At 46.8% G+C, this 57,671-nt stretch carries 45 protein-coding genes and 1 pseudogene (1 of these 46 running past the window's edge); 16 read left to right on the top strand and 30 right to left on the bottom strand.

Going from position 1 to position 57,671, the window contains the following annotated elements; all coding sequences use genetic code 11:
- Window positions 1-236: the final stretch of a glutamine-hydrolyzing GMP synthase gene (guaA, locus tag B5F25_RS01320; RefSeq protein WP_022041013.1), read on the top strand. It extends 1,318 nt beyond the left edge of the window; 236 of the gene's 1,554 nt are visible here — the last part of the coding sequence; its start codon lies beyond the left edge, outside the window; the stop codon is at window positions 234-236.
- Between the two features lie 73 nt (window positions 237-309).
- Here guaA and B5F25_RS21460 read toward each other — a convergent pair whose 3' ends face one another.
- From B5F25_RS21460 to B5F25_RS01265, 12 genes are all read right to left on the bottom strand, one after another.
- Window positions 310-480 carry a hypothetical protein gene (locus B5F25_RS21460; protein WP_158100067.1) on the bottom strand — a complete coding sequence of 57 codons (171 nt, stop codon included), beginning with the start codon at window positions 478-480 and terminating at the stop codon, window positions 310-312.
- A 59-nt stretch (window positions 481-539) separates the two neighbouring features.
- Entirely contained in the window at window positions 540-1,646 is a 1,107-nt protein-coding gene (locus tag B5F25_RS01315) for a sulfotransferase (RefSeq protein WP_087209167.1), read from the bottom strand.
- A 91-nt stretch (window positions 1,647-1,737) separates the two neighbouring features.
- A complete protein-coding gene (cysN, locus tag B5F25_RS01310; protein ID WP_022041011.1) occupies window positions 1,738-3,243 on the bottom strand; it encodes a sulfate adenylyltransferase subunit CysN in 1,506 nt (501 codons plus the stop codon).
- A 111-nt stretch (window positions 3,244-3,354) separates the two neighbouring features.
- Window positions 3,355-4,266 (bottom strand): sulfate adenylyltransferase subunit CysD, encoded by a 912-nt coding sequence (gene cysD / locus B5F25_RS01305; protein ID WP_022041010.1) that lies wholly within the window; start codon window positions 4,264-4,266, stop codon window positions 3,355-3,357.
- A 29-nt stretch (window positions 4,267-4,295) separates the two neighbouring features.
- A complete protein-coding gene (gene cysC / locus B5F25_RS01300; protein WP_087247143.1) occupies window positions 4,296-4,904 on the bottom strand; it encodes an adenylyl-sulfate kinase in 609 nt (202 codons plus the stop codon).
- A 114-nt stretch (window positions 4,905-5,018) separates the two neighbouring features.
- Window positions 5,019-6,587, bottom strand: coding sequence for an SLC13 family permease (locus tag B5F25_RS01295; RefSeq protein ID WP_087247141.1), 1,569 nt, complete (start codon window positions 6,585-6,587; stop codon window positions 5,019-5,021).
- A 166-nt stretch (window positions 6,588-6,753) separates the two neighbouring features.
- Entirely contained in the window at window positions 6,754-7,581 is an 828-nt protein-coding gene (gene cysQ / locus B5F25_RS01290) for a 3'(2'),5'-bisphosphate nucleotidase CysQ (RefSeq protein WP_087209173.1), read from the bottom strand.
- A gap of 96 nt (window positions 7,582-7,677) precedes the next feature.
- Window positions 7,678-9,351, bottom strand: coding sequence for an amino acid permease (locus tag B5F25_RS01285; protein WP_087247139.1), 1,674 nt, complete (start codon window positions 9,349-9,351; stop codon window positions 7,678-7,680).
- Window positions 9,352-9,446: 95 nt separating this feature from the next.
- Complete coding sequence (locus B5F25_RS01280; RefSeq protein WP_087209179.1) at window positions 9,447-10,043, bottom strand: epoxyqueuosine reductase QueH; 597 nt, start codon at window positions 10,041-10,043, stop codon at window positions 9,447-9,449.
- Between the two features lie 105 nt (window positions 10,044-10,148).
- Window positions 10,149-10,508 carry a winged helix DNA-binding protein gene (locus tag B5F25_RS01275; RefSeq protein ID WP_087209182.1) on the bottom strand — a complete coding sequence of 120 codons (360 nt, stop codon included), beginning with the start codon at window positions 10,506-10,508 and terminating at the stop codon, window positions 10,149-10,151.
- 2 nt (window positions 10,509-10,510) lie between these two features.
- Window positions 10,511-12,964: an FAD-dependent oxidoreductase gene (locus B5F25_RS01270; protein ID WP_087247137.1), complete on the bottom strand. Its 2,454-nt coding sequence runs from the start codon at window positions 12,962-12,964 to the stop codon at window positions 10,511-10,513.
- Between the two features lie 296 nt (window positions 12,965-13,260).
- Window positions 13,261-13,662, bottom strand: coding sequence for a DUF5053 domain-containing protein (locus tag B5F25_RS01265; RefSeq protein WP_013617506.1), 402 nt, complete (start codon window positions 13,660-13,662; stop codon window positions 13,261-13,263).
- Window positions 13,663-13,785: 123 nt separating this feature from the next.
- Between B5F25_RS01265 and B5F25_RS21455 the strand changes: the two genes are divergently transcribed.
- From B5F25_RS21455 to B5F25_RS01235, 7 genes are all read left to right on the top strand, one after another.
- The gene (locus tag B5F25_RS21455; protein WP_162614338.1) at window positions 13,786-13,992 is read left to right on the top strand and encodes a hypothetical protein; all 207 of its coding nucleotides are present in this window, start codon (window positions 13,786-13,788) and stop codon (window positions 13,990-13,992) included.
- Between the two features lie 664 nt (window positions 13,993-14,656).
- Window positions 14,657-16,159: a hypothetical protein gene (locus B5F25_RS01260; RefSeq protein ID WP_087247135.1), complete on the top strand. Its 1,503-nt coding sequence runs from the start codon at window positions 14,657-14,659 to the stop codon at window positions 16,157-16,159.
- 21 nt (window positions 16,160-16,180) lie between these two features.
- Window positions 16,181-19,231 carry a TonB-dependent receptor gene (locus B5F25_RS01255; RefSeq protein ID WP_087209194.1) on the top strand — a complete coding sequence of 1,017 codons (3,051 nt, stop codon included), beginning with the start codon at window positions 16,181-16,183 and terminating at the stop codon, window positions 19,229-19,231.
- A 12-nt stretch (window positions 19,232-19,243) separates the two neighbouring features.
- The gene (locus B5F25_RS01250) at window positions 19,244-20,902 is read left to right on the top strand and encodes a RagB/SusD family nutrient uptake outer membrane protein (RefSeq protein ID WP_087247133.1); all 1,659 of its coding nucleotides are present in this window, start codon (window positions 19,244-19,246) and stop codon (window positions 20,900-20,902) included.
- Window positions 20,903-21,094: 192 nt separating this feature from the next.
- Window positions 21,095-22,714 carry a glycoside hydrolase gene (locus B5F25_RS01245; RefSeq protein WP_087247131.1) on the top strand — a complete coding sequence of 540 codons (1,620 nt, stop codon included), beginning with the start codon at window positions 21,095-21,097 and terminating at the stop codon, window positions 22,712-22,714.
- Window positions 22,715-22,761: 47 nt separating this feature from the next.
- Complete coding sequence (locus B5F25_RS01240; protein WP_087247129.1) at window positions 22,762-25,182, top strand: glycoside hydrolase family 2 TIM barrel-domain containing protein; 2,421 nt, start codon at window positions 22,762-22,764, stop codon at window positions 25,180-25,182.
- Between the two features lie 104 nt (window positions 25,183-25,286).
- Window positions 25,287-29,363 carry a hybrid sensor histidine kinase/response regulator transcription factor gene (locus B5F25_RS01235; protein WP_087247127.1) on the top strand — a complete coding sequence of 1,359 codons (4,077 nt, stop codon included), beginning with the start codon at window positions 25,287-25,289 and terminating at the stop codon, window positions 29,361-29,363.
- A gap of 45 nt (window positions 29,364-29,408) precedes the next feature.
- Here B5F25_RS01235 and amrS read toward each other — a convergent pair whose 3' ends face one another.
- Complete coding sequence (amrS, locus tag B5F25_RS01230; protein ID WP_087247229.1) at window positions 29,409-30,413, bottom strand: AmmeMemoRadiSam system radical SAM enzyme; 1,005 nt, start codon at window positions 30,411-30,413, stop codon at window positions 29,409-29,411.
- Window positions 30,414-30,435: 22 nt separating this feature from the next.
- Complete coding sequence (amrB, locus tag B5F25_RS01225; protein WP_241148328.1) at window positions 30,436-31,887, bottom strand: AmmeMemoRadiSam system protein B; 1,452 nt, start codon at window positions 31,885-31,887, stop codon at window positions 30,436-30,438.
- 358 nt (window positions 31,888-32,245) lie between these two features.
- Here amrB and B5F25_RS01215 point away from each other — a divergent pair, with 358 nt between their 5' ends.
- Window positions 32,246-32,683 (top strand): Hsp20/alpha crystallin family protein, encoded by a 438-nt coding sequence (locus tag B5F25_RS01215; RefSeq protein ID WP_022040996.1) that lies wholly within the window; start codon window positions 32,246-32,248, stop codon window positions 32,681-32,683.
- Between the two features lie 410 nt (window positions 32,684-33,093).
- Window positions 33,094-33,561 carry a GNAT family N-acetyltransferase gene (locus B5F25_RS01210; protein WP_204430162.1) on the top strand — a complete coding sequence of 156 codons (468 nt, stop codon included), beginning with the start codon at window positions 33,094-33,096 and terminating at the stop codon, window positions 33,559-33,561.
- Window positions 33,562-33,606: 45 nt separating this feature from the next.
- On the opposite strand, the gene B5F25_RS01205 is transcribed toward B5F25_RS01210, so the two are convergent.
- Window positions 33,607-34,569, bottom strand: coding sequence for a YitT family protein (locus B5F25_RS01205; RefSeq protein WP_013617439.1), 963 nt, complete (start codon window positions 34,567-34,569; stop codon window positions 33,607-33,609).
- 369 nt (window positions 34,570-34,938) lie between these two features.
- Here B5F25_RS01205 and B5F25_RS01200 point away from each other — a divergent pair, with 369 nt between their 5' ends.
- Both B5F25_RS01200 and B5F25_RS01195 read left to right on the top strand, forming a co-directional pair.
- Window positions 34,939-36,510 carry an ATP-binding protein gene (locus B5F25_RS01200; protein WP_087247227.1) on the top strand — a complete coding sequence of 524 codons (1,572 nt, stop codon included), beginning with the start codon at window positions 34,939-34,941 and terminating at the stop codon, window positions 36,508-36,510.
- A 27-nt stretch (window positions 36,511-36,537) separates the two neighbouring features.
- Entirely contained in the window at window positions 36,538-37,029 is a 492-nt protein-coding gene (locus B5F25_RS01195; protein ID WP_087247121.1) for a hypothetical protein, read from the top strand.
- 245 nt (window positions 37,030-37,274) lie between these two features.
- On the opposite strand, the gene B5F25_RS22620 is transcribed toward B5F25_RS01195, so the two are convergent.
- Both B5F25_RS22620 and B5F25_RS22195 read right to left on the bottom strand, forming a co-directional pair.
- Window positions 37,275-37,403 (bottom strand): hypothetical protein, encoded by a 129-nt coding sequence (locus B5F25_RS22620; RefSeq protein WP_262483264.1) that lies wholly within the window; start codon window positions 37,401-37,403, stop codon window positions 37,275-37,277.
- Window positions 37,404-37,438: 35 nt separating this feature from the next.
- Window positions 37,439-37,663: a hypothetical protein gene (locus tag B5F25_RS22195; RefSeq protein WP_204470762.1), complete on the bottom strand. Its 225-nt coding sequence runs from the start codon at window positions 37,661-37,663 to the stop codon at window positions 37,439-37,441.
- A 168-nt stretch (window positions 37,664-37,831) separates the two neighbouring features.
- Between B5F25_RS22195 and B5F25_RS01185 the strand changes: the two are divergent.
- Window positions 37,832-38,023: pseudogene (locus B5F25_RS01185) on the top strand (endo-polygalacturonase); the annotation flags it as partial.
- Window positions 38,024-38,312: 289 nt separating this feature from the next.
- On the opposite strand, the gene B5F25_RS01180 reads toward B5F25_RS01185, so the two are convergent.
- The 10 genes from B5F25_RS01180 to B5F25_RS01145 all read right to left on the bottom strand — a co-directional run bounded on the left by B5F25_RS01180 (window position 38,313) and on the right by B5F25_RS01145 (window position 50,860).
- Window positions 38,313-39,773 (bottom strand): glycoside hydrolase family 30 protein, encoded by a 1,461-nt coding sequence (locus B5F25_RS01180; protein WP_239414057.1) that lies wholly within the window; start codon window positions 39,771-39,773, stop codon window positions 38,313-38,315.
- A gap of 286 nt (window positions 39,774-40,059) precedes the next feature.
- Window positions 40,060-40,992: a RagB/SusD family nutrient uptake outer membrane protein gene (locus B5F25_RS01175; protein WP_087247117.1), complete on the bottom strand. Its 933-nt coding sequence runs from the start codon at window positions 40,990-40,992 to the stop codon at window positions 40,060-40,062.
- Entirely contained in the window at window positions 40,965-41,582 is a 618-nt protein-coding gene (locus B5F25_RS01170; RefSeq protein WP_087247115.1) for a RagB/SusD family nutrient uptake outer membrane protein, read from the bottom strand. Before B5F25_RS01170 ends, B5F25_RS01175 begins: the two co-directional genes overlap by 28 nt.
- 22 nt (window positions 41,583-41,604) lie before the next feature.
- Complete coding sequence (locus tag B5F25_RS01165) at window positions 41,605-42,930, bottom strand: SusC/RagA family TonB-linked outer membrane protein (RefSeq protein WP_241148336.1); 1,326 nt, start codon at window positions 42,928-42,930, stop codon at window positions 41,605-41,607.
- Window positions 42,831-43,052 carry a hypothetical protein gene (locus B5F25_RS22310; RefSeq protein WP_241148337.1) on the bottom strand — a complete coding sequence of 74 codons (222 nt, stop codon included), beginning with the start codon at window positions 43,050-43,052 and terminating at the stop codon, window positions 42,831-42,833. The genes B5F25_RS01165 and B5F25_RS22310 overlap by 100 nt, the downstream gene beginning before the upstream one ends.
- Entirely contained in the window at window positions 43,049-44,656 is a 1,608-nt protein-coding gene (locus tag B5F25_RS01160; protein WP_087247111.1) for a SusC/RagA family TonB-linked outer membrane protein, read from the bottom strand. Before B5F25_RS01160 ends, B5F25_RS22310 begins: the two co-directional genes overlap by 4 nt.
- Window positions 44,657-44,683: 27 nt before the next feature.
- The gene (locus B5F25_RS01155; protein ID WP_022039964.1) at window positions 44,684-45,022 is read right to left on the bottom strand and encodes a sigma factor-like helix-turn-helix DNA-binding protein; all 339 of its coding nucleotides are present in this window, start codon (window positions 45,020-45,022) and stop codon (window positions 44,684-44,686) included.
- Window positions 45,023-45,214: 192 nt separating this feature from the next.
- Complete coding sequence (locus B5F25_RS01150; protein ID WP_241148327.1) at window positions 45,215-47,779, bottom strand: two-component regulator propeller domain-containing protein; 2,565 nt, start codon at window positions 47,777-47,779, stop codon at window positions 45,215-45,217.
- A 39-nt stretch (window positions 47,780-47,818) separates the two neighbouring features.
- Window positions 47,819-48,070 (bottom strand): two-component regulator propeller domain-containing protein, encoded by a 252-nt coding sequence (locus B5F25_RS22305; RefSeq protein WP_191765004.1) that lies wholly within the window; start codon window positions 48,068-48,070, stop codon window positions 47,819-47,821.
- Between the two features lie 54 nt (window positions 48,071-48,124).
- Window positions 48,125-50,860, bottom strand: coding sequence for a heparinase II/III family protein (locus tag B5F25_RS01145; protein WP_087247107.1), 2,736 nt, complete (start codon window positions 50,858-50,860; stop codon window positions 48,125-48,127).
- 320 nt (window positions 50,861-51,180) lie between these two features.
- Between B5F25_RS01145 and B5F25_RS01140 the strand changes: the two genes are divergently transcribed.
- From B5F25_RS01140 to B5F25_RS01130, 3 genes are all read left to right on the top strand, one after another.
- Complete coding sequence (locus B5F25_RS01140) at window positions 51,181-53,427, top strand: aconitate hydratase (RefSeq protein ID WP_087247105.1); 2,247 nt, start codon at window positions 51,181-51,183, stop codon at window positions 53,425-53,427.
- A 241-nt stretch (window positions 53,428-53,668) separates the two neighbouring features.
- Window positions 53,669-54,937, top strand: a complete 1,269-nt coding sequence (gene icd / locus B5F25_RS01135; RefSeq protein ID WP_087247103.1) for an NADP-dependent isocitrate dehydrogenase — start codon at window positions 53,669-53,671, stop codon at window positions 54,935-54,937.
- A 102-nt stretch (window positions 54,938-55,039) separates the two neighbouring features.
- Window positions 55,040-56,380: a citrate/2-methylcitrate synthase gene (locus B5F25_RS01130; protein ID WP_013616182.1), complete on the top strand. Its 1,341-nt coding sequence runs from the start codon at window positions 55,040-55,042 to the stop codon at window positions 56,378-56,380.
- A 70-nt stretch (window positions 56,381-56,450) separates the two neighbouring features.
- On the opposite strand, the gene folB is transcribed toward B5F25_RS01130, so the two are convergent.
- The 3 genes from folB to B5F25_RS01115 are packed head-to-tail and all read right to left on the bottom strand — an operon-like array spanning window position 56,451 to window position 57,449.
- The gene (gene folB / locus B5F25_RS01125; protein WP_087208410.1) at window positions 56,451-56,822 is read right to left on the bottom strand and encodes a dihydroneopterin aldolase; all 372 of its coding nucleotides are present in this window, start codon (window positions 56,820-56,822) and stop codon (window positions 56,451-56,453) included.
- Between the two features lie 4 nt (window positions 56,823-56,826).
- Complete coding sequence (locus tag B5F25_RS01120; protein WP_013616180.1) at window positions 56,827-57,240, bottom strand: PaaI family thioesterase; 414 nt, start codon at window positions 57,238-57,240, stop codon at window positions 56,827-56,829.
- Entirely contained in the window at window positions 57,225-57,449 is a 225-nt protein-coding gene (locus B5F25_RS01115) for a hypothetical protein (RefSeq protein ID WP_087247101.1), read from the bottom strand. The genes B5F25_RS01120 and B5F25_RS01115 overlap by 16 nt, the downstream gene beginning before the upstream one ends.
- Between the last annotated feature and the right edge of the window lie 222 nt (window positions 57,450-57,671).

The following is a 57,671-nucleotide window of genomic DNA, read 5'->3' as shown; positions in this document are numbered from 1 at the left end:
GTGTCATCCTTCTACCTGTGCAGAGCGTAGGTGTAATGGGTGATGAACGCACCTACGAGCGTGCAGTTGCACTACGTGCCGTAACAAGCACTGATGCCATGACAGCCGACTGGGCACACCTTCCTTATGAATTTATGGCAAAGGTATCGAATGACATCATCAACAAGGTGAAAGGCGTAAACCGAGTTTGCTACGATATTTCATCGAAACCACCTGCCACAATCGAGTGGGAATAAAAAAAATGAATGTCCATCAGCCGATACATATCTTCGTTTTCAGGAGATATGTATTGGCTAATCAGGACATTCATTAAGAAGATGTTTTGAATTTCTCCAAAAAGTTTTTCTTGGCTTGATGTATCCGTTTTCGTGTATGCTTTGGGCGATTTTTTGGTCCTTTCCGCTCCTGTTCTTCGTCAGATAGCCCGCTATCTTCCTCATCACAGAAGCGAAAATGCCTCAAAAACTCATCCCAAATCATCGCACGATAAATTCAAAACAGCTTCTAAGAAACTGCTTCTTAATCCCTATTTGTATAAATCAGATCTTGTATCCCCATTCATCAAGAGCAAATCCCCAGTGCTTTTCCACCAGCTCTACTGTTTCCGGCTTATACTGGTATTTGTTCTTCTTATAGCCTTTCTTCTTGTTGACGTATGCCTCAATGGCAGGACGTGCTTCTTCGAATCCAGGAAGAGAAAGTTTCTGATAGATTTCCTGCGTCAGGTCGAACGCGTTCTTTTCATAATCCTCGAAACGCACCTCTACCAGGTTGCCCTCAGGAATGAAATGCTTGTCAGCCTCATATTTGTGATAGAGCTTGTCGTACACCGTGAGGATGTTCTGCTGCAACTCTTCAGGACTGATGTCTTGAAGTTGGAGAGGTTTGATGGTATTGGTGAAGAAACTCCGGGTAGACTCGAATACCGTATACGGATTACGCATTAAATAGATAAACTTGGCATTGGGAAACATCTTCACCAATTCCTTCACGCGGCCTGTGTGAGGGGGATTCTTACTGAGAAACTGGGTGCCTCCAGTGTTCCAGAGCGAAATCTTGATAAGCTTGGTAAAAGTTTCCTCAAACACTTTCAACTCAGCATCCGTGACATCTTCGAAAAGCAAATACTTATCGGCATACTCTTGCATGTGCTTGGGCAGGAACCAAAAGTTATAATACGTATAAGGCATCATATTGGTAAGGGCGAACTCTTCCTCCTGAGGCAGGTCAACGGCAAGCTCCATGTTATCGGTAGGACGCTTGTCAGGCATTAGCCAGCTCATGTTTTTCTTAAAGAAAGGTTGCCCCCACATCATCAGATGCGGGAATACGGTCTGGTAGGTAGTGTTATAACCAAAATGTTTGTCACATGAAAAAACATTGTGCATAAAGGTGGTTCCGCTGCGCCAGTGCCCTAAAATGAATACCGGATCATGTTCGAGCGGCTTCTGTGCCAGGAGGCTTGCATACTTCTTATCCTGCAAGGGTTTCAATACAGAAAGCAGACGGCACACTGCTTTTGTCAGACGGAACTTTCCCCGATAAGCAGAACCGATGGCACGCCCTTTGGTTATTTCGTTGAATGTCTTCCAGTCGGCACCTACCAAGGTGTTAACCGGCAATTTGCTAAATTCTAATAAGCCCATATTGTAAATGAAGAATTAAGAATGAAGAACTAAGAATGATGTGAACCAGTCAAAATTCTTCATTCTTAATTCTTCATTCTTCATTAAAAACTTATTTCTTTATCTCTATTGCGTATCCACGGCGCTCCAATTCTTTTGCAATGGTTTCGATGGCATCATAGTGTTCGGGAGCAATCCCTAACTTAGGCAGGTCTAGTACCGGGATTTCCATCGTAGTATGCATGTCCTTGTCGTCTACCTTACCGATAATCATGCCAGCTGCACTGGTATTGTTGGTTATCGGATCGATAAGGATGAACGCCCCCGTCGCCTTATTGCAGGCATAAGGGTCGAAGAAAAGCTCTTTCGATGACGTGAACACCACGTGAGCTATCTGGTTCAGCTCCAAAGGCAGTGTTTCTTTTGTCAACTGTCCATTTTCAATTGAAAGGTGTTCCATCGTGTTGACATCCACCTTGTACTTGATACTATCGATGCGTGTGCGGCTGGTATTGGTAGTTTGTTTCAGGAAGAACGATTTTTCCATATCCATCTTTTCTTCGTCCATCCAGACAAGCATCGCCTCAAAGTTACGTCCTACCAACGGCATATTGTCAGGATGCACCAGCATTTCGCCACGTGACACATCTATTTCGTCCTCCAAGGTCAGAGTGACCGACATAGGCGGATAAGCATAATCGCATTCTCCATCAGAAGCATAGATTGCCTTTACACGGGTTTTCTTCCCCGAAGGCAATGCCATCACTTCATCTCCTTTGCGCACGATGCCCGAAGCCACTTTGGATGAAAATCCGCGGAAATCGAGATTAGGACGCAAGACGTATTGCACAGGATAACGGAAATCTTTCAAATTATGGTCGTTACCAATGTGCACGGTTTCAAGATATTCCAACAAGGAAGGACCTGCGTACCACGGAGTACGTGCCGATTTTTCGACCACATTATCTCCATCAAGTGCCGAAAGTGGAATACAAGTCACATCAGGCACACCCAATGGAGCGATGAATGCTTTATAATCCGCTACTATTTTATCAAATATTTCTTCCGAAAAATCTACAAGATCCATCTTGTTCACCGCCAATACCACGTGTTTGATGCCTAATAAGGAAACAAGATAAGAGTGGCGGCGGGTTTGGGTAATGACTCCGGCACGTGCATCAACAAGAATAACCGCCAGATTAGCGGTAGAGCCTCCGGTAATCATATTGCGCGTGTATTGCTCGTGCCCCGGAGTGTCGGCAATGATAAATTTACGGTTGTTGGTAGAGAAATAGCGGTAAGCAACATCAATGGTAATCCCCTGCTCGCGTTCTGCTTTCAACCCGTCGAGCAACAAAGCATAATCAATGTGCTCACCGGCATTCCCCACACGTTTGCTGTCGCGTTCCAATGCCACAAGCTGGTCTTCGTAAATCTTCTTGCTATCGAAAAGCAAGCGTCCGATAAGAGTAGACTTTCCATCGTCTACCGAACCGGCAGTAAGGAACCTTAACAGGTCTTTCTCCTCATCTTTTTTCAGAAACTCTTCAATTGACATACGGCCTCTGGCTTCGCCTTCCATCGGGTTTCCTGATTTGGTTTTATCTATTTCTTCCATTTTTCTTCAATTAATAATTAACAATTAATAGTTAATAACGGTACATGAATAGGTAATGAACAACAAACGAATGTAGGAATCGTTATTAATTATTCATTATTAATTATTCATTTAAAAGTATCCTTCCCGTTTCTTCTCTTCCATACTTGCGTCCTGGTCGAAGTCTATAACACGGGTTGTGCGTTCGCTCTTGGTGGTGGTCATCATTTCCTCCACAATCTTCTCTATGGTATCGGCATCGCTTTCAATAGCCCCTGTAAGCGGCCAGCACCCCAAAGTACGGAAACGGATTTTCCGCATTTCAATCTTATCGCGGTATTTCTCGGGCAGACGGTCATCATCAGGCATGATAAGCTGCCCGTCAATATTTACTACCGGACGTTCCTTGGCGAAATACAAAGGCACAATAGGTATCTTTTCCAAACGGATATATTGCCAGATATCCAGTTCTGTCCAGTTGCTTAAAGGAAAGACCCGGATGCTTTCCCCTTTACGGATACGAGTATTGTAGATGTCCCACAGTTCGGGACGCTGGTTCTTGGGATCCCACTGATGGAATTCGTTACGGAAAGAGAAGATGCGTTCCTTGGCACGTGATTTTTCCTCATCACGGCGTGCTCCTCCAAAAGCAGCATCAAACTTATATTTATCAAGAGCGTGAAGCAACGCTTGCGTCTTCATCAAGTCTGTATGTACCTTACTTCCGTGAGTAAAGGGGCCTACTCCGGCACGGAATGCTTCCATATTGCTTTCCACAATAAGTTTCCAGCCGTGTTCTTTGGCATATGTATCACGAAACTGAAGCATTTCCTTAAATTTCCATTTCGAATCAATGTGCATCAATGGAAAGGGCGCTTTGCCCGGAGCAAAGGCTTTTTCGGCAAGGCGCACCATTACCGACGAATCTTTTCCGATACTGTACAGCATCACCGGGTTTTCAAATTCGGAAGCCACCTCACGAATGATATGAATAGACTCGGCTTCGAGTTCTTTCAAGTGGCTCAAGTTGTATTCTTCTTGCATAATTTATAATGTTTGCTTTTTCTTTTTTTTCATTCCTTACTCAGAGGGGCGGACACTTTGGGCAAAATCAAGTGCAGGAGCTGGTTCACTGATTCTTCGAGCGAAAACTTCGAAGTATCGAGCGAAAGTGCCGGATGTTGAGGTGCTTCAAACGGAGCCGAAACCCCTGTAAACTCCTTGATTTCCCCACGACGTGCCTTGGCATACAAGCCTTTCACATCACGCCGCTCGCATTCTTCTATCGGCGTACTGACATAAACTTCCACAAAATCATCCGCACCAATGATATGTGCTGCCATTTCACGAAGTTCATTGTTCGGACTGATAAATGCGGCAATGGTAATAATACCTGTATCAACAAACAACTTGCCAACTTCGGCTATGCGACGGATATTCTCTACCCTGTCTTCTGGCGAAAAGCCCAAATTATTGTTGATTCCACTCCGGATATTATCCCCATCAAGGATGCGGCAAAGCAATCCCCGTTGTTGCAGTTCACGTTCAAGCGCAATGGCAAGAGTACTCTTACCCGACCCACTCAGTCCGGTAAACCAAATCATCAATCCACGTTGCCCCAGCAGTTTCTCCTTGTCAGCACGGGACAGCATCTTGTCGAATATAGGATAAATGTTGTTCATTTATTATCTTTCTGTTTACTATCTATATAGCCGGACATTAAAGATATGAGATTTATCTGAAAGACAAGCCCTTCGGATATAACGTTTCCGCATCTCTTTCGTCCGCATTGAAAATCACACTTGTACAAAAGGCCATATCAGCGGGATAAGACCTACCGATAAAATCATCACAATCAAATCCATCGGAAGACCAATCTTCAAGAAATCGGTAAACCGATAATTACCAGCTCCCTGCACAATCAAGTTAGTCTGATAACCGATGGGGGTAGCAAAACCTGCCGATGCAGCAATGCAGATAGCGATGAAGAAAGGCATCGGATCTACGTTGAATTCTGCAGCCGTTTCCAGCGCAAGCGGAAAGGCAAGTGCTGCTGCAGCATTGTTGGTTACCAGTTCGGTAATAACCAGTGTGACAAAATAAAGCAACGCCAAAGCTCCCCAAGCTCCCAACGAACCAGACACATCTTTAATAAAATTGGCTATCAACGCCGCCAGTCCGGATTCTTCCATCGCCGCACTGATAGCAAAGGCACAAGCTATGGTGATAAGTATGTCCCAACTGATATATTTAGTATATTTTTTCGGAGGAAATATCTTAAGCCAAGCCATCACCACAGCCGTAACCGATGCAAAGAAAAACATGTCCATCTTCACACCGGGAAAACGTTCCTGAAAATAAGGAAGCTCACCGATAGTAGCACCGATAATCATAATCAGCAAAAGTGCCAATGCTGTCCATTTCTTCCACACAGGCATCGGACGCGAAGGTATCTCCTGCCCATTAGTCATCATCAGGAAAACGGAAGAATCTCCCCACGCCTTGGTAAACTCATCATCAGCAAGCAATACCAGTGTGTCACCTTCCTGCAACCTCACTTCACCCAAGTTCTTGGTGATAACCTGGCCTCCCTGGCGTATTTCCTTGATATCAGCCCCATAACGACGTTTAAAATCAAAATTCTTCAACTTGCGCTTCAAACCAGGAAAACGTGATGCCAACACCACTTCTACTATATGCTGTCCTTTCACTTCCGCCGCATCTGCCTCTTCTTCCTCAAAATTATCGGGCCGTTCGGCTGGAAGCAGTTTCTTCGAGGTAAACAAAATGAAAAGAAGTCCGGCTATTGTGATGGGAATGCCAATATAGGCAAGATCGAACATCTTCAACCCCGGCAAACCACGGTCAATCATCATACCGTGAACCACCAGATTGGTAGATGTTCCGATAAGTGTACACAACCCACCCAAAATCGTAGCATACGACAAAGGAATGAGGAACTTGGTACACGAAAGCCCAACTTTTTTTGCCCAGTTTTTCACAATAGGTGCAAAGATAACCACTACTGGAGTATTGTTAAGGAAAGCCGAAAAAGCACTAACAACAGGCAACAGACGCAACTGTGCCTGCATTACCGACATTTTCCGTTCGGGCAACAATTTCTTAATGACCGTGGCTAGTGCACCACTTTGGCGCACACCTTCACTCACCAAAAACAACAAAGCTACCGTTATCATGCCACGATTGCTAAATCCGGCAACCATCTGTTTGGGAGTGATAATACCTGCCGCCATAAACACCACGACCAATGACAACAGTACAATGCCCGGACGCATTTTATCCAAGATAAGCGCAACGAGCATCCCTATCAGCCCCAGCAACACAAAAAGTATTTCAAAATTCATAGTCTTGAAAAGTTTATTTTTAATTCAGAAGTCATGTCTCGCCGGAATCAGAAGCAACAAAAGACCAATACTTCAGAGTGACTGATATCCGACTCCCCTTTAATTTTCCACATAGTTCCCTTTAACTTCCAATATAATTCCGTTCGGCTTCCAAATATAACTCCGTTTAACGACCAATACAAGGATAAGCGATAAACCACGGATTCAACAAATCTTCTTTATTATACCGAAGGGGAAGATTTGTCTCAGCCTGATACACTTCACCTCCTGCTGCACGTACAATAGCGTGTCCGGCTGCTGTATCCCATTCCATTGTAGGTGCAAATCGGGGATAGACATCTGCTTTACCTTCGGCTATGAGGCAAAGTTTCAACGAGCTTCCTTTCGACACGGTTTGTACTTCGGTATATTTCTTTTTCATTTCATCGATAAAATGCTCGGTTTCAGCATTGAGATGCGAACGCGAAGCCACGACAACAAATGTACCGTATGTCCGCCCATCCGGGTAAGGCAAACGTTGTGCACGTCCTATCAGGCTCTCTAGTGTATCCTCTGGATTCAAACGGGCAACGTGTTCCAGTTTATAAGCCCCCAAAACCTCATCAGCAAAATACAGCTCTTCCCTGACCGGTATATATATCACTCCAGCCTCAGGACGTCCGTCTTTCACAAAAGCAATATTTACCGTAAATTCTCCATTACGCTTGATAAACTCTTTGGTACCGTCCAAAGGATCTACCACCCACAATTCATTCCAGCCTCTTCGCTCGGCAACAGGTATTTCTTTACCTTCCTCGCTCAACACAGGATAAGGCAATGCCGACAATTCCTGCACAATAATCTGATGCGACTTGCGGTCGGCTATCGTCAAAGGCGAATTGTCAGCTTTCCGTTCCACCTCGAAATCTGCGTTCGGGTCGGTATATACTTCCATAATAGCAGCCCCGGCTTTCAAAGATGCCTGTATGGCTACAAATAGTCTGTTTTTATCCATATTGTCTTAAATTGCCGTAAAATAACGGCTTTTTATCCATATTATATTGGTTGATATTTCATTTTTTCTGTCCGCGTACTTACATTATAACTTCTTTTATGACTTCGGAGCCCGCTTCAAGTCGCTTGCCTGATGCCAAAGCCGCCACATATAATAAGCACAATGGGTAAAAGCAAAGACAAAAGAAATGACCAGCAAAGTCTTGTCGGCTTCCCAACCTACAGTCTGCTGGTGCCATAAACCAGTAATTACACTCAGCACAGCCAGCACCAGTCCTAAGATATTCAATACCGTATCGCCTTTACGATAAACCCTTCCTGGTTCCAGTTTACTGTGTTTTCTTCCATAACTGACATAGATATCCAAGCCTATCAACATCCAAAGAACCAACCGAATCCACGTGTCGGCCGGCAGAAAACACATCATACACAAACATGTAAGGATACCCATAATGGGAACAAAAGGGACCCACGGCGTCTTGAATGCACGATGCACATCAGGCATCGTCTTACGCACAATCAGCACAGCAGCACAAACCAATGTAAAAGCAAGCAAGGTACCGATACTAGTCATTTCGCCTGCCACTTGGGCAGGAACAAAACCGGCAAGCAAGCTTACCACTACCATAAACAGGAAATTACTATGTACCGGTGTACGGAAACGTGTATTGATACGAGAAAAAAAAGGAGGCAACAAACCATCGCGGCTCATACTGAGAAACACACGGCTCTGACCAAGTAAAGTAACCATAATCACCGAACAATAACCAAAAAGAATGGCAAGTACAATTGCCTTATTCAGCCACGGGTAAGCAGGCATTATCACCCCCTGCGCATTGGCATATCCCATCTGCTCGATAGCCACAGCTACCGGAGCGATGCCTTCCTGACCTTTGAAATCTGTATAATGAGCTACCCCCGTCATCACATGGGCAAAAAGAATGTACAATATCGTACAGACGAGCAAAGATACCAGAATACCAATAGGCATATCGCGCTTGGGATTCTTCGTTTCTTGTGCCGCAGTACTTACCGCGTCGAATCCCAGGAAAGCAAAGAACACAATGGCTGCCCCCCGCAAAATACCCGACCATCCGAACTCACCCAGTTTTCCGGTATTTTCAGGTATGTATGGCACATAATTATCTGCCTGAATGAACTTCCAACCCAAAATGACAAAAACCAGAATCACACTGATTTTCAAAAATACAATCAGTCCGTTGAAAAACGAACTGCCCGCCGTCCCTCGCATCAGAATAAGGCTCATCAATACCACAATCACCATGGCAGATATATTGACTATGCCCCCATCCCACGGACAAGCAGTCAATGTATGGGGCAAATCAATGCCTGCTCCTTGCAGAAAGACCACCAGATAACGGCTCCAACTGATACTGACCGTAGTAGCAGCCACGGTATATTCCAACACCAGGTCCCATCCGATAATCCAAGCTATCAGTTCTCCCATAGTGGCATACGAATAAGTATAAGCACTACCTGCCACCGGAATCATCGAGGCAAATTCGGCATAACAAAGCCCGGCAAAACAGCATCCTATCGCAGCTATGATAAACGAAAGCGTAATAGCAGGTCCCGTATATTCCGAAGCCACTGTCCCTGTAATAGAAAACAGCCCGGCTCCGATAATCACGCCTACCCCCAAAGCCACCAGACTGACCGGTCCCAATACCCGTTTCAGGGTCTTATTTCCTGTCTGCCCGGCTTCTTCCTGCAGGGCATCTATGCTTTTTCTGACGAATAATCCTTCCATTTCTTGCAAGTTGCATATTGATTTTAGGATGCAAACATACAAAAAAACCGTGAGTTGAGGAAAAAGAAGTCAAACTTTACACCACACAATAAACTTTAAGGAGTATTTTCCTCTTCTTTCCGCATGCTGAACTCGCACCCGCAATATTGCTGGTTATAGAAATCATATTCCTTGATAATCTGGATGCGGCGTTCGCTCAACCCGCCTTTCCGCCAGTTCTTGTCCCACCACGTCACGTCGGGATAAGGTTCTACGGCATAGCGTCCGGCTTCGTTAATCTGGTCCAAGCTCTTCCAGCGTGAAGAAGCAAGCGTAGTAGTAATCACCGTAAAACCGTGTTCATGGGCATAACGTGCCGTATCACGCAAACGCAACCTGAAACATTGCAGGCAACGCCCTCCCCTTTCCGGCTCCCCTTCCAAGCCACGAACCGCACAACGCCACGCCTCGTGGTCGTAATCGGCATCGATGATATCCAAGCCCAACGCCTGTGCATAACGGGTACATTCCTCTTTCCGGATCCGGTATTCCTCTTCCGGATAAATGTTCGGATTGCAATAATAAATGGTAGGGCGTACCCCGTGCTGCATCAGGCATTCAATAATTGCCGATGAACAAGGCGCACAACATGTATGCAGCAATACCTGTCCGGCATTGCCCGGCACTTCCCAGTCTTCTTTTTTCTTTTTCATACTTTTTAATGAAGTGACGAGGTGACAAGGTAACGAGTTGACAAGGTCCTAAATAGTTCGACCTATGTATCTAAAGCCTTGTCACCTTGTCAACTCGTGACCTTGTTACCTAAAAAACAACGGAGCCAGCCATTCGGGCACTTCCACCCCCTGCTCCTTGATATTCTCCAGACAAGCTTTTCCTTTCCGCGTAAGCGTGAAATACATCTGGCGTTTGTCCTGCTCGCCCAGCTTGCGTGCCAGCAAGCCCTTATCCTCTACCGAACGGATAACCTTCGAAGCATGCGACGAAGTCAATCCCGTACAAGAGATAATGGTTCCTGCCGTCACGGTTTCCGCTCCCACACTACACAACACCATCGCCTCGTTGAGCGACACCCCGTAAGCTTCCTCCAGCCGGTTCTCCAGTTCGGAAAGCCCCTTCAGCAAGTCGCGCATCACACATATACATTGTATCTTTTCCATAATCAAATAAACAGATTCATATTTGCCTCACCGGCACGGTCCATATAGGTCGCCACGCCACCTATCGTCACACAGTCGAGCAGTTCCTCACGCTTTATTCCCATCACGTCCATCGACATCTGGCAAGCTATGAACTCCACCCCGTTGGCAATGGCTTGCTGGCGGAGCGATTCAAGCGAGTCCACTCCCTTTTGCTTCATGACATACCGCATCATCTTCGAACCGATTCCGCCCATATTCATTTTCGAGAGCTTCAGCTTTCTCGAATCGGAAGGCAGCATCATGCCGAACATCTTGCCGAAGACATCCTTCCGTACCTTCGGTTTCTGCTCCTTCTTGATGGCATTCAGCCCCCAGAACGTAAAGAAGACGGTCACCTTCTCACCCGTAGCAGCCGCTCCGTTTGCGAGTACAAAAGTAGCTAAAGTTTTATCAAGGTCATCACTGAAAAGAATAAAAGTTTTGCCTTTCCCGCCAACTGCCGTTTTCTGTCCTACGGCAGGAACCGCCTGGGCTTTCTCTATCCGCACCCGATACACTCCGTTTTCTTCCGTTTTCGAAAGGAAACGATTACCTGTCGTACGGCACCACGCTTCTGCATCACGTGGAAATCCGGCATCGGTAGCACTTACCTCCAGACATTGTCCGGGCTGCAACGCTTCCATTCCTTGCTTCAGCTTCAGTATCGGTCCGGGGCACTGCACGCCGCATGCATTGACCTTTATCACCTTGTCTGGTTGCATATCCGTTCCAGAATCTTTTTCCCCGCCAGCCGAAACACAAGGGGTGCCTTCCGAAGGCAGTTCCACCGGTGTCACGGCAGCCTTATACGTCTTAATGCCTCCGACCAGATTGCGCACCTCTTTAAATCCATGGCCTTTCAGGATATTGCTTGCCAGATAGCCTCGCAATCCTACACCGCAATACACCCACACCGGCTTATCCCGCGGTATCTCGTCCAGATGCTCCCGCAATTCATCCAACGGCATATTAACAGCCCCCGGAATGGCTCCTAACTCAAATTCATCTTGGGTACGCACATCCACCAAAGTCACCCGACTCAGGTCGGCATCCCTCAATTCGCGCCAATACAGCGGTGTCATCTTTCCGCTCAGGATATTTCCGGCTACGTAACCGGCTATTGCCACCGGGTCTTTTGCCGAAGAAAAAGGAGGTGCATACGCATGTTCCAACCGGGTCAGGTCGTACACCGTTCCGCCTTGCTTGATAACCAGGGCAAACTCGTCAATCCGTTTGTCTACCCCGTCATATCCTACTATCTGTGCCCCGTACAGCTTTCCGTCTTGGGGCGAAAAGACTACCTTAACCGCCATTTGCAACGCACCCGGATAATAACCGGCATGAGAAGCCGAATGCGTCGTAGAAGAAAGGTAAGCAATTCCCATTTGCTTCAAACGCTTGGCAGGCAAGCCGGCAGATGCCACGGTCATATCGAACACCTTGGCTATGGACGTACCTATGGAACCTTCATACACTGCTTTGTTCCCGAATACGATATTGTCTGCCACGATGCGTGCCTGACGGTTTGCCGGACCGGCAAGAAAATTCAGCCACGGCTTTCCCGTAACGGGATGCGGAAACTCTATCGCATCCCCCACGGCATAAACAGCCTCATCCGAAGTCTGCAGATATTCATTCACATAAATGCCTTTCATCTCGCCCAGCTTCAATCCTGCTTCCGAGGCAAGGCGCGTTTCGGCACGCACTCCGATAGACAATATCACCATATCCACCTGCAAGCGGATACCCGACTTGAAGGTCACTCCTAAGCCCGCATCCGTCCGTTCGAACGCCTCTACCGCCTGCCCTAAATACAGCTTCACCCCTTTTTGCATCAAATGTCCGTGCACCAGCGAAGCCATCGAATAGTCGATAGGTCCCATCACCTGGTCTGCCATCTCTACCACCGAGACCTCTACTCCGGCATGCACCAGGTTTTCCGCCATCTCCAACCCGATAAAGCCTCCGCCTACAATCGCCGCGCGTTTCACCTGCTTTTCGTCCAAGTATCGCTTGATACGGTCGGTATCGGTTACATTCCGCAAGGTAAAGATGCCTTCCGAATCGATACCTTTCAAAGGCGGACGCACGGGCGACGCCCCCGGCGAAAGCAAGAGTTTGTCATAGCTTTCCCGATACACCTTCCCCTCGGCAGTACGGACCGTCACTTCCTTCCGCTCCCGGTTGATAGCCGTCACTTCCGAAAGCGTGCGCACATCGATGTTAAACCGCTTCCCGAACGCTTCGGGCGTCTGTACGAAAAGCCGTTCGCGTTCCTCGATAACCCCACCTATGTAATAAGGTAATCCACAATTGGCATACGAAATATAAGCTCCCTTCTCGAACAGGATAATTTCGGCTTCTTCGGTATTTCTACGGATGCGGGCAGCTGCTGTGGCTCCTCCCGCTACTCCTCCTACAATAAGAATCTTCATACGTCTTTTATTTTTCGTTTACATTATTTTCCATTGGAAACTTTTGCAAATAAACAACAAACATTTAACAAGACAAAATTTCCAATGGAAAATATTTATCAAGTTAACAATTATTAGGCAGCTCTGCTTATAAGAAATGCTGCCTACAGATGAAAACTGATATATAGGAAAAGGGGAAGCCCGCCACATTGAAAATGAAGATATACTTCGTTTGCCGATGAAGTATATCTTCGTTTTCAGAGGGTATATATTATGCCCGAATGCGGATTCATATTATATGGAAGTATAAAACCACCCTAAATGGAAAGAGAGCCTATTTTTTTGCTGATATCTTGCAAGGCAAAACGAAGCGTCTGCATTTCTTCATCCGTAAAACGACACACCTTGCCGTGCACCACATTACCGTTCAACCGTTGCGAGAACCATGCCTTCGACTTTTTAAAATAAGTTTCAGCGATATATTTGAATGAAATCATGTCTGAAATGCTTTTAACCACCTGCAAGGTCTCAAGCCCTTTATTAACTTCATCCACTCCTGTTCCTATGTCTTCCAACATCAATGACACATACTCACCGATTAGTTTTTTATCTTCTTCCGATGTATATACACCTTCCATACGATCCAAACGTTCGTCAAAAGCAGGTGTGCCAAGCTCATCACGTAACAACTCCAGTTCTTGTTTCAAATTCTTCTCCATATTATTTTAATTTAAGAAAGGAGGGAGGTCCCCCTCTGTAAGTTCTATTTTTTCTTTAATTCTTCAAGTTCTCTTTTTGCCTTGATGATACCATCTAAGAAGCTGTTTTGAATTTATCGTGCGATGATTTGGGATGAGTTTTTGAGGCATTTTCGCTTCTGTGATGAGGAAGATAGCGGGCTATCTGACGAAGAACAGGAGCGAAAAGGACCAAAAATCGCCCAAAGCACACACGAAAACGGATACATCAAGCCAAGAAAAACTTTTTGGAGAAATTCAAAACAGCTTCTAAGTATTCATCAATCTTTTGATTCGCTTTTCATCGGCTAATCCCATTCATTTTAACCGTTGTACTTGCCGGATTGCTTGTTCCAGTCGGACAATGTGCAATTCCAGCTTTTCAATTTCTTTCTCCATTATCGATTTGCATTATTGATACAACAAAAATAGATAAACTTTCGTTTATCAACAAATATTTCAGTCACTATTTTACATCACAATGAGAGAAAGTTCTGGTTAGGAAGCCTTCGAACCTCCATACATTCATCCGATGAAACAAATGATTTCCTTTGTTCCATTGAATTACTTTTATATTCCACGGCGCGGAATGTACGTTCCAGCCCATGGAATATACGTTCCACGCCGCGGAATGTACGTTTCAGCCCGTGGAATATAAAACCAAGCCTGTTTCTTGTCCATTGCCATGTAGCTTTGTAGAAAAGGTTGACTACTTTAAGTCTTATTCGTAGTACGGGTTGACTCGTATTATTACTATTCATGCACAGGGTTAACCCTGTGGCCGTCCGCTGAAACAGATATGCAACCAGCCGGGAACACGAATCCGGCAACGTGTGTTAATCCGGTCAAACAGGCACAGAATACATTCAAACGGCATTCTTGAAAGATTTATGCATGTGATTTGCACGATTAAAGATTTGTTTTAATTTATGATTTCTCTATATTTGCAAACGTAATTAACTTTAAAATAAATCGCATGAAGAAACATTTCTTAAATCTGGCACTATGGGCACTCTTACCAATGAGCCTATGTGTGACGGGATGTAGTGACGATGACACTTATCCCGATGTAGACGGGCAAAGTCCTGTTGCGGAAATGACGACTCTGCACATACAGACTGCTGCAGGACGTACATTTACGATTGAAGGCACACTGACCGATGCGGACGGCATTTCAACCATCCAATTGCAATGTGAAGCCTTGTATCTGAACAAAACCATTGATTTAATTGAAATCTATGGAGAACCTCAAACCGAGTATGAGTTGAGTTACAACTTTGACATGCCTGCAAATGAAATAGCCGACAGCTATACAGTAACGGTAACAATTACCGATATAGGCGGACGGTCGGTAACACAAGATGTCAAAGTCACACTTGATGGAGACTTTGAAAATCCGGTATTCGTATCAGGCGCACCCGATGAAGGAAGTATCGTTCCGGTTATCTTACGTGAAGGAGAAACTCCAACATTGGATTTAAATTTTTCATTAAGCGATGATCGTGGACTAGACTATCTGAACATCGATATCGAAGGTCTGGAAGGATTTCCCAAACGCATTGACTTAGGAATGCAGACAACCGGTGAATACACAGAAAGTGTATCTTTCCCTGCAGAAATCCAGGATTACGCATACACGGTAACATTGGCTGATACCATCGGTAAAATCGTAACACGCACCGCTACCATCCGTGTGACCGATGTAATGGATTATGAAAAAATGTATATAGCCGATGTAGCTACCGAAGCCGAACTGAACAGCGATGTATTCGGTGTACCGATGTGCATAGACCATACAGGCGAATACCAGTATCAGGCTATTTATTACAATGCAGAAGCAGGAACCGAAGTTTACTTCATCCCGACTCCTACCAGCTTCTCTGTTCGTTATGGTATCAACTCGGAAGACAATACCGTACTGACAAACGACCCGAACTTGGTACAACCTCTGGTATTAGACCAGGCAAATGTTTACTACATTATTAATCTCAACATTTGGGATTTGACCTACGAAATTGCAGGAACTTATTCGGTAGAAGAAGCGCAAGACCCGTGGGGTACGGATATGACGTATGGCGAAGAATGCTTCGACTTGTGGGGAGATCAAAGCGAATACATTGCCTTTACTTTCGGTCTGACTTCAAGCGACCCGACCGGAGTGGTATCATTCACACAAGACACTACTAATCCGCACATTTTCTATAGTGAACCGATGGAACTGGCTACAGGAGAAGAAATGAACTTCATTATCCACAACTACCACACCAGTTCGTGGTGGAACGCTGTAAGATGGTGTAGCATTAGCGAAACTGACCTTGACGTGTTCAGTTATTATACGCAAAGCGCATCGAAGAATCCGGATTATACCGGTCCTACTACCGGTCAAGACGTATGGTCTAAACCAACCGTAACAACCGGCGGAACTTACCGTTTCTACTTCGATTCACATTTGGGACGAGCTAAATTAGTAAGAGAGTAATTAACCAAATAATTATCTAATATGAGAAAACAGATATTGATAACCTGTCTGTTGCTGCTATCCGTATGCGGCTTTGCACAACAGATTACAGTGAAAGGTATCGTGACTTCGGATGCCGATAAGTTAGGCTTGATTGGAGCTACGGTGCAGGTGAAAGGTACCACTAATGGTACAATTACCGGACTAGACGGAGACTATACGGTACCCAACGTACCGAAAGATGCCATATTGGTATTCTCCTCTATCGGTTATGAAACACAGGAGATTGCCGTAAACGGACGCACTACCATCAACATTGTGATGAAAGAATCAAGCGAATTACTGGACGAAGTGGTGGTCATCGGTTACGGTGCCGTCAAGAAGAGTGACCTGACCAGTTCTATTGCTACTGTAAAGGCGGAAGACATTACCCAAACCGTTACGGGCAATGCCATGGATGCCTTGCAAGGCAAAGTAAACGGTGTGCAGATATCCAGTGGTGGTGGACCGGGAACTACTCCGAAAGTATTGATCCGTGGTGTTACCACTGTCAACGGTACCGACCCGCTTTACGTAGTGGACGGTATGCCGATTAGCGGAAACATCAACTTCCTGAACAGCAACGACATCGAATCAATGCAAGTATTGAAGGATGCTTCGGCAGCCGCCATTTACGGTACACGTGCATCGAACGGTGTAATCTTGATTACCACCAAGAAAGGAAAAGCCGGAAAAACCAGCATCAACTTCTCGGCTTCGGTTGGTTTCCAAACTATATCCAAGCCAAGTGTAGCAGGTCCTTCTGAATACAAAGAAGTATACAATACACGCTATACAAATGATGGATTAACTTCGAACTGGAACGATACAGGAGCTACGACTAATCCTGGCGGAACAGACTGGTGGGATACAGTAGTAAATAAGACTGCCTTGACTCAGAACTACTCGCTTAGTATCGCAGGAGGTACAGACAAGCTGGTATATAACTTGAGTTTGGGTTACTACCGCAACAACTCCCAGTTTGATGTAGGTTATTGGGACAAACTGAATGCCCGTTTGAACACCGAATACACCTTCAATAAATATGTAAAGGTAGGATTCGATATTGCTCCGCGTATGGAATCGTGGGACGATACACCGAACCAGTTCTCTTCTGCCATGTCAATGGACCCGACGACACCGGTATTCCGTCCCGAAGACCAATGGGAAGACAATGCGTACAACAACTACCAGCGTTCGTACAACAACCAGACTTGGAACCCTGCCGGTTCGATTGCACGTGCCAACGACCATTCTCGTGAAATGGGTGCCCTTTTGAACACCTATTTACAGATCAACCCCATTGAACAACTGACTTTACGCACACAATTCGGTGCTAACGCACACTACCGCCGCACCGACCACTTCGTGCCTCAGTTCTATATGGATGCCTTGGAACAACAGACATTAAGCGATGTATCTCGCCAATCGCAAGAATGGTTCGACTGGAACTGGACCAATACGATTACCTATAACGAGACCTTTGCTGAGAAACATAACCTGAATGTCATGGCAGGTTTCACAGCTGAGCGTTATGCTTATTACAACACGCAGGCTACCCGCGACAATACACCCAACAACTTGGATCAGATGCAAGAGGTAAACGCCGGCGATCCAACTACAGCTGAAGCATTCGGATCAACCAGCTATAATACGTTGGTATCTTTCCTGGGACGTATCATGTATAACTACGACAACCGTTACTACATCTCCGCTTCCCTTCGTTCTGATGGTTCTTCACGCTTCCCGTCGGGAAATAAATATGCACTCTTCCCAGCAGTATCCGCATCGTGGCGAATCACGAGCGAAGAGTTCATGCAAGACCAAGAAATCTTCAGCGATTTGAAACTCCGTGGAGGTTGGGGACGTGTAGGTAATCAGAACATTGATAACAATGCAACTTTAACTCTGCTCGACCAAACTCAATATGCTTACGGAGGTACTATCACCAATGGTTACTTCATTTCATCAGTGGGTAACAACAACTTGAAATGGGAAACCGTAGAAGATTGGAACGTAGGTATTGATATGTCATTGTTGAAATCCCGTTTAGGCGTTACGTTCGAATACTTCCAAAAGAAATCGAAAGACATGTTGTACCAGAAACAGAATGTCCTTGCCGTAGGTTACCCTAACTGGAACAGTACCGTATGGATGAACATCGGTAGTATGCAGGCTCGCGGTTGGGAATTAGGACTGAGCTGGCGCGACCAAATCGGCAAAGACTTCTCGTATGACATTGGTGTCAACCTGTCTGCCGTACGCAACAAAGCCATCCGCTTCTCGGGTGACGGTCCTGTAACTGCAGGTGGATTCAATAGTGACTCAATCATTCGCAATGAAGACGGCGGCTTGATTTCCCGCTTCTATGGATATGTAGCCGACGGCTTGTTCCAAAACTGGGAAGAAGTATATGCCCATACCGATGAACACGGAACGTTGATTCAGCCCAACGCACAACCGGGCGACATCCGTTTCAAAGACTTGGACCACAACGGGACATTGGATGCCAACGACAAAACATTTATCGGTAATCCATATCCTGATCTGATGATGGGTATCAACATTGGGCTGCGCTACAAGAACATTGACTTTGCCGCTAACTTTTACGGCACATTCGGAAATGACATTTACAATACGACAAAAGGATTATATTCTGGCTCGAACGGACAAAACGTATGGGCTGGTACCCTGAACGAAGCATGGCACGGCGAAGGAACCAGCAACGACATTCCTCGTCTGTCGTATAGCGATTTGAACTTAAACTACCAGCGTGTCTCCAGCTTCTATGTAGAAGACGGTTCGTACATGCGTTGCAAACTGCTGCAGATTGGTTATACCTTGCCTGAAAAATGGGTAGGTGGTTCTCAGTTGCGCATTTCGTTTTCGGCACAGAATCCATTCACCATTACCGGTTATTCGGGTATGGATCCCGAACGTCCGATGTTGGATGGTACAACCGACAGTTCAGGTAGTGCAATCAATACGGGTATTGACAACACCGCTTACCCGAACCCACGTACTTTCTTGTTCGGCATAGACTTTAAATTTTAATAACTGACAGACATGAAACATTTACTTAGTATATTAACATTAGGTGCCGCGCTAACCTTTACTTCGTGCGAAGACTTCCTGACCGAAGAAGTGCGCGGACAACAAAACCTGGACACCTACTTCACGACAATCGATGAATGTAACGCTTATGTTACCGGGTGTTACCAAGACATCACGTGTGGTGGCTGGTGGAACATCAACACCGTATGGCTGCTCTCTGAAATGTGTAGCGATGATGCCTGGATGGGAAACACTACCCAAAGCCAAAGCGACTATATTTCATTGGCACATTATCAAGGTAATGGAGCTAGTAACGGACCTATCTCTAACTTCTGGCAATACCGTTATAAAGGTATCTTGCGTTGCAATGTAGCAATCGACCGTATCAGCCAAACTGAATTAACTGATACCGAAACACAAAATCGGTTGGTAGCAGAAGCCCGCTTCCTCCGTGCTTATTACTACTTTGAACTGGTTCGTAATTTCGGTGGTGTACCTTTAATGACCGGTTTTTTGCTGCCGGAAGAAGTGCAAGGCATCACCCGTGCTTCAGAAGAAGAAGTATATGCCTTTATTGAAGAAGACCTGCAAGCTGCAGCTGAAGTATTGCCTGAACGTAGCGAATATGCAGCGGCTGATATGGGACGCGCCACCCGTGGTGCAGCTCTTGGACTGTTAGGAAAAGTTTATTTGTATCAAGAAAAATGGCAGGAAGCACACGATGTATTACAAACAGTCATTAACAGTCGCGAATACGACTTGCTTACCGACTTCGGTCAAGTATGGGATTTGGAATATGACAACAGTATCGAAAGCCTCTTCGAAGTACAATACGAATATCATGCAACCTTAGCATTAGGTGGTTCATTAGCAACAGTTACCGGATGCCGTAACGGACCCGGCGACGGTTGGAGCTGGTGCCAACCGACAGCCAACTTGGAACAAGCTTACATTGATGCAGGTGACACTGTCCGTTTGAAATGGACCATCATCAAGACTGGTTGTACTGAAATTGCAGGTGAAAACCAATTTGATGACTTCATTGCCAACAGCAAAGAAATGGCAAACTATGATGAATATATTGAACGTTATGGTTGGGATCCGAACTGTTACATCATCGACCCGGCGCAACATAAGTCAGCTCGCATCATCCGCAAGTACTTCCTTCCGCTGGAAGACCGTCCGGAAATATACAATACCGACAAGAGTCCGCTGAACCATCGTATTCTGCGCTTTGCCGATGTATTGTTGATGTATGCCGAAGCCTGCAACGAATTGGGACAGGACGGCGATGCACAAGAAGCATTGAACCGCGTACGTACCCGTGCCAAATTGCCGGCTGTTACAGCTACAGGACATCAACTTCGCGATGCCATCCGCCAGGAACGTCGCTTGGAACTTGCTTTCGAACAAAACCGTCTGTACGACATCCGCCGTTGGAAAGACGATAGCGACCAACCGGTTATCGCCAGCATCTTAGGCCCGAACGGAAGCTTCGTACAATGGAACCTGAACGAAGCTACCCGTGACCGCTACGAATGGGAAAACCAGGGAGAATCCAGTGACAAGGGTATCAGTTTCGATGTAAACCGTGACCTTGTATTCCCAATTCCATTATACGAAATCACACAGTCGAACGGTTCAATCACACAGAATCCGGGCTGGAATTAATTACTGCCAGAAACAAGCCGGCAAACGGATAAAGTTCCATGATGTACCGATAACTTGCTTGCCGGCTTGTATTTCTGAACAAATAGGATAACATATTCAATAGGTTGATCTGATTATAAAAGCACAAAAAGGTGTGTCAACATAAAATTGAACACACCTTTTTTTATTAAAATTCCCCTTAATTCACAAACCATGAAACTGATAACATTACTTTTTGCTTCACTGGCAACAAGCCTGAGTGCCTGCAGTGACGATGCAATCAACGAATCTCAACCAGAAACCCCTAACGATGAACCGACAGTCAGTGTAGACAAGAACGTCACCATCAATGCCGGACAGACCTTTCAGACCATAAAGGGATTTGCCGCTTCCGACTGCTGGACACCTGCTTTTGTAGGCAAATATTGGACAAATAACCGGAATGAGATAGCCGAATTGCTTTTTTCTTCGGAAATCGCCGACGGACAGCCCAAGGGTATCGGACTCTCGATGTGGCGTGTCAACATGGGAGGCGGAAGCATGGAACAAGGAGACGAGAGCGGTATCTCGAACGTTTCACGCCGTGCCGAATCGTATCTGAACGATGACCTGACCTTAGACTGGACCCGTTGCGAAGGACAACGCTATTTTATGGAACAGGCAAAAGAATTGGGTTGTGACCAATTCGTCTTGTTCAGCAATACCCCACCCGTGCAGTATACCAAGAACGGAAAAGGATTTTCATCGGAGGGCAACCAATCGAACCTGAAAGAAGACTGTTACGATGACTTTGCCGCTTACATGGCAGACGTAGCTGCCCACTACACCAGCGAAGGATACAATATCACCCACATATCTCCCATCAATGAACCGCAATTCAGTTGGAATGACGGCGGACAGGAAGGAAGCCCATGGACCAACGACGAAGCGGCACACTTAATCCGTGAATTGGATAATGCACTGACCGAACGCGATCTTTCTACTGACATCTTGCCCGGAGAAGCAGCCGAATGGACCTACCTCTATACGACCAAAGACGACCCCAACCGCAGCAAAGTGATAGAAGCCTTCTTCGAGCCAAGCTCATCGGCTTACATCGGGGACCTAACCCACGTAAAAAACCTGATAGGCGGACACAGTTACTGGACAGACGGCACATGGGACGGCATGCGGAATGCCCGCGAACGCATGGCACAAACTGCCGGACAATACGGACTGGAAGTATGGCAAACCGAATGGAGTATGCTGGGAGACAACTACAGCTCTACCGAATTCGGCAGTTATGATACAGCCACAACCATGGATATTGCCCTCTATATGTCGCGCGTCATCCACAACGATCTGACCGTAGCCGGAGTGACTTCATGGAGTTATTGGACTTCGATGGATATCTCGCAATGGGGACAAAAAGACCGTTTCCTGCTTATTTCACTGATACCGAACGGATGGACCGGTGACGGAGGTGATACCGGACTGCTGCGTAACGGAGGAAGTTACCAAGCCATGCCTACCCTTTGGGTATTGGGCAACTACAGCCGCTTTATCCGTCCGGGATACCGCCGCATTGCCATGGAACTAAGCGAATCTATGAACTTCTTCGGTTCGGCATGGATATCGCCCAAAGCTGATGAGATAGTAGCCGTCTATACCAATTATTCTGACAAAGGTGTCCGGCTGAACGAAACCCGGGAAGGCTGGAACGGCGATGTAGCTTCCATTACCACTTATACTACCACACAAGACAAGAACCTGGAAGAAAAAAACTACGCAACAGATGAAAAAGTAATATTGGATGCGGAAAGTGTAACCACTGTGGTATATACATTGAAATAAAGTTTGTACCTTTACACCTATTATTATATATAACAAAAATCCAAACGATGAGAAACAAACTTACTTATACCCTGTTATGCCTGTTGGTATGCCTGATATGCATCCCGGCAAAGGCGCAAGTATCTTTTGGCAAAGCTGGCAAATTTAATGAAGGTTGGTTGTTCAACTTGAAAGACGATTCACTCAGCCTGCAAACCGATTACGATGACAGCAAGTGGCGCAAGCTTGACCTGCCGCACGACTGGTCGATAGAAGGCCAGGCCTCTCCTACCCTTGCCAGCTGCACAGGCTATTTGCCGGGAGGTATCGGCTGGTACCGGAAGCATTTCCAAGTAACCGACAATGCTCCGCGGCATTACATCTACTTCGAAGGAGCATACAACCGGAGCGAAGTCTATCTGAACGGACACCTGCTGGGAAAACGCCCGAACGGATACATTTCATTTATGTATGATATGACTCCTTACTTAAAAGAAGGAGACAACGTACTGGCAGTCCGCATTGACCACAGCCGTTACGCCGACTCCCGCTGGTACACAGGCTCGGGCATTTACCGCGATGTATGGATGATTGCCGCTCCCGAAACCCATTTCGCACAATGGGGTGTAGGATGGCAAGCAACTTCCCTTACCGACAAGCGTGCGGTTATAGCCGTAAATATGGAAGTGGAGAAGCACAGCGATGTCAGCGGAAAACTGGAGGTAAAAGCAATGCTTTATGATGCAGAAGGGAAACTGGTAGCCCAACAACAGGCAAAAATAAAAGACGGGAAAAAAGGCATCTCCATACAAAATGTCAACCTGAAACTATCGAAACCGCACCGTTGGAACCTGGACGCACCATATCTCTACACACTAAAGACCGGACTTTATCAAAACGGAACGAAAATAGACGAAAGTGAAACCCGTGTCGGACTGCGGACCCTGCAATTCGACCCCAACAAAGGATTTGCCCTGAACGGCGAATGGATGAAAGTAAAAGGTGTCTGCCTGCATCATGATGCCGGCGTACTGGGAGTCGTAGTGCCGGAAGAAGTATGGAAACGCCGCCTGCAAAACCTGAAAGCCATCGGCGTTAACGCCATCCGCATGAGCCACAACCCACAAGCACCTGTACTCTACGACTTGTGCGACGAAATGGGATTCCTTGTCATGGATGAAGCTTCGGATGAATGGGAATTTCCGAAACGCAAATGGGTGCAAGGCTGGAATGTAGGCGAACCCAGCTTTGACGGTTCATTTGATTTCTTTGAGGAATGGATAGAACGTGACGTAACCGATATGGTGCGCCGTGACCGCAACCATCCTTGCATCTTCTTATGGAGTATCGGCAACGAAGTGGACTACCCGAACGACCCCTATTCACACCCGATTCTTGACGGGACTACCATTAACCAACCGATGTTCGGTGGCTACAAGCCCGATGCCCCCGATGCCATGCGTATCGGTAAGATAGCCAAACGCCTGGCTGCCTGCGTACGTAAGATAGATACATCACGTCCTGTCACCGGAGCTTTGGCAGGAGTAGTCATGTCCAATCAAACGGAATATCCGGAGGCTGTAGACGTAGTAGGATACAACTATACAGAAAACCGTTACGACGAAGACCATGCCACCTATCCCGACCGTATCATCTACGGCAGCGAAACAGGCGTAGGCTTTGACGCTTGGCTTGCCGTGCGCGACAAAGATTTTATCTTCGGACAATTTATCTGGACAGGAACCGATTACTTGGGTGAAGCCGGACGCTGGCCTTCACGCGGCTTATATACCGGATTGCTGGATTTCGGCAGTTTCCCGAAACCGCGCGGACACTTCCGCGCTTCCTTGTGGTGCGAACACCCGGTGACCTATATCGGCACCTATCCGATAAAGGAAGGACAAGACTGGCTTTCACAAGATGCATGGGATATCTGGAATTATGAGCCGGGACAACTGATTCGTGTGGTATGCTACACCAACGCCCCGCAAGCCCGCCTGTTACTGGACGGGAAAGAAATAGGCAAGATGAAACCCTATGATGACAAGAGCGGCATTATCTATTGGGACATTCCGTATCAGGCAGGCGAACTGAAAGTGGAAGGCTGTGACACGAACGGGAATGTCCTTTCCAACTACTCCATCACTTCGTCCGGATGTCCTTATGCCATCTGGGCAAGCGCAGATTGTGATACCCTTTCGCCCGACAAAACCATCGCACACATCACCGTGGAAGTGGTAGACGAGAAAGGTACGGTTGTGAAACTGGGAGATAATAACATCACCTGCCACATCGAAGGTCCCGCAAAGCTGTTGGGATTGGAAAACTCGGACAACAGCGACATGGGCGACTATACCGATAACCGCCAACGGGTGTACCACGGACGTCTGCTTGCCTACATCCAGACAACAGGCGAAAAAGGTGAAATCCGTGTCAAGTTTACATCTCCATTATTGAAAGGTACAGAAGTAACCTTGAAAGCCGAATAACTTTTTCAGTTGACAGGGTTTTTGAAGAGTAAAGAAACATCCGCTTTATCTATTCAAAGACCTTGTCAACTGCAACCTTGCCAACTGAAAAAACATACAACCACATGAAACATTTCCTATTTATCATCTGTTTGCTGAACGCTTTCAATTGCTGGTCGCAAACCTATACCATCAAACGTCTGGGACTGGAAAAAGGATTGTCCAACAATTTTGTCATCGATATTGCGGAAGACAAGAATGGTTATCTTTGGTTTGCTACCGAAGAAGGGTTGAATAAACTGGAAGGAACCACTTTCACTACATATTACAAGACAGAAAACAACGAACAAGGGATAACAGGAAATGAGCTGAATTGTCTGTTGGACGATCCAGAAGAAAACATTCTGTGGATAGGTACCCAACGAGCAGGCTTAAACGCATTCGATTACAGGAACAATACGTTCACCATCTACCGACACGATGACAACAACCCGAACAGCCTTGCCACCGATGACGTGACAGGCATCTATCCGGCAAAAGACGGAAACTTATGGATAACCACTTACTGGAAAGGCATTGATTATTTGGACAAAAAAACAGGCACATTTACTCATTACAATCGGACAACTGTACCCCAATTGCCCGGTAACCATATTTGGACTGCTACAGAAGACGGCAAAGGCAATTTATATATCGGACACAGATATGAAGGTATGAGTATCCTCTCGCTTAAGACCAAACAGGTGGAAAACTTCAGACATGATGAAAACGATCCTACCTCCCTGCCCGGCAACGAAGTGAAATGTATTTATCAAGACCAAAGCGGAGATATCTGGGTAGGCACAGATAAAGGACTGGCATTGTTTAATCCCGGAGAAAAAAACTTTTTGAATTTCGGTACGTCAGGCAGCCTGCTTTCATACAATATCTTTGATATCTGCCAACTGAACGACAAACAACTATGGATAGCTACCGAATTTGGAGGTATAGCCATCATTGACTTATCACAACGCTTCTTTTCATCGGCAGAAGACCTCAACTACCGCCACATCCGTGAAGGAGACGATGAATACAGTCTCAGCAATTCAAGCGTACGCAGTATCTTTCAGGATTCTAATAACAACATTTGGGTAGGACTTTGGGGCGGGGGTGTCAACTTTCTCAACAATGACGCTACATTATTCAATACTTATTGCTATTCGCAAGACATGCCTGGAAGCAACCTGAATGCCCGCATAGCCAGTGCCGTATGTATAGACCAACATAATCGGTTATGGATAGGAACCGACGGAGGAGGAATCAACGTACTGGAGAATGGACGACGTACCGCCACTTATACGGTTCATAATGGAAATCTTAGTGGAAATTCCATACAGACAGCTCTTTGTGATTCGGAAGGCAATCTGTGGTTCGGACTTTTCCGCAAAGGCATCATGTATTTCGATAACCAGAAACAGTCATTCCGCCAACTGTTTCCACAAGAACTGAGCACAACAGATGTACGTTCCTTTTTCGAAGACAGAAACGGACTGATGTGGATAAGCAGCAGTAACGGAATATATCAGATAGACCGGACTTCCAAAAAGATTGTCAAGCACATAGACATCCCCGAAAATTTAGTAAGAGATGTCATCAAAGATACCCAAGGACGTATTTGGGTAGGAACTTTTGGAGGAGGTCTCTTCCTTTATTCACAAGACTTAAAACTGATACACACTTTCGATACATACGCAGGCTTTCCATCCAATACCGTCAACGACATATATGAAGACACCCGACATAACGTATGGATTGCCACAGGTGACGGCCTGGTATGTTTTCCCCCGAAAAGCCTGGATTATCAAGAATACCAACGCACCGAAGGACTTGACAACACCCACATCCGAGCCATAACCGAAGACCATGCCGGCAACATCTGGTTCAGCACCAATAAAGGCATCTCCTGTTTCAAACAGGAAGAAAAACAATTCTATAACTACAATCACAAAGACAATATTCCCCTTGCCAGTTTCACTACCGGAAGTGTATGCAAAGACAACAAAGGAAACCTGTATTTTGGCTCTACCAACGGACTTTGTTATTTCGCTCCCGAACAAGTGTTATCTCCCAAAGAAGCCCCCAAAGCCCTTTTCATGAAAATAACGATTCTGACCCCGTTCCCTTTAACCGAAAGCAAAGGGCAAACCTATCCTCTTACCAATCGTGACCACATCAAACTGGAACATAAACAAAATAGCTTTAAAATTGCTTTCAGTGTGCCTGACTATGCGCTGGAAGGACAAGTCGAATATGCCTATATGCTGAAAGGGCTCAGCGATTCATGGTATATATCCGACATGAACAACATTACATTCAGGGATGTTCCTTACGGCAAGTATGAACTGATGGTCAAAACCCGTATCCGTAACCAAAAATGGTCGGATATGATAACGACTTTATCCATCGACATCGAACCTCCTTTCTGGTTGTCGTGGATAGCCAAACTGGTATATGTCGTAATCGGACTTATCCTGTCCTTTATCCTTTTGAAAACTTACAAGCGGCGCCTTAATCTGGAATACCTGTATGAATCGGAAAAATGGAATCATGAGCAGGAACAGCATCTCAATGATGAAAGGCTGCGCTTTTTTACCAATATTACGCATGAATTACGTACGCCGCTTACGCTTATTATTGGTCCGCTGGAAGACATGATGGGAAGCCGTACGCTGGCCCGTAAGGACAGACACCGCATCGCTGTCATCCATCAAAGTGCTATCAGACTACTGGAGTTAGTCAACCAAATACTGGAATTCCGCAAGACTGAAACACAAAATAAAAAACTATGTGTATGCCGCGAAAACATAGTTGCGCTGGTATACGAAATAGGACTCAAATACAAAGAATTGAATAAAAACCCGCGGATAAACATACAGATACAGACTGAAGCCGAAGAAATGACATTGTATTTCGACAAAGAAGCCATGACCATTATCCTTGACAACCTTATCAGCAACGCGCTGAAATATACCGAAAAAGGACAAATCACAATAAGTGCGCACTGGACGGACAAACAAAACGTACGCTATCTGGAACTGAGTGTACAAGACACCGGATACGGCATAAGCCCCGAAGCGTTGCAACACATTTTCGACCGCTATTACCAAGAGGGAAGCATACATCAAGCTTCTGGGACGGGCATCGGACTGGCATTAGTGAAAAATCTCGTTGCTTTGCATGAAGGAAGCATCGAAGCCCATAGCAAGCTCAATGAAGGAACCACCTTTGTCGTACGGATTGTGGCAACCAACAATTATCCTTCGGCACTTCACCGCGACCTTACCACAGAAGAGAAAGAAACTGCAGCTCCCCAAGCTTTGCCTGTCCAAGAATCGCAAGAAACAGCAGACAGCATGCGCCCCGTCATCCTAATCGTAGAAGACAACAAAGATATCCTCGACTACATGGTCGATTCGTTTACCGACCTTTACGAGGTAAAAACAGCCACCAACGGAAAAGAAGGTGTAGAAGCAGCTATAGAATATATTCCCGACATTATTGTAAGCGACATCATGATGCCCGTCATGGACGGAACCGCATTATGTAAAGCGCTGAAAAAGGATATACGTACCAGCCACATCCCCATCATCCTGCTTACAGCTAAAGATACACTTGCTGACAAAGAGGAAGGTTATCTGTCGGGAGCCGATTCATACTTGACCAAACCGTTCAGTGCCAGCCTGCTCCACAGCCGCATCAATAACCTATTGGCTCAACGCAGGCGATTATCTGAACGCTATATTACAGCTTCAAGTCCGATTTCCCCAGAAAAAGACATCGAAGAGAAACATAGCATCCTGACTGATTCATTGAATAAGCTCGACAAAGAATTTCTCGACAATCTGACTCATGTAATTACCGAAAACCTCTCATCGACAGAAACAATCGATATCAGTTTTCTATCCAGTCACCTCTGCATGAGCAACTCTACACTATATCGCAAAGTAAAAGCATTAACCGGAATGTCTACCAATGAATTTATCCGGAAAATAAAAATGCAGCTTGCTGAAAAACTGCTGCTTGAAGGGAAATACAGCATTTCAGAAATAGCCTTTAAAGTAGGCATCAACAGTACCGTTTACTTCCGCCAGTGCTTCAAGGAAGAATATGGAATGCTGCCTTCCGAATACTTGAAAAAAGTAAAAAGCGGACAAAACGAATGACGTACACGCTGCAGACCGTAAAGATAACGCTCATGAACTGCTCCCTCAACTCCACTGCCCCGGAATACTGGTTCCGCAAAACGGGCATACGCCGACAAAACCTGCTTGTGAGACACAATACCCTTCACGTCTCACAAGCCGTTTGCCACATCTCGGACAATAAGTATTCCCCACATCTGGCAAAGAAGTATTACCGATATAGACAAAACGCAGCCCCTCCTCTTCTGCTATCTGCTTTGCAGCAAGCAACGTTTCCAACGGAGTAGGCTCAAGCTGCTGCAAACGATAACGAGGGAAAAAGCGGCTGATGTGCAAAGGAGAGTCCGCAAAGCCGTTCGTCACCAGCCAGCGGCACATCGCACGGAAATCCTGTTCGTTATCATTGACAGTGGGGATAAGCAGGTGTGTTATCTCTATCCACACGCCGGCATCACGCATTGCCAATAAAGTATCCAATATCGGCTGGAGCCGGACACGGCTTACCTTCCGGTAAACCTCGTCTGAAAATGATTTCAAATCGATGTTTACGGCATCGATAAAAGGCAGAAGGTCGCGTAAAGGCGCTTCATTCACATAGCCAGCCGTTACCAGCACGTTCTTCAGTCCGACCTCTTGGCAAGCCGAAGCACAATCGCGCACATATTCCAGATACGTAAGCGGCTCGGTATAGGTATATGCCACCGCCCTGCATCCATACTTCTTAGCCAGGCGTACACAATCTTCGGGAAGCAAGGTCTGAGAAGGGATTTCCATCGGAGAGACCTGCGATACAGACCAGTTCTGGCAATTCAGGCACGAAAGGTTACACCCCGCCGAAGCGATAGAGAAACAAGTCGCTCCCGGCAAGAAATGAAACAAGGGTTTCTTTTCCATCGGGTCGGCGTGCATAGCGCATATACGTGCGTATGCCAACGAATATAGGTGCCCTCCCCGATTCATACGGCTCCGGCACCTCCCGCACTTAGCTTCATCTATCTTGCATCGGTGCGGGCAGAGCACACATACCACCGTCCCGTCGGGATTCGAAATATAATAAGCCGCTTCTTTCATCCGCATCGTTTTATTTTCCTTTTTATTCGCCGAATACAATCGCCTCGTACACATAGAGTTCCGCATCCTTCCAGCCGTTCCAGGCCAGACCTGCCTTATCGCGTGCGCAATGCCCCAAGAATTCTTCTTTCGTCCATCCCGTTTCCCTTGCCACCTGAGGAAGGAACGTCCCCCGATGCTCTCCTTTTATGATATAGATGCCATGCCGCCCCAACTGGAACTCATCGATGGTTTGAATCTTCCGCAAAGGGGAAAGCACCGAAATCTCGATATCAATGTCTTTCATCTCGCTTTCTTCTACGGGATAGAAGCGCGGATCTTCGAATGCGGCGGCACGTGCCATCGAAGAAACTGTCTGATACAACGGCTTATACCCTACCAGATTTCCGATACATCCGCGCAACTTTCCTCCTTTATGAAGGGTCACGAACGCACCGCAATGTTGTTGCAACACAAGACTCATTTTCGTAGAATCGTAGGGCAAGTCCGTCCGTCGGGCAAGTGCATAGTCAATGCTCCTACGGGCGATTTGCAAGAGTTGCGCCCGCTCTTCCCCGGTCAAAGAGAATGCATCCGCTTCCGCTTTCTTCACTATCGAAAAAGCATGATAGCCTACCACCCTGTCTTTATCTCCATAAACGGCATCGCCCGAATTGCAATAAGCCAAATGGCGGACTTGCAAATCCTTGCGCCCCTCCATTAATAAAAGGAGTACAGCGATAGGACTTTGCCCGCACGCACTGGTCAACAATTGGGGCACACCCTCGTGGGCATTCATCTCCAACGCATCCAGAAACTTCCGGAGCGAACCGCTCTCAATCGCTTCTCCCGTGGCTTTATCTACCCGGTTGGCATCCTCGTACGAAGGATAATGCGAGAAGTCACTACTGATAACGAACAGATTATCCGAAGTAAAATAAGGCTGCAATGCCTGGGCGATTCTTCTTAACTTTGCCAAGTCTTGCGTACCTATGATAATCGGTACGATGGGAGGGACATCGCGCAAATGCACTTGCAAGAGGGGCAATTGAACTTCCAGACAATGTTCACGAACGTGCGCCTCAGGCACATAGGTAAAGACTGTATCGGCACGCAGCAATGCATCGCATGCCTCCTTGTCTACTTGCACTTCACCCAACGGTGTGGCATAACTACCGAAAGCACCGTTCACCGAAGCACCGTCGAATGCAGCCCGATGGCTGGGACCAAGCAAGAATATCTGCTTATAGGCAGCATCCGCAGGGATTGCCTTTATGGCTTTGGATGCAATCGCACCCGAATAAACATAACCGGCATGCGGAACAATCACCGCTTGCACTTCCTTATCCGGCTCTACCGAAGAAGCATCGGACATGAACGATACTATCATCTTTCTCAATGTATCCGCCTTTGCCGGATAAAAAGCACCGGCAACCGCCGGCATACGGATTTTCTTTTCGCTCGAAGAGCAGGCGTTTCCTACACTGTGTATCATAATCATTACAATTAAAACCAATTTCCAACGGGTATGCATGACATTCTCTCTTTATGCCGCTAAATATAGCGAAATGCCGTCACATTATCAATATCCGACTGACTTTTTTTCTTCTTTCCTGCCAAACAGGCAAACCTGTCTGACAAATGTTCCATAGGCTCTTGCCTTCCTCTTCCCTCAATGTTTAAAAGAAAAGGCTTTTTGCTTAAAATAGATTTCGTAAGTTTAAAAGGCAAAGCCGTGCCGTCCGAAGGCACAGAGTTTGCATATCTATAAGTGAACTTCGGAAGCCGAAAGGCAGAGGGAGTTCAGAAGAACAATTGATAAACAAAGAACTTAAAAATAGGAGATTAAGATTATGACACCGAGCAGAAGAAATTACAGTCAAGAATGGTTACCGAGTATTTTCAATGACTTTTTCGATAACGATTGGATGGTAAAGGCCAACGCAACGGCACCTGCTATCAATGTTATAGAAAGCGACAAAGATTATAAGGTTGAAGTTGCGGCTCCGGGTATGACGAAAGAGGATTTCAACATCCACTTGAGTGAAGACAACGAATTGGTCATCTCTATGGAAAAGAAAACCGAAAACAAGGAAGAGGACAAGGAAAACAAGAAGTACTTGCGCCGTGAGTTTTCTTACACGAAATTCCAGCAGGCATTGGTTCTTCCGGACGATGTGGAAAAGGATAAAATCAACGCCAATGTCAACAACGGTGTATTGACCATCGAGTTGCCGAAACGCACGCCTGAAGAAAAAGCCAAAATCAACAAAGTGATTGAAATTCATTAATAGTAACCAGTAGACGGAAGCCGGAAACATCACACAATTAGATGTTTCCGGCTTTTTTTATTTTACCCCTACATGGACCATTTGCGGAATTCATGCGAATCAGGAGTTAGCGGTATTTATTTTGTGCATTTTGTATATGCCACGTAGTAGAGACGATGTGCACATCGTCTCTGCACATCGTCTCTACAGAAGCGGCGCAAAAAGGTATGGGCATCTTACTCCCAGCCCGCACCGGCGGGCGATAACTACCTATAACTCCCTTTTAACTCCTGATTGGCATAATTCAATCTTTTATAGCGAAACAATATTGATTTGCGAAAAATAATGTATGCAAATATTCGCTTTTTATTTCAGATTGACTATATTTGTCGAAGACGGACATACAACCGACATCCTTGTAGACAAGTGTAATGAATATGGAAATAACAGAAATAAAAACCGACAAGAAACAATACCTCGAACTTCTGCTGCTGGCAGACGAACAAGAATCGATGATTGACCGCTACCTGGAAAGAGGTACAATGCATGTCATGCACCACGGAACAGATACCATAGGCATTGCCGTTGTAACAGACGAAGGAAACAAGGTATGCGAACTGAAAAACCTGGCTATTGCACCCTCTTTCCAACGGCATGGTTACGGACGGGAAATGATAAGCTATCTGTGCCGGCTCTACAGCAAGCAGTTTACAACAATGATGGTAGGAACCGGAAACAGCATACAAACGGTCTCGTTTTACAAAAGCTGTGGTTTCACCTATTCACATACGGTACCGGACTTCTTCACGCTCCACTATGACCATCCCATCATAGAAGATGGAAAAGTACTTACAGACATGATTTATTTCAAAAAAAATCTGGATTTTCCCTCATCTTGAGATTTCATTAGCAGAAGTATATCATATCGTGCGTAAGCCCCGATATCACTCCGGCTCAATCTCATTGGGTGAAGGAAGTTGCTTCCAGCCTTCACCGAACGTATCGTAAGCATCGGTCACTACCACGAAGGCACGCGGGTCGGCAAGCTTTATCGTGGCTTTCACGCCCGCCACTTCCTTGTAGCTCACTACCAAGAAAATCATTTCCTTCTCTTTCTTCGTGTACAAGCCGCTGCTCTTGATACATGTAGCGGTACGGTCCAAATCATTCAAGATATACTTATGCAAATCTGGCAACTCCTTCTCGCTGATAACAAATATCAGCTTGTCATTCTTCGAGCCGTTTATCATATAAGCTATCACCCGCGATACGATGAAGATAGCTATCAACGAATACAAAGACAAATAAACGGAAGGTTCCTCGGATACTTCTCCGCTTCCCAATCCGAACCCAATCACCAACAAACCAAAGCAGACAACGATCCCGTCCACCAGCAATATCGCCCGCGAGAAACGGATGTGCATATACTTCTGAAGCATCATTGCCACAATATCGCTCCCACCCGTAGTAGCCTGATTCTTCACCACAATGCCGCTCCCGATACCTATCAGTACGGCACCCATCACGCAGGTCAGCATCAGATGGTCCGACAAGTCCATAATGCCCCCCAAAAGCTGAGACGGGTCAAGCGCATGCAAAGCTTCTTCCGTAGGATATACCAGACGCGACATGATGTTCATCAACAAAGGAGTGGTCAATGCAGCCGCAATGGTACGCGCCCCCAGCTTCGTGCCTAAAAAGATGACCGAAAGGATAAGCAACGGAATATCGAACATATACCCGAACGTACCTACCTGAACGGAAGGAAACAGGTTATGCAACACGATACTCGCCCCATACACACCTCCCGGCACAATGTTATATGGATTGATAAAAAACACAAAACCTGCCGCCAAGATGATACATCCCAGCAAAATATTCAGCCAACCGTTTATTTCTTTCTTCATATACGAACTCATTTTTATGCAGCAAATATACAAAGAAAGGTTCAGATAAGCAAGTGCTCATTTCATCTTCTAAAGTCAATCAGAAGTGATTTTATAGTAAAATCTGTGTCCGTCTGTCCCCGTCTGCATTCTTTTATATTTTACGCGGTATGAAATTGTGCATTTTCCACCACAGAAATTGTGCATTTTCTCACCACAGGACACAGAGACTTTTAAATTTTTTCTCTGTGGTACCCTGTGACCTCTGTGGTGAGATTTTGTTCTACTATAAACCGACTTTTTCTTTGTCTGTTGAAGATTAATCGTTAACTTTGCAAACAAAATCAAACGTCCCAAGAACTTAAAAACTCAAAAACTTACAGAGCCATGATGAAGTACCCCATAGGAATACAGAGTTTTGCCGACATCCGCAAGCGCGGATTCGTTTACGTAGACAAGACGGCATTTATTTACCGAATGGCGTTGATGGGGAAATACTACTTTCTCAGCCGTCCCCGCCGGTTCGGCAAATCCTTGCTGGTCTCTACTATGGAAGCTTACTTCTTGGGACAAAAAGACTTGTTCAAAGGACTTGCCATAGAGAAACTGGAAACGGAGTGGAAGACGTATCCTGTACTTCATCTGGACTTGAATGCTCGTAATTATGAGGATGAAGAATCCCTCAAAGCGGAATTGAATAAGCACCTTGTGATGTGGGAACAGGGTTATGGCATGACTACTGATAGCAACCTGGCTCCCGAAGAACGTTTCTATAACGTAATACATACTGCCTACAAACAGTCGGGTGAACAAGTGGTGGTGTTGGTGGACGAATACGACAAACCGCTTCTCAGCACCATCGACAACAAACCGTTGCACGATGCGTACCGGAAAGCCTTGAAAGCTTTCTTCTCTGTGCTCAAGTCACTGGATGCCTACATCCGTTTCGGTTTCATCACGGGCGTGAGCAAGTTCAGCCACGTCAGCATCTTCAGCGACCTAAACAATCTGGATGACATCACCATGGATCCCCGCTATGTGGACATCTGTGGCATATCTGAAGAAGAACTGCACATTTACTTTGACGACTCCATCCGCGAACTTGCCGATGCCAACGGCATGACCTTCGAAGAGGCATGCGAGAGGTTGCGCAAGCAATACGACGGTTATCATTTCCGGCAGAACAGTGTAGGCATTTACAATCCATTCAGCCTGCTCAATACATTTGCAAAAAAAGAGTTCAATGACTATTGGTTTAAGACAGGCACACCCACTTTTTTGGTCAAGCTGCTGCAACAGAACGACTATGAGTTGCATGATTTGAAAGGCATTTATGTGGACGGAGATGTGCTTTCTTCCGTAGACGAGGGATATGATGACCCCGTTCCCGTACTCTTCCAGAGCGGCTACCTCACCATTGCCGGTTATGACCCCGAATTAGGTTACCGTCTGGACTTCCCCAATCAGGAAGTTGAGCGGGGTTTCTTCCGTTTTCTGATACCTTACTACACGTCACAGCAGCAATCGAGCGTCAGGGGCATTCTCAACAAGATGACTTCAGCTGTCAAACGGGGCAACCCCGATGACCTGCTGCAAACCATCCAGACCATGCTGGCAGGCAGAAGCCACATGGTGGCAGGAGCTGACAAGGAAAAGGATTTCCAAAACACTCTCTACCTGATTTTCACCATGCTGGGCTACAATGTGCAGATAGAGCAGGCGACCAGCCAAGGCCGCATAGATATTACCATTCAGACAAAAGACTATATTTACATCATAGAACTGAAGCTTGACAAGACCGCCGAAGAAGCCCTCCGGCAAATCAAGGACAACCATTATGCCCTCCCTTTCCAGACGGACAAACGCAAGCTTTACCTGATAGGCGCAAACTTCTCATCGGAAACAAGGACGGTGGAGAAGTGGGTGACTGAAGAGCACTCACGGTGGGTTTTCGCATTTTAATAACATTGTAAACAGATTTGATAACTTATGCGTACTTTCTTACAGACAACTGCCGGCGGCACATTTATAGCGGGCGAAGCGATGACATTTGTAGTCCGTAAAGATTATGCCGAATATATATTTAAAGCAGGAAAAGGCTTTTACGGAATAGTAAACTTCCTGTTTAATGGAAAAAACGAGGTAATGCTTTTTGCGGGTTGGGGCACTTTTTTCAAGCGCATCACCAACCATGCAGACGTAAATAAGCTGTTACAGATGCTCGAAAAGCCCTGCCCACAAGTGATAGACTTAATGACTTGTAAATCCGATTACAGCCTGGTAACATTAAGCAACAACGAGATGGGTATTCGTAAGACGATTAATACATCCACCTCCCGCTCGTTGATTGAAATCATGGGTGACCCCATTGTAGTGGAAGAAGCCCGTAATTTGGTGAATTACTGTCTAAAGCTTTTCCGTGAGATCCACGACCACTGCCCTTTCCCCGGTTGGAAGCAAGGATTGAAGGAAGATTTGTAGAACAACCGTCTGAATCCCCCAACCAGGAGGTGGAGCAGGGTTTCTTCCGGTTCCTGCTGCCTTACTATACGCCACATTCCTTATGAGAGTATATGCCCGTGTCCTCTGTGTTGAATCTCATTTATGAGCAGTTACTTATAACATTACGGGACTTATCCGATTGATTCACATCATCCGGACAAGCCCCGCTTTCTTTGGGTTAACTTAGAAGCTGTTTTGAATTTCTCCAAAAAGTTTTTCTTGGCTTAATGTATCCGTTTTCGTGTGTGCTTTGGGCGATTTTTTGGCCCTTTTCGCTCCTGTTCTTCGTCAGATAGCCCGCTATCTTCCTCATCACAGAAGCAAAAATGCCTCAAAAACTCATCCCAAATCATCGCACGATAAATTCAAAACAGCTTCTTAACAATATCTATTCACGGTAAAGCATCAAGGTTGCCCAACCCAATTGGTCGAACGCACCGCTGTTTGTACCGTAACGGTTTTCCGGTTCACCCACACCGCCTTCGGGACGAAGCTTGTCGGCGAACTGCTTGGCATACGTATAGCCACTGCCCACATTTGCCACCTTTGCATAATGGTTGTACAGGATTTCCCATCCCGGACGAATGCTGCCACGACCTTCATCATCTGCCATTTGCGTATGGGTTGCACCGTGGTTCTTATCGCGGCAAGAGCAGTCGATGCTATATTCATAGGTCGTAAACGGCATCTGGGTGGCACTTACCAGCCAGCTTCCCGTATTGTTCTGGTTATCCGTACCATTGCGCAAGTTGGACAACGCTACGTATTCGCCCATCTTCATCATGCCGAACTGTCGCACATCATCGGCTACGACCGCGACCGCTTGGTAAGAAACATCCGCTTCGAGAACCTCCGCATCAACGGTACGGTTATCTTCGACGACATGCCCGGCAAACCTGCATGGTACAAAACAGGCGATATGGCACGGATTTTCATCGGCGAACATGTAGAAAATGTGACATTCAGCAAATAAGGTGATGCGGATCGGGATTCACCACAGAGGACACAGAGGCTTTTAAATTTTTTGAATATCCGCCAAATGCCCATAGTATAAAAGGGAATTAGAAGGAGTTATGCCTTCGGCAGGAGTTAATCCTGCTATGGCTCCCATGAGCAAAAGTATTGGCTTCTAACTCCTTTTAACTCCTTATTGGGCAAAATGCGGACATTCATTATTTATAATCTGCGAAAATCTGCGTGAAGCTGCGTTTCTTCATCGTGCCACTTCATTTATACTGTAGTGAAATTCATTTACCAACAAACTACTTCATGACAAAAGTATGCAGGGAATGTGCGTCCAGCGTCACGTTAAGGTATTTCTTCCCTATCTTCACGCTTACCGGCTGCGGCGTATCGCCCAAATTGCCTGCTATAACGACAATTTTCTTTTCAGGAGTACGGTAGACCACCGCTATCGTTCCGTCTTTCTCTTTGGGAGCATAGCCTATCATTTCACTTCCGGGAACGACAAAATGAGAAAAATGCTTCACGGCATAATATTCTGCCGTATAGCGGAACGTCCGTGTTTCACTGTCCAGCTCTATCAATGCATTCTGGTTCCATCCCCAAGGACTGGTGCCATGCTTTGGAAGCAAGAAGTTCCAATTAAACCATTCGTCGCAACCATTGCCCACATTGTCACTTATCAAAAAGAACGTATGCTCGCCCGCCTTCCAGTCCATAGCTCCGTTGCCGCATTCACTTTCCGAACAGATATAATGGAAACCGGGATACTGACGGCGTATGGCAGGCAGGATTTGACGTCCTTCCCACTGAAAGGCAAGCCCTTCGATGCAGGCACGCAACCGGTCATCGCTTAATACCTTTTCTACATGGTCTTGCCGGTTGGTATTAAACGTACCCAAATACAGCTTCACATCCGGATGATGCTTTTTCAAGGCAGGAGCCAAATAATCACGGTTGAAACGTATCGTGCCTTCAGCTGTCCAGGCACAGCCCGGATAAGGCGTGTAGCTGTAGGCCTCATTCTGATAGATTACCATATCGATGTTTACCCCCTGGGCTTTATAGGCATCGATGAACTTACAAAAATAATTGGCGTATGCCTGCAGGTAACGAGGGTCTTGAATGAAATAATCCTGTGTAGCCAGTTTTCGGGGGAATTGCCCTTCACGCTCGCCCAAGAATTTCATCTCATCCTCGTCTACCCCGTCTTGCGAGCCATACAGCAGATAGTCCAAACGCTTGTCCTGCCGGTTGAAACGGCTGCTCAGTACCGGGTAATCTCCATTGATTTTCATCCAGCTTGGCGGACTCCAGGGAGATGTCCAGAAAGTCAAGCGAGGATTGAACTTCTGGGCGGCACGAATCAAAGGAATGATGCCCAGCTTGTCGCGGTCGATATTGAAATAACGCAGTTCCAAGTCGCCTGCCACTTCGTCACAGCTATACCACGAACGGGCATAATCGCTGGCATTCATCGGGATACGTCCGCGGGTAAACTTCAAGTCTCCGTCGGGAGCAAACAGGTTATGCATAATTTCATCCTGTTCATCACGGGTCAGCGCCAGCAGGGCATCCCAGTCCAACTCGTTGAACGTCGTACCCCATGCCTTGAAAGGAACGCCTTTTTCTGTCCCATCTATTTCCAGCAAAGGAGTCTGAACGGGACGGGATTGCAGCTTGGTCTCATCCTCTTTCCAATAATTGTTTTCTGTACTGCATATCCATACATAAGACTGTGCCTGTATGCCATAAACCATACTCAAAAAGCATACGGCAAAGGTCCATTTTAGAAAAATCGGTTTCATAAGAATTTACGTGTTACGGTTTATGATTGTAAAATATACGAATATCCTCATTTCCCCTACATGGGCTGTTTGCGGACATTCACTTTGCAATAATAATTATTTTTCCCCGAAAAAGCAAGAGAGTATGCCCCAATGAAAGCAAATACAGACTTACCATTAAAAAATGAATATCCGCATTTTACTCCTATATGGGATGTTTGCGGATATTCAAATTTAGAAATTTATCTGATACTAAAACCTATTGCCGTGCAGGGTTTTGTGTCAAGACCCCTTCTGAACTGGTTATATAATAGGTAGGAATAGGGAATTTGCTATGCTTCGCATAGTCAAAATTCGTCCGTCCTTTACGGTGCATGAGGTTGGTCGTATAATTGGGTACTACTTTTTCATAACGCACCAAATCAAACCAACGGTTTCCTTCAAAAGCCAATTCTATACGGCGTTCGTTCCAGATTATTTCCCGTAAGGCATCTTTTCCCAACCCTCTTTTTTCCGGCAATACACCTGCCTCGGCATACGTTTGGTTTCCACGAGCGCGGAAACGGACTTTTTCAAGGGCATCTTCTGCCTCTGTTGTTTTCCCAAGTTCATTAGCCGATTCGGCATAAACCAACAAGATATCCGCAAAGCGGAGGAATGGCAGGTTCAATTCTTGCTTGAAAAAGTCATTGTCGGGCCATTGCGTAGCGGGCCAAATCACTTTCTTGTTTGCATAGTTAAACTCAGATACAACATTCCCTGCCTCATCTTTTTCTTCCAGCCAAGTTATTTCACCTGTATAGCCTTCAATGGTTTCTCCCTTTTCAAAGATTGTCGCTTCCTTACGCGGATCTCCCTCTTCATAAGCACTTACAAATTCATCGGAAGGAACAAAATAAGCAGACCCCAATCCTGAGCCGGGAATACCTTGAAACTCTACATACGGATTACGCAAACGCCCCTCGATATTCTGGTAAATATAGTGTCCCGGCATCATGCTTTCCGAAGAATATTTACCCTGAATAGAGAACAGATTCCGATAATCCGGGTCGAGTGAATATTCATGGTCTACATTCACAACTTCATTGGCATACTTGTAGGCGTTTTCATAATCCTGACGATATAAGTAAACCTTTGCCAGTATCCCTTTTGCCGTTCCTTTGGTCACACGACCAAGTTTTCTTCTCCCCATTCCTGACGGGTAGGAAGATGTTCTATAGCGTATTCCAAATCAGATATTACCAATCTATAAATATCTTCCTCTGAACTTTTGGGAATATTATATTCATTTTCTGCCGGAACATGGTCACGCAACACTACTTCACCGAATACATTCATCAAATCAAAATGCCAATATGCACGGAAAAAACGTGCCTGCGCGTTATAAAGAGCTGCTGTTTCATCATCATAATCTTTCGTAAGTTCCAATACCTGGTTGCAATCATTTATATATTGATACCATCTTTCCCATAACCGTTCCACATAAACGTTATTGGGGTCGTACTGAAAGTTATATGCAGTCAAGAAATTAGCGTCTGCCGTATTCATCCGCACATCATCCGAAGGAAACTCATGCGTTGTAAAATACATTGTACCCAAACGGAAAAAACGCCAGTTAATGGATGAATAAACACGTGATACCGCTTCATTAATTCGTTCTTCTTGGCTAAAATACAAATCTGTGGTCAATTCTCCTTGCGGAGTAACATCCAAGAAATCACTACACGAACCTAATATACAAGTTCCAGCCAATGCCATTATATATGTTTTTATCTGTTTCATATCTTCTGAATTAAAAGAATTATTATAAAGTCAAATTCAAACCGAAGTTCACACTGCCCGCCATCGGATAAGTATTCGAATCCTGCCCATCCATGATTTCGGGAGTAAAACCTTTATATTTAGTAAAGTAAAGCAGATTAGATGCGTTTACATAGATACGAAGTCTGCCAATCCCAATCTTATTCATCCATTCATCAGGCAACGTATAGCCCAATTCTGACGGACGCAATTTCAGATAATCACCATCGAAAACCATTATATCCAATGTTCTTCCCACATTGATAGATCCGCCTGCCAAACGAGGCATAACAGCGTCCGGATTTTCAGGAGTCCATGAATCACACCAATCACGATGCATATTGTTGGTCACCGATGTAAAGTCATTGTAAGAGTTATTCATCACCTTCCCTCCAAAACTTCCGGTAAAATCCAAATACAAGTCAAACCCTTTCCACGACGCATTAAATCCCAAGCTTCCCGTAAATTTAGGATAAGGGTTTCCAAGATCCGTCTGATCCTCTGCGGTAATTCTTCCATCCCCGTCAACGTCTACATAAATCAAATCTCCCAATTGGGCTTCCGAATGATAAACGTCCGCCCCTTTGCTACGGGCATATTCGTTCCAGCGGTCAAGGTCTGCCTGAGTGTGGTAAATGCCTTGCGTCTTATACCCATAGAAATATCCGAAAGGTTTTCCTTCTTCCTTGGCTGTCTGAAGATTAGTAGACCAAGCAGTGGAAATAGTCTTTTGATTCTTCCAATCGGTTACTTCATTCTTGAATGTACTTCCACTAAATGTAAAACCATAATTGAACGGATGCCTGTTATCCTGCCATGCAACAGTAAACTCAAAACCACTGTTACGGACTGAACCTGCATTGGAATATGTAGGCGTAATACCCACCGAACCGCCTTTTATCGGCAATATCATCAAGAGGTCTTTAGTCTTACGGTTGAAATAATCAAACTCAAGAGTCAGCATACTATTAAACAACCCCAAGTCAAATCCCAAATCAACCTGTTCACTACGTTCCCATTTGATATCCGGATTAGATGCATTTACAATACCTACACCGGGATATACTTGTCCATTAAAAACAGCATGATACTCATCAACCATCGATACCAACGCATACGAAACATTGTCCTGAATCTTGTCATTACCTGTTTGTCCCCAGCTTCCTCTTATCTTTAAATTGCTCAACCAGTCCACATCCTTCAGAAACGCTTCTTCACTGACCCGCCAACCTACTGCAGCCGACGGAAAATACCCCCAACGGTTATTCTTTCCAAATTGGAAGAACCGTCCGCACGCATTGTAGCCGTAAACAGATAACGGTCTTTCAATGAATAATTGACACGGAACATGTAAGAAGCTCTTGTCGTAATTGTCGGCTTGACCGCTGCCACGGTACGGTCTGCATCGGTAGGAGCGGTAGCTGTCATGCCATAATCCTTGTCGTACATCAAAATATTCCGGCTGTTTGCTCCCAATCCTTGTGTCGTGCTTTTTCAGACGTAAAACCTGCCAGGACATTCAAATGGTGAGTGTTCCCCCATAAACGATCATACGTCAATGTATTTTCCCACAACCATGTGTTTTCGAGCGCATAATTCTCCATAAAGGTATTAGAACTGCTGCTTTGATGGGATGGATTGATATTGTAAATCCCCTTCAACTGATGTTCATAACCATGTAACCAATCAACACCATACGACGTACGGAATGTAAGCCCTTTCACTATTTCCCAGCTTCCCCATACATTCCCAAAGAAACGTATCCGCTTATTGTTATAACCGGCATTCAGGGCTAATTCCGCAACAGGATTTATCAAATCACCATTCTGCATAGAATTCCACTCTCCTTGTTCATTTTGGGGTGTAATAAGAGGTGAACCAGACAAAACGGAACGCATCAAACGATATGAATCGCTTCTGCCGTCACTGTTGCTGACAGCTAAATTCAAGTTATGTCCTATCCGGATAGATTTTGAAAGCTTATATTCATTATTGATACGGAAAGTCCAGCGGTCATAAGACGTATTCTCCCATACACCATTCTGCTTGAAATATCCGGCACTCACATTATAATTCACAGATTCGGAGCCACCCGATACAGAAAGTTGATGGTCACGTGTCCAACCGTTCCGGGTCATTTCCCCCAGCCAATCAGTTCCTTTTCCATACCCCGACGGATTTCCGTAAGGTTGTTCTTGTCTGGAATTTTGGGCAACAATATTCATTAAGCGGGCATATTCGGAACCATTGCAGACATCATAATTATCAATGATATACTGAAAGCCTTCACTCCCTGAGTACGAAACGACAGGCTTTCCGGACTCGCCTCTTTTTGTTGTCACCATAATCACGCCATTGGCTCCTCTTGAACCGTAAATAGCAGTAGCTGAGGCATCTTTCAGCACATTCATACTCTCGATATCTTTAGGGTTAAGAAAATCTATATTATTTGTCATTACCCCGTCTACTACGTACACAGGAGTAGCGTCACCATCCGTACCAATACCACGAATACGGACGGTAGGAGTTGCTCCCGGCGCTCCTGAAGTCACGACCGTCAGACCGCTTTTCCCTTGCAAAGCTTCTCCGGCATTTCCTCCCCGGATACCGGAAATGTCTTTTAACTTGATTGTGGTAACAGAACCTGTAAGGTCTGATTTACGCTGTGTACCATACCCCACTACTACCACTTCATCCAAAGCTTTCGAATCTTCTTCCATCATGACTTTCAGATGTTTCTGCCCGTCAAGAACCACTTCTTGCGTCTTATAACCGATATACGAAATAACCAAAACGCCTTGAGCATCCGGCAAACTAAACTTACCATCCAAATCTGTAATAGTCCCGTTTGACATGCCTTTCACTACAACGCTGGCACCAATAACCGGCTCACCGTTCACATCAGTTACAATACCTTCTACAACATTAGCTTGCTGCATCCACCCTACGCTGCCTATACCTGCAAAAGCCGATAACGAACTTCCAGCCATCAAAGGTGATGCCATAAAGACAGAGAATAACATTCTCTTTGACAACATTCTCACTACATTTTTCATAAATCAATTTTTAAATTAACAATTTATTTAGATACATGCTCTCATGAATTCACGTACATCTCTCCTACTAACAAAAAGGTGGCTTTCTACCGTACGAAAGGACAGATTCAGCTTTTGGGATATTTCCGAAATGGAGTTAGACTGAAACCGACTCATCACATACACCTTCCGACGCTGTTCGGAAAGCGTAGCAACTTTCCGGTACTCCCACCGCCGCAAGTCTTTTGCAATCACCTGGCTCTCCAAATCCGTAACAGAAACCGGAAGCACCTCATACAGATAGCGGTCGATTTCCTGCTTCTTATATAAACGGCGTAAATAATCGTTTACCAAATTACGCACAATGGTAAAAAGGAAATATTTCAATAAGTAACTTTTCTGTAAGATTAATAATCCTACACGTGTAAGATTAATAATCTTACAGCCGGAAGATTAATAATCTTACAAACAACGCACCTGCCTGCGTTTGCCTACGCAACTATCTGCATCGGGCAAAACAAAAGGCACAAAGAGGAATAGAACCTCTTTGCGCCTTCATGACACTGCAGGTATTATTTCTTAACGGTTCAACTGCTTGATGTATTCATTGGGAGTGATACCTGCCACCTTCTTGAAATAACGGAAGAAAGAGGTACGCGAACTGAAGCCGCATACTTCTGCCAACGCCTCCAGCGTGTACTTGGCATATTGCTCATCCACAATCAGCCGCTTGAACTCTTCCACACGGTATTCGTTGATGTAATCGTAATAGTTCTTCTTCAGGTATTGATTGAAGAAGTAAGAAAGCGTATGCGAGGTGTATCCTGTCATCTTTGCCAGATCGGCAATCTTCAGGTCGGAATTCTTATAAGGCTTTTCTTCCTGCATCAGCCGCTCCAGTATTTTCTGGAGCTGGCGGCATTCTTCAGGGTCTACCTTGTGCACCTTGTATTTCTCTTTTGCCGGCTCGTCCTCCGAATGTTCCATCGGCGGAATGTATGTTTCCAGCGCACCGTCTAGAATAGTCTGCAATACCAGTTTGTCCGGACCGGGCTGCGTAACGGGATTATCCTGGCTTTCCTGCCTGTCGGATACATGCAGGCGTCCCGACCGTTTCTTCCGCACAAGAAACCAGGCAAGGCTTCCGATAAACAACAGTCCTGCCCCTGCCACAAACCAGCTCCAAAATACGGAATGCACCTTAACAGGCAATACGATTTCTGATTCGGGAAACCCGATGCTACGTATCCTGAGCAGATAATCTCCCGCAGACAAATTGTAAAAAGAAACAGACGACTTACCGATTAAAGGTTTCCACACGTCGTCCTCTCCGCCTTCCAGCCTGTATTCGTAAAACATATCAGACGGATAGGTATAAGTAAGTGCCGAAAAGAAAACGGTCAGATTGTTTTTCACCTTGTCCAGGTAAATGCCGTCCGCCTGTCCTCTGCTCCACACTTCGGGAACCGCCTCTTCCCCATCAACCTGCACTCCCGAAACAGCCAGCTTATAAGGCGGAACTTTTCTCGACTTCAGCTTGTTCATGTCCAGATAAACCAATCCTTTGGAGTTGCCGAACCAAAGTCCGCCGCTTTCGTCCTTCACCGGCATACAGTTGATAAAGATAGGGCTCAAGATACCGTCGGAGAGGCTATAAGGCATCACCCGGTCTTTCTTGTCGTAGCGATAGATGCCGTTGTTGGTAGTGAGCCACAGCCATCCTTCATTGTCCTCCACCACCGACATCAGCGTTTTGCCCCGAAGCAGTTCGTTGTCGAAACGCGAGAAATGGCTCATGGAAAGGTCGGACACAAACAAGGTACCCTTTTCGGGCAATAAATAAAGATTGTGCCTGGAATCTTCGTAGACCACCCTTACTTTCTCTTCGTTGATGAATCCTTCGGGAAAGACATCCGTACGGATGCTTTCCGACGAAGCATCCCAAATGCAAAGCCCTTTCTCGGTACAAATCCATCCTTTGCGGGTAGAGTCGAAAAAGACCTCGTAGATATTCCCTTCGGGCAACTTGGAATTGGAACCGGTATAATGAGCCACCTGCTTCCCTGCCCGATAGCGGTAAAGCCCCGATGAAGTGCCAATCCACAAATCGCCGTCCGCATCCGGACGGATGCAGAATATATGGCCTGTCAGGAATGGCTCGCCCTCCGCCGCATCGAAATCAACCAGTTCAAGGGTCAGCGGGTCGAACACATACATGCCGCCTCCATACGTACCGATGTAGTATTTCCCCTCGAAATAGCAACTGGAAATAATCATATTGGCACGCAAGTTATGAAAACTCTTGAACAACCGCCTGTCTTCATCGATAAAATACAGCCCGTCGCGCGAGCCTACCAGCTTTTCCCCCTGGTGGAAAGCGATGGTACGCACCGGCATGTCACGCGTATCCAAATAGGGCGGATACCGATAAGCCGCAAACAGCCCGTTATTGTGCAACGTATAGTCCAGCCCCAGCTGATAAAAACCTATCCAAAGCAACCCGTCGCGGTCTACCAAAAGCGAGTACACCGAATTGGAACGGATACTGGCATCGTTTCCGGTCTCGTGCCGGAACGACTTCACGACCTTTCGCTGAGTCACCGACACGAAATGGACTCCATTTCCGTCCGTCCCTACATACAGCAGGTCCTTACCATCGGTAGAAAGAGAAGAGATGACCGAGCAGCCCACATCCACTAGCTTGCCGAAAGCCTTTTCCTGCGTATCGAACGTAACGATTCCTTCGTTCATCGTTCCCAGATACAATACCCCGCCGATACGGGTCAGCGAGTAAAACGGGTTCCGGTATGCATACGTCTCCAGCTTGCCCGAAGCGGTATGCAAAGCCACTACCCCTTTCAAGGTAGCCAGCCACAAACGGCCGTCTTCGCCGATGTTCAACCCTTTGATTTCGTTCCATTGCGAAAACACGTTCTTGTCTATCAGGATGTGACGCATCTTGCCGCCCTCGTAAACGAACAGTCCTTTGCGCGTGCCTGCATACAGCGTTTGCTTCCCGTCCGACAAGAGGCAATATACCGGAGCATCTATCAATACCGGCTCTACAGCCTCCAGGTCATCAGTCGCTTTGTCCAGATGCAGCAACCCCACATCCGACCCTACCCATATCTCACCCTCTGCCATCTCGGCAACAGCATATACCCGTTTCAGGTTTTCGGCCTTTCAGGTTTCGGCTTTCCCCTTTATCAGATAATGCTTCAGACGAATGCCGTCGAAACGTTCCAACGACACATTGGTACCAAACCACATATAGCCCGACCGGTCCTTATAGCAAGTGTTGATGACCAAATCGGGCAACCCGTCGGACACCGACAGGCTGCGGAAACTATATGAAAAGGGCATGCCTGCCGCCCGTGCCGCCACGAGCAACAAGATGCCCACCATGATTATTATAAACTTCAGCTGTTCTCTCATTCTTATTTACCAATCTACCTTTTTTTGAGACGAACAAAAATAACAATATCTTTTCTACTTTGAAAACAATACAGAAGTTTTTGTTTGCACCGACGGCAAACTAAGCTCTTTTCCACCCATCGTAATTGTACACGGACGGGAAGCGGTGTACATCCAGCCTCCAGCCTCCTTCACCAGCAAAACATCCGCCGCTTCTGCCGCTTCGATGCGGATATCCCCTGCCTCCAGCAAGGTTCCGCCGCCCAAGAAAGCCATTTCTCCCTGCCCGCCTTTCTGCCGGTAGAGCGCATATACCGCCTGTGCCGAAATCCCTTCCGTGGTGCAACGCACTTCTGCCTTATCGGAAGAGAGAATCCAATCGACCGTACCGTCGGTCTGTATCACTTGAATGCCCGTATGGCTTCCTTCTCCGGTGGCGCTGACTTCCGGAAAGCGTACCTCCCTGATGCGCGAAGGCGCATTCTTTGCCGTATGCGGTTCGAATACCGATACGAAAGGACGCTTCCACGCCTCTCCGCGCTGGCGTGCCACAAAGGTCAGCGTAGGCTGGTCGGCTATCACATAAGACATCTGCTTGATGCGGCTCAACCCTTCGGTCATCGGACTTAAAGCCGAGAAGATTTTCCGCTCCTGCTCGCCCTTCATCCACATCGACATCGTAATATCATCGCCATCGGGCATCCGGACGGTAAAGTCAGCCCGGACATCTTTACTGGTTTCGATGCATCGCTGATTATATATATAGGAGTAAGCATAGAGATGCGCCCCGGCAAAAGCCAGTTCTTGCGTGGGCTGCATCGCGAGCGTATCGCCGCCGGAAGCACGCAGGTCCAGCGTCTGTCCTAAGTTATGGTAGAAATAGTCGTGCATCTTGTCGCCGCCCTCTATCTTCCGGCTGCGGAACACATCGACATAATACCCCGTAGAATCGCCCGTATTGACAATGCTCACCAAACGGGTCTGGTCGGCATACGATTCGGGCTCGCGGAAATACACGTTGGTGTAGCTTACCGGCTGGTAGCCCACCTTGGCGCCCGATGCCGGATAGAGGTTGCGCACACGGAAGGCATGGTTGCTCTTCATGACGGGATACGACGAAATGCCGTCTACGCACACCGTGTTATGAGCCGGGAACTGGCTGTAATACTCCAGGTAATCCAAACCTTGATACAACGTCTTCCCGATGCCTGCATCCGGTCCCAGCACATAGCCTTTTCCGTACAGTTCGAGGCTGATGCCGTTGGCGTGCGCATGGTTTCCCTCGCTTCCGTTGAGCGATGCCATCAGGCTGTTGCGTGCGTCCATGCCGTTGCGCTGTACCAGCCAGCTCACATTGGACGCATAAAACGTCGGCGTCACATAGTCGTCTATCTTGCCGGCTTTCACCTCCTTGTCCAACACCAGCGGCTTATCGGCGAAAAACGAAGTGACCGCCACCGGCATACGGGCAGACTTTCCTGCCTCGCCGGCTTTCGTGTCGAACAGGCGGAACATCGCCGTGAATTTCCGTTCTTCGGCTTTCTTGCCGTACTGCTGCGCGTTCTGAATCAGGTAACGGAACACATCGGTGCGCAACGCGCCCGGATGTGTATCGCCCCAGCCGCACAGCATCCGGTTGGGGAACAGGTATTGAGGCAAGGCTTCTACCGCCTTCGGGATAACCGGAATCTGCATGGTCAGGTCGGTTTGCAGGTTACGGTCGAACAGGTTGGCAAACGAAACATAGTCGCCCACCACGTTCATGCTGTAGCCCGGACACTCCGCCCAAATGCCCGTAGCGGAATCAAATCCGTAATCCGCCAACTGCTTCAGCAACCACTGGCGGAGCGAAGATTGGTTGATTACATAATCGATGTAATAGCCCCTGCCCTTCCGGTCGGGATAAGCGGCATCGTCTTCCAGTATCAATGCCACGTTCATGATATAACGTGCCTGAATCAGGTTCCAGTTGTTATGAGGCACACCGTTGGCGATGATGTTTTCTATCCATTTCTTGAACGCCCCGGCATACACCGGCATCTTTTCGGGACGGGTCTGCTTCAGGTAATCATAAAGAAAATCATACAACGGCACCAGCTCGTTCAGGATGTCTTCGTGAATCACCTCGAACGAGGTCATGCCCACCAGGGTCTGCTGGTGCCCGTTATTCAAGTCGACCGGCACGTTGCGGTAATAAATGCCCGTCATGTACGTATCGAACACCGATGCCGCCATCCGTCCATACGGCTCCTCGCCGGTCAGCCACCACAGGAAAGCAGCATCACGGGCGATGCCCATTATCTCGCGGTTGATGCTCTCTATCATGCGCCCCGTCTTGCCGATGTACACCCACTCCTTGGGATTCCCTTCCAGCGTAGCGTTCGCCAGATATATGCCCTTCGGGTCTTCGGCGTAAGGCTCCAGCTCTTCCAGCTTGGGGCGGCGGTAGTTGGTGGCATGGCTGCGTGCGCCGGTAAACATCACCGTAGGCGCAGGCGCGCGATTGCCACCGGCATGGTCGTACACCTCTCCTTTTATATATACGTCGGTGGCGTGGGTGTTCCAGTACATTTGCAAACGCGATGTCAGCCATCCTTCTTCACGTCCGGCATAGGTGTCAGTACGCCGTTTCAATCCGTCGAACACCTCCCGTGCCCACGTTTCTTCCTCAATCAACCGTAACGTCTCCTTCTTGCCTCCGGCATCGGTCAAGAAACGCGGGTGCCCTTGCGGCAAACCACTTACCTGACCTGCAAACTGCAAACTGGCACTTATACAGAAGAAAACGATTATCCAAATTTTTGTTTTCATAAATAGATGAGTTTATTAAGTTTTCCCTAAAATACGAACAAGAAATGAGAAATACTCAATGCTTTTCTAAAAAAATCTCCAGTAAAACGTTTCGGCAACACTCCGGAGGGCTTCGAAAACCTGCGGAAACGCTTCGGCTGCATTTCGAAAGGATACGGTGCATCAAAGAAACGTTTCGCCGGATATACGAGCCGCAAATTTGGCAAACCGCTGCACGATTCACATCAAACAAGACACTTTGTCTGCAAAATCTTGCTTTTCCAAAACATTCTTCTTACATTTGCGGACAAATAAAAACAATTCATTAAACAAAAAGTCTTATGGTTTACGACATCGACATGCTAAGAACGTTTTACGCCTCGTATGCAAAACGGGTAAAAGCGGCTCAACAGGCAAGCGGCAAGCCTCTCACGCTTGCCGAAAAGATTTTATATACCCACTTGTATCATCCGGAGATACAACCTCGCTTCCGGCGAGGCGAAGATTATGCGACATTCCGCCCCGACCGCGTTGCCATGCAAGACGCCACGGCGCAAATGGCACTGCTGCAATTCATGAATGCAGGCAAAGAAACAACAGCCGTTCCTGCAACGGTACACTGCGACCACCTGATACAAGCCTACAAAGGCGTACAAACCGACCTTCCTGCCGCCTGCCAGGTGAACCGTGAAGTGTATGACTTCCTGCAAAGCGTGTCTGCCAAATATGGCATCGGATTCTGGAAACCGGGTGCCGGCATCATCCACCAGGTCGTATTGGAAAACTACGCTTTTCCCGGCGGCATGATGGTAGGCACCGATTCGCATACGCCTAATGCAGGCGGACTGGGCATGATAGCCATCGGAGTAGGCGGAGCTGATGCCGTAGACGTAATGACCGGCATGGAATGGGAACTGAAAATGCCCCGCCTCATCGGCGTGCACCTGAAAGGAAGCCTGAACGGATGGGCTGCCCCCAAAGACGTGATACTGAAACTTGCCGGCATCCTTACCGTAAAAGGAGCGACCAATGCCATCATTGAATATTTCGGCGAAGGGACCGCATCGATTTCGGCAACGGGGAAAGCCACTATCTGCAACATGGGCGCCGAAGTGGGTGCCACTACATCCATCTTCCCTTACGATGAACAGATGGCAACTTACCTGTGCGCTACGGGAAGGGAAGAAATAGCCCGGCTGGCATCGGCATGCGTCGATTGCCTGCAAGCCGACCCCGAAGTGCTGGCACAACCGGAAAAGTATTACGACCGCATCATCGAAATCGACCTGTCGGCATTGGAACCTTATATCAACGGGCCGTTTACACCTGATGCCGCCTGCCCCATTTCGGATTTTGCAGAAAAAGTAAAAGCAAACGGTTACCCACGCCGCATGGAAGTAGGATTAATCGGTTCGTGCACCAATTCGTCTTACCAAGACCTGAGCCGGGCAGCCTCTCTGGCACGTCAGGTAAAGGAGAAAGCCCTCAAGATGGCTTCTCCCCTGATAATCAATCCCGGATCGGAACAAATCTATTGCACCGCCCGGCGCGACGGCATGATAAGCGCCTTCGAAGCCGTAGGCGGAACCATTATGACCAATGCCTGCGGTCCGTGCATCGGACAATGGAAACGGGTGACCGATGACCCGAACAGAGCCAACTCGATTGTCACATCGTTCAACCGGAACTTTGCCAAACGTGCCGATGGGAACCCGAATACGCACGCCTTCGTAGCTTCACCGGAGCTGGCTATGGCACTTACCATCGCCGGAGACTTGTGCTTCAACCCTCTGACCGATACCCTTACCAATGAAAAGGGCGAACAGGTGAAACTGGATGCACCTGCCGGCGAAACCCTGCCCCGAAACGGATTCACCGTAGACGACAACGGATACATTGCCCCGCCTGCCGACGGCAAATCCATCGAAGTTTCCATACATCCCGATTCGGAACGCCTGCAAAAGCTGGAACCATTCGCACCGTGGGACGGAAATGACCTCATCGACATGCCGCTCTTGATCAAGACAAAAGGGAAATGCACCACCGACCACATATCCATGGCGGGCCCGTGGCTACGGTTCCGCGGACATTTGGAAAATATCTCCAACAACCTGCTGATGGGAGCCGTAAACGCTTTCAACGGGAAAACGAACTGGGTATTGAACACCCTGACCGGAGAATATGAAGCCGTATCCGCCGTTGCCAAAAACTATAAGGCAAAAGGGATTCCCTCCATCGTAGTAGCCGAAGAAAACTACGGAGAAGGCTCCAGCCGCGAACATGCCGCCATGGAACCGCGTTTCCTCAACGTAAGAGTCGTTCTTGCCAAGAGTTTCGCCCGCATCCATGAAACGAACCTGAAAAAGCAAGGCATGCTGGCTCTGACATTCATCCATAAAGACGATTACGATAAAGTGCAGGAAAACGACCGCATCTCTGTCTTCGGATTAAGAGAGTTCGCACCCGGAAAACCCCTGCAAATCAAGTTGAGGCATGCCGACGGAAGCGAAGATACATTCGAAGCCGCACATACATATAATGAAATGCAGATAAAGTGGTTTAAAGCCGGAGCGGCATTGAATTTATAAACAATATCAGGGACCAGGGACTAGATAGCAGTTGACTAGGTTTTAAATACATTCTAAAAATCCGGTCTACCAGTACCTAAATTTAATTTGAATATCCGCAAACATCCCATGTAGGGGCGTATCGCATACGCCCGAATGCATCAACTAACCCATGCGGATGCCTTCAGGGCGTATGCAATACGCCCCTACATGGCAATTGGGTAGAATGCGGATATTAAAAAATTTAAAACAATAATCCATTATGAGCAAAGTACAAATGAAAGACGGTCGGCTGATTGTACCCGACTGTGTAACCATACCTTATATAGAAGGTGACGGAGTAGGCGCCGAAATCACTCCGGTATGCCAGAATATTGTGAACGAAGCGGTCAGAGCCGCATACGGAGGCAAACGTTCCATCGAATGGATGGAAGTGCTTGCAGGAGGAAAAGCATTTGCCCAAACAGGCGAATGGCTCCCCCAAGCCACCCTTGATGTTTTCCGCGAATACCTGATAGGCATCAAAGGGCCGCTGACCACTCCCGTAGGCGGAGGCATCCGTTCGCTGAACGTAGCCCTGCGCCAGACCCTCGACCTTTATGTATGCCTGCGCCCGGTACGCTGGTTCAAGGGAGTCGTTTCCCCATTGAAAGAACCGCAAAAAGTAAACATGCACATTTTCCGCGAAAACACGGAAGACATCTATGCAGGCATCGAATGGGAACAGGGAACTCCCGAAGCCCAGAAGTTCTACACCTTCCTTCACGACGAGATGGGAGTAAGCAAAGTACGTTTCCCCGAGACCTCGTCCTTCGGCGTAAAACCGGTCTCCGCCGAAGGGAGCAAACGGCTGGTACGTTCCGCCATCCGGTATGCCTTGCAGCATCATCAGACCTCCGTCACACTGGTGCATAAAGGCAACATCATGAAATTTACCGAAGGCGGGTTCAAACGCTGGGGATATGAAGTGGCAGAGCAAGAGTTTCCCGACCAGACCTTCTCCATGAACCAATACAACCAGATAAAGAAAGACCTGGGAGAAGAATCGGCAAATGCCGCCCTTGCCGATGCCGCCAACACCGGAAAGGTCATCATCAAAGACTGCATAGCCGACGCGTTCCTGCAAAACACCCTGCTGAAGCCTGAAGAATATGCGGTAATAGCCACCTTGAACCTGAACGGCGACTATATATCCGACCAGCTTGCCGCCATGGTAGGAGGCATCGGAATCGCTCCCGGAGCCAACATCAACTACGCAACGGGGCATGCCATCTTCGAAGCCACCCACGGCACGGCTCCCGACATCGCCGGAAAAAACATCGTCAACCCTTGTTCGATGCTGCTCTCTTCGGTCATGATGCTGGAACATTTAGGCTGGGAAGAAGCCGCAACCCTCATCACGCAAGCCTTGGAGAAACTATTCGAAGCGGGAGAAGCGACCAACGATCTCGCCCGCTTCATGCCCAACGGAAAACCCTTGGGCACCATGGAATTCGGACAACGGGTGATTGATGCGCTAAGCAGTAACTGACTCTGATTCGTTTAAATAACCTGTCAGTTCTGAAACGCAGATTATTTACCTATCGGTTTAATCTGCGTTTCTAATAAACATCATTTAAATTTTGTACTACTCATGAAAAAAGAATACATCGTATACAAGCTTTCGGAATGCGCCAAGCAGGCTTGCCGCATCGACAATGAACTATTTACGAAATACAACGTGAAACGCGGGCTGCGCAACGAAGACGGGACCGGCGTGCTGGTAGGACTGACCAAGATAGGCAACGTAGTGGGATATGAACGTACGGAAGAAGGGCTGAAACCGATTCCCGGAAAACTCTTCTACCGGGGATACGACCTTGCCGACATCGTACATGCCCTGCTAAAGGAAAAACGCTTCGGATTCGAAGAAGTGGCATACCTGCTCCTTTCGGGAGAACTGCCCGACAACGAACAACTGGATGCCTTCAAGGAACTTATCAACGACAACATGCCGCTCGACAAGAAGACAACCATGAATATCATCGACCTGGAAGGACAGAACATCATGAACATCCTCGCGCGCAGCGTGCTGGAAATGTACACGTTCGACCCCAACCCCGATGACATCTCGCGCGACAACCTGATGCGCCAGTCCATCGAACTCATCTCGAAGTTCCCTACCATCATCGCATACGCCTACAACATTTACCGGCACAGCATACACGGCCGTTCGCTCCACATCCGGCACCCGCATGAAAACCTGTCGATAGCCGAAAACTTCCTTTACATGATGAAAAAGGAATATACCCCATTGGAAGCGCGGATGCTCGACCTGCTGCTGGTGCTTCAGGCAGAACACGGAGGAGGAAACAACTCCACCTTCACCGTACGTGTCACCAGCTCTACCCGCACCGACACCTATTCGAGCATTGCAGCCGGCATCGGCTCGCTGAAAGGTCCGCTACACGGCGGAGCCAATATCCAGATGGTAAAGATGTTCCACCACCTGAAAGAGGTCATCTCCGACTGGACCAACATCGACGAAATAGACACCTACCTGATACGGATGCTGCACAAAGAGGCATACGACGGGAGCGGACTGATTTACGGAATCGGCCATGCCGTATATACCATTTCCGACCCGCGTGCCGTGCTTCTGAAAGAACTTGCCAGCGAACTGGTAGCCGAAAAAGGGTGCGAAAAAGAATTTGCCTTCCTGGAATTGCTGGAACAACGCGCCATTGAATGTTTCAAGAAAGTAAAGGGCACAAAGAAACAAGTATGCTCGAACGTGGACTTCTATTCCGGCTTTATCTACGAAATGATTGGGCTGCCGATAGAAATCTACACACCGCTCTTTGCCATGGCGCGCATCGTAGGCTGGACCGCTCACCGCATCGAAGAACTGAACTTCGAAGGAAGACGCATCATCCGGCCGGCATACAAGAACGTATTGGAAGAAGTAACGTACACGCCGATAGGAGAAAGGTAAATCGCTATTCAGTTGACAAGTTGGCAAGGCTTTGTAATATGTAAACCTTGCCAACTTGTTTCCTTGTCAACTAATTCCGTGCATACCTCGCCTCTACCCCCACCCGGCGGCAATCGGCTCCCATGGGCGGGTTCTGCTTATACAGGCCGATAGTGACTTCCATGACATTAGGGAAATCGTCCAGCAGGCGGCGGGCTATCCGATAAACGACATGCTCCAGCAGACGGGAAGGAATTTCCATTTCCGCCTTTACCCGCTCGAACACCTCCGCATAACTGACGGTTCCCTCCAAGGCATCGGCCTCCGCCGCTTGCGAGAAATCGGTACGCAAACACAGGTCGACGGTAAACTCCGCACCTACACGCGTTTCTTGAGGAAACACACCATGACGGGCATAAAATTTCAACCCGTCCAGACGGATATACATCGCTTCCGCTTTCATACGCCTAAATCAGAGAATGTACCACACAAAATGTCCCCGAAGCCTTGCTCACCAGCTTGCCGTCGCAATAGATTTCACACTCGGCAAACTGCAAGTTCAACCCCGATTTCACAACGGTGCCTATCCCTACCAGCTCGTCGCCCCATGCCGCACGCAAGAACGAAGTCTTCAGCTCTGCCGTCAGTACATCCCGGTCGGTAGGCGTCATCGTATAAGCCGCAAATCCGGCTACCGTATCGGCAAATGCCGCCAACACCCCTCCGTGCACCACTCCGCTATACTGGCGCTGTTCGGGCTTCAACGGCATGCGCCCTACCACACGGCCTTCTTCTATCTCTTGAAAATCAATCTCCAAATGATTGACATACGGGTTCTTCTTCACCCGGTCCAACAAATGATGTTTTACTGTTTCTTCCATACCTCTTTTTTAAAGCACCACAGATTACACAGATTAAAATAAGAAGCTGTTTTGAATTTCTCCAAAAAGTTTTTCTTGGCTTGATGTATCCGTTTTCGTGTGTGCTTTGGGCGATTTTTTGGTCCTTTTCGCTCCTGTTCTTCGTCAGATAGCCCGCTATCTTCCTCATCACAGAAGCGGAAATGCCTCAAAAACTCATCCCAAATCATCGCACGATAAATTCAAAACAGCTTCTAAATCAAGAATATAATTTTTATGCGAATCAGGAGTTAAACGTAGTTATGTTTCACGGGAGTTATCACTTCGTTCAGGAGTTATACTTCACGCGGTATTTATTTTGTGCATTTTGTATATGCCACGTAGTAGAGACGATGTGCACATCGTCTCTACAGAAGCGGCGCAAAAAGGTATTGGCATCTAACTCCCAGCCC

Source organism: Bacteroides sp. An19, assembly GCF_002160215.1.
In the GTDB taxonomy this organism is placed as follows: domain Bacteria; phylum Bacteroidota; class Bacteroidia; order Bacteroidales; family Bacteroidaceae; genus Phocaeicola; species Phocaeicola intestinalis.
Note: the sequence above shows the minus strand (reverse complement) of the source record. Positions and strands in the feature narration are given on the sequence as shown.

Bases quoted from the DNA above. Each gene is read 5' to 3' on its own strand.
- B5F25_RS21460 (WP_158100067.1), bottom strand. From the start codon at position 480: ATGATTTGGGATGAGTTTTTGAGGCATTTTCGCTTCTGTGATGAGGAA.
- B5F25_RS01315 (WP_087209167.1), bottom strand. From the start codon at position 1,646: ATGGGCTTATTAGAATTTAGCAAATTGCCGGTTAACACCTTGGTAGGT.
- cysN (WP_022041011.1), bottom strand. From the start codon at position 3,243: ATGGAAGAAATAGATAAAACCAAATCAGGAAACCCGATGGAAGGCGAA.
- cysD (WP_022041010.1), bottom strand. From the start codon at position 4,266: ATGCAAGAAGAATACAACTTGAGCCACTTGAAAGAACTCGAAGCCGAG.
- cysC (WP_087247143.1), bottom strand. From the start codon at position 4,904: ATGAACAACATTTATCCTATATTCGACAAGATGCTGTCCCGTGCTGAC.
- B5F25_RS01295 (WP_087247141.1), bottom strand. From the start codon at position 6,587: ATGAATTTTGAAATACTTTTTGTGTTGCTGGGGCTGATAGGGATGCTC.
- cysQ (WP_087209173.1), bottom strand. From the start codon at position 7,581: ATGGATAAAAACAGACTATTTGTAGCCATACAGGCATCTTTGAAAGCC.
- B5F25_RS01285 (WP_087247139.1), bottom strand. From the start codon at position 9,351: ATGGAAGGATTATTCGTCAGAAAAAGCATAGATGCCCTGCAGGAAGAA.
- B5F25_RS01280 (WP_087209179.1), bottom strand. From the start codon at position 10,043: ATGAAAAAGAAAAAAGAAGACTGGGAAGTGCCGGGCAATGCCGGACAG.
- B5F25_RS01275 (WP_087209182.1), bottom strand. From the start codon at position 10,508: ATGGAAAAGATACAATGTATATGTGTGATGCGCGACTTGCTGAAGGGG.
- B5F25_RS01270 (WP_087247137.1), bottom strand. From the start codon at position 12,964: ATGAAGATTCTTATTGTAGGAGGAGTAGCGGGAGGAGCCACAGCAGCT.
- B5F25_RS01265 (WP_013617506.1), bottom strand. From the start codon at position 13,662: ATGGAGAAGAATTTGAAACAAGAACTGGAGTTGTTACGTGATGAGCTT.
- B5F25_RS21455 (WP_162614338.1), top strand. From the start codon at position 13,786: ATGATTTGGGATGAGTTTTTGAGGCATTTTCGCTTCTGTGATGAGGAA.
- B5F25_RS01260 (WP_087247135.1), top strand. From the start codon at position 14,657: ATGAAGAAACATTTCTTAAATCTGGCACTATGGGCACTCTTACCAATG.
- B5F25_RS01255 (WP_087209194.1), top strand. From the start codon at position 16,181: ATGAGAAAACAGATATTGATAACCTGTCTGTTGCTGCTATCCGTATGC.
- B5F25_RS01250 (WP_087247133.1), top strand. From the start codon at position 19,244: ATGAAACATTTACTTAGTATATTAACATTAGGTGCCGCGCTAACCTTT.
- B5F25_RS01245 (WP_087247131.1), top strand. From the start codon at position 21,095: ATGAAACTGATAACATTACTTTTTGCTTCACTGGCAACAAGCCTGAGT.
- B5F25_RS01240 (WP_087247129.1), top strand. From the start codon at position 22,762: ATGAGAAACAAACTTACTTATACCCTGTTATGCCTGTTGGTATGCCTG.
- B5F25_RS01235 (WP_087247127.1), top strand. From the start codon at position 25,287: ATGAAACATTTCCTATTTATCATCTGTTTGCTGAACGCTTTCAATTGC.
- amrS (WP_087247229.1), bottom strand. From the start codon at position 30,413: ATGAAAGAAGCGGCTTATTATATTTCGAATCCCGACGGGACGGTGGTA.
- amrB (WP_241148328.1), bottom strand. From the start codon at position 31,887: ATGATACACAGTGTAGGAAACGCCTGCTCTTCGAGCGAAAAGAAAATC.
- B5F25_RS01215 (WP_022040996.1), top strand. From the start codon at position 32,246: ATGACACCGAGCAGAAGAAATTACAGTCAAGAATGGTTACCGAGTATT.
- B5F25_RS01210 (WP_204430162.1), top strand. From the start codon at position 33,094: ATGAATATGGAAATAACAGAAATAAAAACCGACAAGAAACAATACCTC.
- B5F25_RS01205 (WP_013617439.1), bottom strand. From the start codon at position 34,569: ATGAAGAAAGAAATAAACGGTTGGCTGAATATTTTGCTGGGATGTATC.
- B5F25_RS01200 (WP_087247227.1), top strand. From the start codon at position 34,939: ATGAAGTACCCCATAGGAATACAGAGTTTTGCCGACATCCGCAAGCGC.
- B5F25_RS01195 (WP_087247121.1), top strand. From the start codon at position 36,538: ATGCGTACTTTCTTACAGACAACTGCCGGCGGCACATTTATAGCGGGC.
- B5F25_RS22620 (WP_262483264.1), bottom strand. From the start codon at position 37,403: ATGATTTGGGATGAGTTTTTGAGGCATTTTTGCTTCTGTGATGAGGAA.
- B5F25_RS22195 (WP_204470762.1), bottom strand. From the start codon at position 37,663: ATGGCAGATGATGAAGGTCGTGGCAGCATTCGTCCGGGATGGGAAATC.
- B5F25_RS01180 (WP_239414057.1), bottom strand. From the start codon at position 39,773: ATGGTTTATGGCATACAGGCACAGTCTTATGTATGGATATGCAGTACA.
- B5F25_RS01175 (WP_087247117.1), bottom strand. From the start codon at position 40,992: ATGGGGAGAAGAAAACTTGGTCGTGTGACCAAAGGAACGGCAAAAGGG.
- B5F25_RS01170 (WP_087247115.1), bottom strand. From the start codon at position 41,582: ATGAAACAGATAAAAACATATATAATGGCATTGGCTGGAACTTGTATA.
- B5F25_RS01160 (WP_087247111.1), bottom strand. From the start codon at position 44,656: ATGAAAAATGTAGTGAGAATGTTGTCAAAGAGAATGTTATTCTCTGTC.
- B5F25_RS01150 (WP_241148327.1), bottom strand. From the start codon at position 47,779: ATGGCAGAGGGTGAGATATGGGTAGGGTCGGATGTGGGGTTGCTGCAT.
- B5F25_RS22305 (WP_191765004.1), bottom strand. From the start codon at position 48,070: ATGAGAGAACAGCTGAAGTTTATAATAATCATGGTGGGCATCTTGTTG.
- B5F25_RS01145 (WP_087247107.1), bottom strand. From the start codon at position 50,860: ATGAAAACAAAAATTTGGATAATCGTTTTCTTCTGTATAAGTGCCAGT.
- B5F25_RS01140 (WP_087247105.1), top strand. From the start codon at position 51,181: ATGGTTTACGACATCGACATGCTAAGAACGTTTTACGCCTCGTATGCA.
- icd (WP_087247103.1), top strand. From the start codon at position 53,669: ATGAGCAAAGTACAAATGAAAGACGGTCGGCTGATTGTACCCGACTGT.
- B5F25_RS01130 (WP_013616182.1), top strand. From the start codon at position 55,040: ATGAAAAAAGAATACATCGTATACAAGCTTTCGGAATGCGCCAAGCAG.
- folB (WP_087208410.1), bottom strand. From the start codon at position 56,822: ATGAAAGCGGAAGCGATGTATATCCGTCTGGACGGGTTGAAATTTTAT.
- B5F25_RS01120 (WP_013616180.1), bottom strand. From the start codon at position 57,240: ATGGAAGAAACAGTAAAACATCATTTGTTGGACCGGGTGAAGAAGAAC.
- B5F25_RS01115 (WP_087247101.1), bottom strand. From the start codon at position 57,449: ATGATTTGGGATGAGTTTTTGAGGCATTTCCGCTTCTGTGATGAGGAA.